Annotated in this window: 45 protein-coding genes and 1 pseudogene (1 of these 46 running past the window's edge); 24 read left to right on the top strand and 22 right to left on the bottom strand. The window is 32.6% G+C overall.

All coding sequences use genetic code 11. The annotated features are described in order from the left end of the window. The 7 genes from carB to AABI72_RS01225 form a co-directional block, all read right to left on the bottom strand. Positions 1 to 1,267, bottom strand: the start of a protein-coding gene (gene carB, locus AABI72_RS01255; RefSeq protein WP_338363654.1) for a carbamoyl-phosphate synthase large subunit. The gene continues 3,371 nt to the left of window position 1, outside the view; 1,267 of the gene's 4,638 nt are visible here — the first part of the coding sequence; it begins with the start codon at positions 1,265 to 1,267; the stop codon falls past the left edge of the window. A 1,499-nt stretch (positions 1,268 to 2,766) separates the two neighbouring features. Next, positions 2,767 to 5,307 carry a UvrD-helicase domain-containing protein gene (locus AABI72_RS01250; RefSeq protein ID WP_338363662.1) on the bottom strand — a complete coding sequence of 847 codons (2,541 nt, stop codon included), beginning with the start codon at positions 5,305 to 5,307 and terminating at the stop codon, positions 2,767 to 2,769. Further along, positions 5,297 to 7,195 carry a tRNA uridine-5-carboxymethylaminomethyl(34) synthesis enzyme MnmG gene (mnmG, locus tag AABI72_RS01245; protein WP_338363653.1) on the bottom strand — a complete coding sequence of 633 codons (1,899 nt, stop codon included), beginning with the start codon at positions 7,193 to 7,195 and terminating at the stop codon, positions 5,297 to 5,299. The genes AABI72_RS01250 and mnmG overlap by 11 nt, the downstream gene beginning before the upstream one ends. Further along, positions 7,182 to 8,282 carry a bifunctional diaminohydroxyphosphoribosylaminopyrimidine deaminase/5-amino-6-(5-phosphoribosylamino)uracil reductase RibD gene (gene ribD, locus AABI72_RS01240; RefSeq protein WP_338363652.1) on the bottom strand — a complete coding sequence of 367 codons (1,101 nt, stop codon included), beginning with the start codon at positions 8,280 to 8,282 and terminating at the stop codon, positions 7,182 to 7,184. The genes mnmG and ribD overlap by 14 nt, the downstream gene beginning before the upstream one ends. Beyond that, complete coding sequence (tkt, locus tag AABI72_RS01235; protein WP_338363651.1) at positions 8,269 to 10,260, bottom strand: transketolase; 1,992 nt, start codon at positions 10,258 to 10,260, stop codon at positions 8,269 to 8,271. The genes ribD and tkt overlap by 14 nt, the downstream gene beginning before the upstream one ends. Positions 10,261 to 10,358: 98 nt before the next feature. Beyond that, complete coding sequence (locus AABI72_RS01230) at positions 10,359 to 11,126, bottom strand: hypothetical protein (protein ID WP_338363650.1); 768 nt, start codon at positions 11,124 to 11,126, stop codon at positions 10,359 to 10,361. Positions 11,127 to 11,682: 556 nt separating this feature from the next. Then, a complete protein-coding gene (locus AABI72_RS01225; protein ID WP_338363649.1) occupies positions 11,683 to 12,789 on the bottom strand; it encodes an SAM-dependent methyltransferase in 1,107 nt (368 codons plus the stop codon). Positions 12,790 to 12,873: 84 nt separating this feature from the next. Here AABI72_RS01225 and AABI72_RS01220 point away from each other — a divergent pair, with 84 nt between their 5' ends. Next, complete coding sequence (locus AABI72_RS01220) at positions 12,874 to 13,575, top strand: rod shape-determining protein MreC (protein ID WP_338363648.1); 702 nt, start codon at positions 12,874 to 12,876, stop codon at positions 13,573 to 13,575. A gap of 120 nt (positions 13,576 to 13,695) precedes the next feature. Continuing rightward, the gene (prfA, locus tag AABI72_RS01215) at positions 13,696 to 14,787 is read left to right on the top strand and encodes a peptide chain release factor 1 (protein ID WP_338363647.1); all 1,092 of its coding nucleotides are present in this window, start codon (positions 13,696 to 13,698) and stop codon (positions 14,785 to 14,787) included. Positions 14,788 to 14,793: 6 nt separating this feature from the next. Here the strand turns inward: prfA and gap are convergent, their stop codons facing one another. After that, positions 14,794 to 15,801 carry a type I glyceraldehyde-3-phosphate dehydrogenase gene (gene gap, locus AABI72_RS01210; protein ID WP_338363646.1) on the bottom strand — a complete coding sequence of 336 codons (1,008 nt, stop codon included), beginning with the start codon at positions 15,799 to 15,801 and terminating at the stop codon, positions 14,794 to 14,796. Between the two features lie 57 nt (positions 15,802 to 15,858). On the opposite strand from gap, the gene mrdA reads away from it, so the two are divergent. From mrdA to AABI72_RS01195, 3 genes are all read left to right on the top strand, one after another. After that, on the top strand, positions 15,859 to 17,604 hold the full coding sequence (gene mrdA, locus AABI72_RS01205; protein WP_338363644.1) for a penicillin-binding protein 2: 1,746 nt from the start codon (positions 15,859 to 15,861) through the stop codon (positions 17,602 to 17,604). A gap of 197 nt (positions 17,605 to 17,801) precedes the next feature. Next, positions 17,802 to 18,149 (top strand): FtsB family cell division protein, encoded by a 348-nt coding sequence (locus tag AABI72_RS01200; protein WP_338363643.1) that lies wholly within the window; start codon positions 17,802 to 17,804, stop codon positions 18,147 to 18,149. Between the two features lie 2 nt (positions 18,150 to 18,151). After that, positions 18,152 to 18,835: a histidine phosphotransferase family protein gene (locus AABI72_RS01195; protein WP_338363641.1), complete on the top strand. Its 684-nt coding sequence runs from the start codon at positions 18,152 to 18,154 to the stop codon at positions 18,833 to 18,835. 205 nt (positions 18,836 to 19,040) lie between these two features. Here AABI72_RS01195 and era read toward each other — a convergent pair whose 3' ends face one another. The 5 genes and pseudogenes from era to AABI72_RS04970 form a co-directional block, all read right to left on the bottom strand. Further along, complete coding sequence (gene era, locus AABI72_RS01190; RefSeq protein ID WP_338363640.1) at positions 19,041 to 19,898, bottom strand: GTPase Era; 858 nt, start codon at positions 19,896 to 19,898, stop codon at positions 19,041 to 19,043. A gap of 186 nt (positions 19,899 to 20,084) precedes the next feature. Continuing rightward, on the bottom strand, positions 20,085 to 22,562 hold the full coding sequence (gene leuS, locus AABI72_RS01185; protein WP_338363636.1) for a leucine--tRNA ligase: 2,478 nt from the start codon (positions 22,560 to 22,562) through the stop codon (positions 20,085 to 20,087). A gap of 97 nt (positions 22,563 to 22,659) precedes the next feature. Then, the gene (locus AABI72_RS01180) at positions 22,660 to 24,297 is read right to left on the bottom strand and encodes a CTP synthase (RefSeq protein ID WP_338363635.1); all 1,638 of its coding nucleotides are present in this window, start codon (positions 24,295 to 24,297) and stop codon (positions 22,660 to 22,662) included. Positions 24,298 to 24,311: 14 nt separating this feature from the next. Beyond that, a complete protein-coding gene (locus tag AABI72_RS01175; protein ID WP_338363633.1) occupies positions 24,312 to 24,467 on the bottom strand; it encodes a hypothetical protein in 156 nt (51 codons plus the stop codon). Between the two features lie 18 nt (positions 24,468 to 24,485). Continuing rightward, a pseudogene (locus AABI72_RS04970) lies at positions 24,486 to 24,650 on the bottom strand (hypothetical protein); the annotation flags it as partial. A gap of 142 nt (positions 24,651 to 24,792) precedes the next feature. On the opposite strand from AABI72_RS04970, the gene AABI72_RS01165 reads away from it, so the two are divergent. Both AABI72_RS01165 and AABI72_RS01160 read left to right on the top strand, forming a co-directional pair. Continuing rightward, the gene (locus AABI72_RS01165; RefSeq protein WP_338363629.1) at positions 24,793 to 26,049 is read left to right on the top strand and encodes a S41 family peptidase; all 1,257 of its coding nucleotides are present in this window, start codon (positions 24,793 to 24,795) and stop codon (positions 26,047 to 26,049) included. A gap of 130 nt (positions 26,050 to 26,179) precedes the next feature. Then, positions 26,180 to 26,737 carry a hypothetical protein gene (locus tag AABI72_RS01160; RefSeq protein ID WP_338363627.1) on the top strand — a complete coding sequence of 186 codons (558 nt, stop codon included), beginning with the start codon at positions 26,180 to 26,182 and terminating at the stop codon, positions 26,735 to 26,737. An 18-nt stretch (positions 26,738 to 26,755) separates the two neighbouring features. On the opposite strand, the gene AABI72_RS01155 is transcribed toward AABI72_RS01160, so the two are convergent. Next, positions 26,756 to 27,613 carry a hypothetical protein gene (locus tag AABI72_RS01155; RefSeq protein WP_338363625.1) on the bottom strand — a complete coding sequence of 286 codons (858 nt, stop codon included), beginning with the start codon at positions 27,611 to 27,613 and terminating at the stop codon, positions 26,756 to 26,758. 327 nt (positions 27,614 to 27,940) lie between these two features. Here AABI72_RS01155 and yidD point away from each other — a divergent pair, with 327 nt between their 5' ends. After that, positions 27,941 to 28,132, top strand: coding sequence for a membrane protein insertion efficiency factor YidD (gene yidD, locus AABI72_RS01150; RefSeq protein WP_338363623.1), 192 nt, complete (start codon positions 27,941 to 27,943; stop codon positions 28,130 to 28,132). Between the two features lie 120 nt (positions 28,133 to 28,252). On the opposite strand, the gene rnpA is transcribed toward yidD, so the two are convergent. The 3 genes from rnpA to ribB are packed head-to-tail and all read right to left on the bottom strand — an operon-like array spanning position 28,253 to position 29,397. Further along, positions 28,253 to 28,612 (bottom strand): ribonuclease P protein component, encoded by a 360-nt coding sequence (rnpA, locus tag AABI72_RS01145; RefSeq protein ID WP_338363621.1) that lies wholly within the window; start codon positions 28,610 to 28,612, stop codon positions 28,253 to 28,255. Between the two features lie 8 nt (positions 28,613 to 28,620). Beyond that, a complete protein-coding gene (gene rpmH / locus AABI72_RS01140) occupies positions 28,621 to 28,755 on the bottom strand; it encodes a 50S ribosomal protein L34 (RefSeq protein WP_338363619.1) in 135 nt (44 codons plus the stop codon). A gap of 3 nt (positions 28,756 to 28,758) precedes the next feature. After that, a complete protein-coding gene (gene ribB / locus AABI72_RS01135; protein WP_338363617.1) occupies positions 28,759 to 29,397 on the bottom strand; it encodes a 3,4-dihydroxy-2-butanone-4-phosphate synthase in 639 nt (212 codons plus the stop codon). A 60-nt stretch (positions 29,398 to 29,457) separates the two neighbouring features. On the opposite strand from ribB, the gene ppsR reads away from it, so the two are divergent. The 3 genes from ppsR to AABI72_RS01120 all read left to right on the top strand — a co-directional run bounded on the left by ppsR (position 29,458) and on the right by AABI72_RS01120 (position 32,290). Next, positions 29,458 to 30,264, top strand: a complete 807-nt coding sequence (ppsR, locus tag AABI72_RS01130) for a pyruvate, phosphate dikinase/phosphoenolpyruvate synthase regulator (RefSeq protein WP_338363615.1) — start codon at positions 29,458 to 29,460, stop codon at positions 30,262 to 30,264. Next, on the top strand, positions 30,264 to 30,923 hold the full coding sequence (locus AABI72_RS01125) for an RlmE family RNA methyltransferase (protein ID WP_338363613.1): 660 nt from the start codon (positions 30,264 to 30,266) through the stop codon (positions 30,921 to 30,923). Before ppsR ends, AABI72_RS01125 begins: the two co-directional genes overlap by 1 nt. Before the next feature lie 410 nt (positions 30,924 to 31,333). Then, positions 31,334 to 32,290 (top strand): hypothetical protein, encoded by a 957-nt coding sequence (locus AABI72_RS01120; protein WP_338363611.1) that lies wholly within the window; start codon positions 31,334 to 31,336, stop codon positions 32,288 to 32,290. A gap of 149 nt (positions 32,291 to 32,439) precedes the next feature. Here AABI72_RS01120 and AABI72_RS01115 read toward each other — a convergent pair whose 3' ends face one another. Both AABI72_RS01115 and AABI72_RS01110 read right to left on the bottom strand, forming a co-directional pair. Continuing rightward, on the bottom strand, positions 32,440 to 34,836 hold the full coding sequence (locus AABI72_RS01115; protein ID WP_338363609.1) for a type II secretion system protein: 2,397 nt from the start codon (positions 34,834 to 34,836) through the stop codon (positions 32,440 to 32,442). A gap of 173 nt (positions 34,837 to 35,009) precedes the next feature. Beyond that, a complete protein-coding gene (locus AABI72_RS01110) occupies positions 35,010 to 35,720 on the bottom strand; it encodes a triose-phosphate isomerase family protein (RefSeq protein ID WP_338363607.1) in 711 nt (236 codons plus the stop codon). 170 nt (positions 35,721 to 35,890) lie between these two features. On the opposite strand from AABI72_RS01110, the gene AABI72_RS01105 reads away from it, so the two are divergent. The 9 genes from AABI72_RS01105 (at position 35,891) to dnaE (ending at position 47,049) form a co-directional block, all read left to right on the top strand. After that, complete coding sequence (locus tag AABI72_RS01105) at positions 35,891 to 36,241, top strand: hypothetical protein (RefSeq protein WP_338363605.1); 351 nt, start codon at positions 35,891 to 35,893, stop codon at positions 36,239 to 36,241. A 24-nt stretch (positions 36,242 to 36,265) separates the two neighbouring features. Then, entirely contained in the window at positions 36,266 to 37,099 is an 834-nt protein-coding gene (locus AABI72_RS01100) for a hypothetical protein (protein ID WP_338363604.1), read from the top strand. 48 nt (positions 37,100 to 37,147) lie between these two features. Then, positions 37,148 to 37,609 (top strand): hypothetical protein, encoded by a 462-nt coding sequence (locus AABI72_RS01095; protein ID WP_338363603.1) that lies wholly within the window; start codon positions 37,148 to 37,150, stop codon positions 37,607 to 37,609. Positions 37,610 to 37,675: 66 nt separating this feature from the next. After that, complete coding sequence (locus AABI72_RS01090) at positions 37,676 to 38,545, top strand: hypothetical protein (protein WP_338363601.1); 870 nt, start codon at positions 37,676 to 37,678, stop codon at positions 38,543 to 38,545. A gap of 107 nt (positions 38,546 to 38,652) precedes the next feature. Then, a complete protein-coding gene (locus tag AABI72_RS01085) occupies positions 38,653 to 39,732 on the top strand; it encodes a hypothetical protein (RefSeq protein WP_338363599.1) in 1,080 nt (359 codons plus the stop codon). Between the two features lie 76 nt (positions 39,733 to 39,808). Continuing rightward, positions 39,809 to 40,819, top strand: a complete 1,011-nt coding sequence (locus AABI72_RS01080) for a hypothetical protein (protein WP_338363594.1) — start codon at positions 39,809 to 39,811, stop codon at positions 40,817 to 40,819. A gap of 122 nt (positions 40,820 to 40,941) precedes the next feature. Beyond that, a complete protein-coding gene (gene atpA / locus AABI72_RS01075; RefSeq protein WP_338363592.1) occupies positions 40,942 to 42,501 on the top strand; it encodes a F0F1 ATP synthase subunit alpha in 1,560 nt (519 codons plus the stop codon). Beyond that, entirely contained in the window at positions 42,498 to 43,385 is an 888-nt protein-coding gene (gene atpG / locus AABI72_RS01070; RefSeq protein WP_338363590.1) for an ATP synthase F1 subunit gamma, read from the top strand. The genes atpA and atpG overlap by 4 nt, the downstream gene beginning before the upstream one ends. A 265-nt stretch (positions 43,386 to 43,650) precedes the next feature. Next, a complete protein-coding gene (gene dnaE, locus AABI72_RS01065; RefSeq protein ID WP_338363588.1) occupies positions 43,651 to 47,049 on the top strand; it encodes a DNA polymerase III subunit alpha in 3,399 nt (1,132 codons plus the stop codon). A 1,649-nt stretch (positions 47,050 to 48,698) separates the two neighbouring features. Here dnaE and AABI72_RS01060 read toward each other — a convergent pair. After that, complete coding sequence (locus AABI72_RS01060; RefSeq protein ID WP_338363586.1) at positions 48,699 to 49,313, bottom strand: ribonuclease HII; 615 nt, start codon at positions 49,311 to 49,313, stop codon at positions 48,699 to 48,701. A 114-nt stretch (positions 49,314 to 49,427) separates the two neighbouring features. Here AABI72_RS01060 and AABI72_RS01055 point away from each other — a divergent pair, with 114 nt between their 5' ends. The 4 genes from AABI72_RS01055 (at position 49,428) to AABI72_RS01040 (ending at position 52,913) form a co-directional block, all read left to right on the top strand. Beyond that, positions 49,428 to 50,405: a D-alanine--D-alanine ligase gene (locus AABI72_RS01055; protein ID WP_338363584.1), complete on the top strand. Its 978-nt coding sequence runs from the start codon at positions 49,428 to 49,430 to the stop codon at positions 50,403 to 50,405. A gap of 138 nt (positions 50,406 to 50,543) precedes the next feature. After that, entirely contained in the window at positions 50,544 to 51,566 is a 1,023-nt protein-coding gene (gene tmk / locus AABI72_RS01050) for a dTMP kinase (RefSeq protein ID WP_338363582.1), read from the top strand. 92 nt (positions 51,567 to 51,658) lie between these two features. Further along, the gene (coaD, locus tag AABI72_RS01045) at positions 51,659 to 52,156 is read left to right on the top strand and encodes a pantetheine-phosphate adenylyltransferase (protein WP_338363580.1); all 498 of its coding nucleotides are present in this window, start codon (positions 51,659 to 51,661) and stop codon (positions 52,154 to 52,156) included. Then, positions 52,116 to 52,913 carry a type II secretion system protein gene (locus tag AABI72_RS01040; protein ID WP_338363578.1) on the top strand — a complete coding sequence of 266 codons (798 nt, stop codon included), beginning with the start codon at positions 52,116 to 52,118 and terminating at the stop codon, positions 52,911 to 52,913. Before coaD ends, AABI72_RS01040 begins: the two co-directional genes overlap by 41 nt. A gap of 290 nt (positions 52,914 to 53,203) precedes the next feature. Here the strand turns inward: AABI72_RS01040 and AABI72_RS01035 are convergent, their stop codons facing one another. After that, a complete protein-coding gene (locus AABI72_RS01035) occupies positions 53,204 to 54,193 on the bottom strand; it encodes an ankyrin repeat domain-containing protein (RefSeq protein ID WP_338363576.1) in 990 nt (329 codons plus the stop codon). A gap of 1,654 nt (positions 54,194 to 55,847) precedes the next feature. Beyond that, positions 55,848 to 57,383 (bottom strand): murein biosynthesis integral membrane protein MurJ, encoded by a 1,536-nt coding sequence (gene murJ, locus AABI72_RS01030; RefSeq protein ID WP_338363574.1) that lies wholly within the window; start codon positions 57,381 to 57,383, stop codon positions 55,848 to 55,850. Positions 57,384 to 57,671: the final 288 nt, after the last annotated feature.

Raw genomic sequence — 57,671 nt, 5'->3', positions numbered from 1 at the left:
AAGCACTAGATCTCCAGATATCCTTATCTAGAAAAAATGGAGCAATCTCACTTAATCCATCTAGCCACTCACTCAGAGACATCATTGCCTTTTGTAGTGCTTCTGCAAAATTACGCCCAAATGCCATTGCTTCACCAATTGCATACATAGCAGTAGACAGTCTGGGTTTAATACCTGGGAACTTTGCAAAATCAAATTTTGGCACCTTAACAGCCACATAATCAAGTGATGGCTCTAAACAAGCACTAAGACCAGAACAGTCATTTCTCAACTCATGCAACCTATAGCCCAATGCCAACTTAGTTGTAATCTTGGCAATAGGATATCCAGTAGCTTTAGATGCCAATGCTGATGATCTAGAAACTCTTGGATTCATCTCTATTACAAGCATTGTTCCATCTACTGGATTTACAGCAAACTGAACATTTGCACCACCTGCACTCATACCCACAGCATCCATAATTGCAAAAGATGCATCACGCATTTTCTGATATTCCTTATCAGTTAATGTCATAGCTGGTGCAACAGTTATGCTATCTCCTGTGTGCACACCCATTGGATCAATATTCTCTATAGCACAAATCAATACATGATTGTTGTCAATATCTTTTATAACCTCCATCTCAAACTCTTTCCAGCCAATCAAAGACTGATCAATTTGTATTGAGGCTCCACCACTAGCACTAAAAGCTTGTTGTACTATCTCTTTAAACTCTGCTGCACTATAAGCTATTCCACCCCCAAAACCACTTAATGTAAAAGATGAGCGAACAATTATTGGAAAATCTATCTTCCCCATCAAAGATAATGCTTCATCCATACTTGAAATCATATTACTTTTTGGAGTTTTTAAACCAATACTATGCACAATCTTGGCAAACTCCTTCCTATCTTCTGCACGCTTAATAGCATCCAGACTTGAGCCCAAAACTTCTACTCCATATTCCTGAAAGACATCCTGTAATTGCAATGCACAATTAAGAGCGGTTTGCCCACCAACGATAGGTAATATAGCATCAGGTTTTTCAATATCAATAATCTTTTTAACAAAGCTTGGTGTAATTGGCTCCATATAAGTCCTATCTGCCAAACTAGGATCAGTCATGATGCTAGCAAGATTAGAATTAACTAAAATAGTTTTAACATTTTCTTCTTTAAGTGCATTACATGCTTGTGTTCCTGAATAATCAAACTCAGCAGCCTGACCTATGACAACAGGACCAGAGCCAATCACTAGCACAGAACTTATATCATTTCTTTTGGGCATAATTAGTCAATCTATAAAAACGAACATTATAACACCATGATTGTACCAAAAAACATAATGCAGGTACTAAATAAATCTTCTATATGCTTATAAAAACGAACATTATATCAATCAACAAATTAATTATTAATAATCACTTATATGAGTTAAAATTGTATATGATAATACACTCAATAAACATTTTTAATTTTCATTATCTAGATTAAGGTTTAATGCTTTTTTCTTTTTTTAATTTATTAAAAAACCACCATAAAAAACTTTCTGTTGGGTTAATTTTTTTCTTTTGGAGTATTTTCTTGGTTAATTTCATCTACAGTTTTATCAAAATCTGATTTATATTATTAATCTTACATAAATTTATATTTTTGAAATTAATTCCTTGCATAATTATCAACTTCTAATTTAAATATTTTACCTTTTCCTAAAAGAATTTCATGAATATAAAATTCTAAAAACTTATTAAACTTATTGCTTCAACCTTGCATTAACATATATGCTTCTTTTGATATAAAATTTTCAGTATAGAGTATAAAAATTCAAGAAGACCACTTTCCTTGGCAACAAAAATTCCAGTAAGAAGCTTGATATTTTTCTTAATTTCCCAATTAAAGCAAAACAAAAAACCATTTGGAAATCAACAAACAAAGAAAGTTCTGAGTTTATTAATTAAGAAAAAATGAAAAAACAAAACACAGCTAATTTATATATTTGGAAACACATAGATTATGGTGCTCTTAAAGAGCAATATTGCATAACACTTAAAACTAACACAAAATTCCTTCCTTTCACAATCCTTCAGAAGCTAAAAAAGTGTACATCAAAACAAAAGCTACTACAGAAAAGCTGTTTTGCAGTAATATCATAAAACTAATGCTTAACAAGCTGAGAATGTTTCACGTGAAACATTCTCACTATAATACAAAATTTCAAAACTAACCAAAAACTTTAAAGTAGCTTAATAATAAAACCATCATCACTCCAAGAAGTTACCAACTCATCAATATTTTAGTAGAACTTTTTTAACAATAAATAGAATAAACTGAAAAACTTAAATAATTCTCCTGACAAATCTAAATAGCAACATTTTTTCTAAAGCCTCTTTGCTTGCTACTATGTATAACAATCTACAAAATAAAAAATCTATAACTTGCTCTTATAACTAAGTATTTTCACTATAACTAAAACTTCTTGCTTCACTATGCTAATCTTTGTCCTCTTAAAAAATACAGAAAATATGATATATAAATAGCAATTGCATTATACATTCCTGTTGAATGGTTTATTCTCCAATACTTCAAAACTTAAACATATGCTAAAATTCATATTTACTGTTAGAAATTTAGCACTATCCATTTCCAACTAACTCAAAAATTTTGATGTAATATTTCATGATAACTGAAAAACAACAATACCACTAAACATGCTATGCTACTTTTGATATAAAAAAAACAACTCTAACAAACTAGAAAACTGCATAATTAGATAACAAATAGCATTGGTTAAGATACAGATAACCATTCAAACCAATTTTTTTTCCTAGATGAAAGGTTACTATTAGTATCCAAAGCATACACTCTAAGCTCATGTTTTGCTCTTGTTAATGCCACATATAACAATCTTAGATCTTCTTCTATATCAAAATCTACAAACTTTTTTCTTATTCTTGTCATCACATCAGATAACCCATGCACAGAAATTGGAACACCATTATCAATCTTTATTGGATCATCACTACCCCATCCAGCCACTCCTTCAGGTATAACAATCACTAATGGAGCTTCTTTACCTTTTGCACCATGCACAGTACTTATTTTAACTCTATTATCTGTATCAGCTCTACTGATCTTAAAATCATTATTATCAATGAACTTCATTAAATGACCCAAAGTTACAATACCAACTTTCTCCCAAGAGAAAACCATCTCAAGAAATTTATCAATCACATAATAAACATCAACACCAAAACACTTTGCAAATTTCTCCATAAGGTCAAAACTAAAAAGTATCTTACAAAAAAAATCATATGGTGATAATAAATGAGCAAATCTTCTAAGCTGCAACACAATATTGTAATCCTTGCTACTGTATCTTAATAAATCAAAATCAACATTATATAATTCCATAATATTAACCTCAGAATAACCAAACAAAGGAGATTTTAGTGCAATACAAAGCGATAAATTGTCTGATGGATTTAAGCACATATAGCACAAGTTTAATAGATCATTAATTGGAACACTATCTTTTAAAGATGTATCATATGCCAGTAAATATGGTATACTAAACCTATTTAATGAAGCTATCAAAAAATTAACATACTTACCACGTTTTCTGACTAAGATTAAAACATCTTTATATTCAGGTGATCTACTTTCACCTAGGTTATTATAAATAACACCATCCTCAATATAATTCTTAATATCATTAGCTACTTTATCCATTAGAACTCTTATACTATCAGTATCAGATGGTTTAGCATGCCAAAAATTTCCTAAACCATAGCTTGTATCATTAGCACCACTAATTCTCTCTAATACTACTGATCCAACTCCATTAGATAAACTTTTTTGCTGTACATTTTTCTCTGAGAATGTAATTGCTTTTCGTAAATTATCATTTTTTAGAATCATATTTACTAAGTTAATAATCTCACTATCACATCTATAGCAATCATAACTCTCTGCTACACATAATGATCTATTAGATTCATTTGCCTTTTGTATAAAAAATTCTTTATTATAAATAAATGCATCAGGCTTGGCACCTTGGAAGCTATATATAGATTGTTTTACATCACCAACAACAAATAGTGTTTTATTCCTACTTGTACCTTCACCGCAAAAAAAATCTTCTGTTATTGCTCTAATAATATTCCATTGCTCTAAACTATTATCTTGCGCTTCATCAATTAGGATATGATCAAAATCCTTGTTAATATCATACTTTATACCATCACAACCAGAGAAATCATTTAATGCATAATTCATCAATGCTATTAAATCATTATAACTAAAGATACCCAATCTCTTCTTTTTGTTTTGCATTCTATGCAACAAATCAAATGATAAATTTATTATATTTCTCCCATAAGCATAATCATCAAATCTTATCAAAATATCATTTAATCTCTTTATTTTGCTTTGCTCATCCATAACCCAGTCATACACTGGATCATTTTTTTTACAAGGATTGCTTCTAACATCTCCATCTTTTCTTAAAAAAATATTTTTATAATCTGATAACAATAAAAGTTTATCACCAGCAAACCAATTTTCTATTTTCTCTAAATTATCATCTATAAACTTGCTATTCTTAGTATTGCGTAGCTTAAAATTATCTGCATTATAATATTTATTTATCAAACTATGTTTAATAAAATCTAATATATCTTCAGTATAAATATCATGCTCTGGAAATTGCTCCACGTGGAATAATTCACGTAGTTTCTTTATTGCCTTGTCATGCAGTACATCTATATCCCAAGTACTACATGATGAAATTATATTTTGTGTAGCTAACAATATATCTCTCTGACTACAGTTAGCAATATTTTTATTAGTATGAGAAATATACTCATTAAATGCTTCTTGTAAAAAAATTTTACTCTTAACTTCATCCATAATCCCAAAAGATGGACTGATGCCTAGATCTATTGCATAATTATGCAATATATTATTACAAAAACTATGTATAGTTTTTATCTCAATATTCTTGTCTTTACGATTAAACCACAATAATTGTGCTTTGTTCATCATATTATTTAAAAAAACACTATCTATCTCTAAAGAAATGTCACTAAAAATAAAATATACACTCTCCTTCAGCTGAGCATTATCACAATAACTCCACTTATGCATACTATGCATTATTCTTTCTTGCATTTCCTCTGCAGCTGCATTGGTAAAAGTAATACAAAGAATTCTTTGATCATTGTTCAATAACAATAACTGCCATATTCTATTAATTAATTTAGTAGTTTTTCCACTACCAGCAGAGGCATTAATCCAATAATTTTCTAAAAAAAAATTATCATACTCCACGTGAAACAACCTTATTCCTTCTCTTAATATGTGATATTAAGCTTAAAATATTAACAGGATTAACACCATATATTGCACTTGCAGCTTCTATTGTTTTTGGTCGTGCAATAGATAATTTCTCAATTGCTTCATTTGACAATCCAAATACATTATTATAATTAATATCGTCAGGTATTAGTAGCCCCAGTTCTTTTTTAAGTGAAAATAATTCTTTATTTTGCTTACAAATATAAGGATCATACCTACCATTAATCATAACTTGCTCTACAACTTCACGAGGATAGGAAAGCACTTCTGGCATACATTGTTGTACTAAATTAATATCAACACCTTGATATGATAATATCTGATACAATGTTTTTGCTGGTGTATCTCTTGATATTAAAATCCCTAAATCATTTATATCCATAGCATTAACCAGTTTCTTTTTTGTTAAAATAGTTAAATGCTCAACAGCATCTTTTTTCTCTATAAACTTGTGCATCCTGTCATTGCTCACAAATCCAAGCTTATGACCTCTAGCTGTAAGACGAAAATCTGCATTATCTGGGCGTAAAACTAACCTATACTCAGCTCGCATAGTAAAAACTCTATATGGTTCACTTAATTTACCAGCAGTCACTATATCATCAACCAATACACCAATATATGATTCATCTCGACGCATTACAAATCTTTTATCATCAAGTGAGAGCACTGCATTTACTCCTGCTACTATTCCCTGTGCTGCAGCTTCTTCATAACCAGTAGTACCATTAATTTGACCTGCAAGAAAAAGTCCAGATATTTTTTTAGTCTCTAATGTATGATATATCTCAGATGGGTAAACAAAATCATAGTCAATAAGATATCCTGGTACTGCAATCTCAGCCTTTTCAAGACCTTCTATGGTATTAATCATTTTTTGTTGTATTTCTGGACTAAAACTTGTGGAAATACCACTTGGATAGATAGTATTATATAATGCATCTTCTGGTTCTAAAAATATCTGATGTGATGATTTTTCTGGAAACTTTGCCACCTTGTCATGTATTGACATGCAATATCTTGGTCCTTCTATGCTCTCAAATCTAGCTGCATGAATACCCAATGCTGAGCATTCCCCCTGATACTTTTGTACAATTTGATGCGTATTACAATTAGTTTTTGTTATATAACAATCAACAGAGTTGAAATTAATAGAGCTATTTAAAAAAGAAAATGGCACTGGTTCTTTATCTCCTGGTTGTAGTGCACATTTATTCCAATTTATTGTATTGCCTTTTAAACGAGGAGGAGTTCCTGTTTTTAATCTTCCAGTACACATCCCTGTAACTTTAATAGCTTCAGCCAAAAATACTGATGCTGATGCCCCTCTATATCCAGCACTATAAGAACTGTGACCTATATACATCATACCATTCAAAAAGGTACCAGTAGCAATTATAACTCTAGGAGCCTTAATTATTTTACCACATTCTGTTACAATACCAGCCATACACTTATTATTATTTATATAATCAAAGCATAGCTCTTTAGCCACCAAAGACATAAGTGTTAAACCAGGATAATTCAAAAGTGTTTCACGCATAACTTGCGAATATTTACAGCTATCTGCCTGTGCCCTAGGACCCCACACTGCAGGACCTCTACTTCTATTGAGCATCCTTGAGTATGTAGTAGCAGAATCTATTACCCTGCCCATTAACCCATCTAATGCATCTATCTCACGAACTACAATACCTTTACCAACACCACCAATTGATGGATTGCATGGCATGGTTGCTATTGAATCAAGTGAATGAGTCACAAGCAAAACATTGGCATTTAACCTAGCAGCAGCAGCAGCAGCTTCACATCCAGCATGCCCAGCACCAATAACAATAACGTCAAACTCACAAGAATTCATTGCTCTTCTTCTTATAAACCTCTACTATATTATCTTCTATAGTGTATGAATAATCCAATGTAAATTGGAAAAATATTTTTCCAGACTGCATAAATAAATCATCAAATACACTTTTCGTTCCACTAATTATTTTGGGTGATCTGTAGATATGTAAAATATCAACACTATCACTAAACAGAAAACTACTAGCTACCCTCAGACCACCTTCAACTAAAAGCCTAGTAATACCCATAGAGCACAACAAATTAAGCACTTTGTTAATAGGTATGAGACCATCTTGTCCTCTTGGTATGAGCAAACTATTAACACCACTAGGGCATTCTGTATACTTGCTAGTTATAAACCAAACTGACACCTTATCAACAGTATCAAGCAACCTTAAGCCATTTCTAATATCTCCACCCAAAATAACTCGTATTGGTGATCTATGCTCATAACCTGATATTCGACATGTTAATTCTGGATTATCAACAGCAAGAGTTCCACCACCAACCATTATAGCATCATGTGTTGAGCGTAATTTATGAGCATCATTAATAGCTGCATTATTGCTAATTCTATTTGAATAACCTAAGGGAGCAGTAATTTTTCCATTAATGCTCATAGCTAATTTAAGTGTAACTAATGGCTTATTATAAATAACTGTAGCAAAAAATCCAGCATGCATCCTGCGTGCCTCATTCTCTAAAACACCATAGTGCACCTCAACACCATGATTCAATAAAGCTTTGATACCACCACCATTAACTAATACATTGTAATCTTTTGTAGCAATAACAACTTTACGAATACCAGAGTCAATAATCTTTTTTACACAAGGTGGTGTTTTGCCATAATGACAACATGGCTCTAGAGTTACAAACATTGTAACTTGAGATAAGTCAAAGCCAAGCTTTATAGCTTTATTAATAGCAACAACTTCAGCATGCATACCAGTTATCATATCTGTTACACCAGATGACAAAACTTCTCCATTGCACTCCAGAACACAACCAACAGCTGGATTAGGCGCAACTTGACCAAGCACATTCATTCCAAGTTTTATTGCCAAACTCATAAAATAATTGTAAGTGTTAGTGCTTACCATGGAATCTTTGCATTATCTTTCCAACAATTTTATCAGTGGTTATCTGGAAGTAATTATATATTTTATCTGCAGGAGCAGAAACTCCAAAACGATCCACACAACAAAAAATAGCATCTTTTTTAACGTAATGCCCCCAGCCAAAAGAACTTGCTGACTCAATAACAACTTGCAAACTAGAACCAGAACCAACAATACGTTCTCTATAAGAAATATCATTATAATTAAATAATTCTAAACAAGGACAAGAGATTACCCAAACAGATAAATCTTTTTGTTTTTTAAGAACATCAGCAACACTAATTGCAATTGAAACATCTGACCCACTGGCAAACAATACAACATCAATTTTATTAGATCCTGCATTACCATACACAACATACATTCCCTTACTAACCATATTATCAGATGTATTCACAGAAAGATGATTTACACTCTGTCGTGAAAGCACAATAACTGAAGGAGAGTGAGGAAAGCTCATTGCCATACGCCAACAATCTACTGTTTCACTGGCATCAGCTGGCCTAAATACAAAAAGATTTGGTATTGCTCGCAATGATGCCAAATGCTCAACTGGTTGATGAGTTGGACCATCTTCTCCAACACCTATAGAGTCATGAGTCATAACATATATAACCTGCAAACCAACCATTGCTGAAAGCCTAATTGATGGACGACAATAATCACTAAAGACCAAAAATGTACCACCATAGGGCACAAACCCACCATAAAAAGCTAATCCATTCATTATAGCAGCCATTGCATGCTCACGGATACCATAATGTATATAATTACCACTAAAATCATCCTTTGTAATTGGCTTAGACCCTGGTGTAATTGTACAGTTTGATATACTAAGATCAGCAGAGCCACCAATAAAGTTAGCAACAACTTCATTTAAATTAGCTAAAATAGCACCAGATGACTTCCTAGTTGCCTCAGCAGGCTGAGAATGTGCATAAATCTTTTTTAGATTATGCAAGACATTATCAATTTTTTGACCTTGTAAATCTGATTTACTGAGAAAATGCTCAAAATCATTCTTCAAGGAATGATTTTTAAAGACCTTATGCCATTCTAAATAATCTTGTTCACATCTTTTACCTGCATTACGCCAAGCAGTTAAAATCTTATCAGGAATCTCAAATGGCTCATATGGCCAAGATAAATTCTTACGCATAGCAACCAACTCATCTATACCAATTGGACTACCATGTGCAGCAGCACTATTGGCTTTATTAGGCGATCCATAAGCAATAATAGTATCACAAATTATAATAGTAGGCTTATCAGACAATTGAGCTTGTTTTATAGCTATAGATATCTCTTCATAGTTATGACCATCAACCTTTAGTACATGCCAATTATAAGATAAAAATCTTTGCTCATAATCATCTGATATGGTTAGCTCTGTGCTACCATCTATCGATATGCCATTATTATCAAAAAATACAATTAAGTTATTTAATCCTAAGTGACCAGCCAAAGAGGCGGATTCATGGCTAATTCCTTCCATAAGACAACCATCGCCAACAATACTGTAAACATAATGATCAATAAAACCAAATCTAGTATGCATTGCACGCTCAGCTATTGCCATACCAACAGCATTTGCAAAACCCTGTCCCAATGGTCCAGTTGTTGCATCAATACCAGAGGTTAATCCAAATTCAGGATGTCCAGGTGCTTTAGAATGTAAATTTCTAAAATTCTTAATATCATCTAATGATGGCTCAAGAAAACCCATCAACCACATCACAGAGTATAACACCATTGATCCATGACCAGCAGACAGCACAAATCTATCACGATTAGGCCATAATGGATCATTAGGGTAAATTTTTATAAATTTAGAAAATAAAATACTAACAACATCTGCTATACCCATTGGCATTCCAGGATGGCCTGAATTGGCCTTTTGTATGGCATCTACAGAAAGAAATCGTATAGCATTAGCCATGAGATTTTGGCTAACATTCATTATGGATATCTGTCTAAACTAACTTAGTGCATAATACTAGCATTAAAAGCAGTTAGTGTCTATGTAATTCATGGTGCATTAATTCATAACAAGTAAAGTTAAAAATCCTTCCTTGTAATATCAAAAAATGAAATTGCAAGCAGCAGTGGTATATATACAAATGATTGTATCTGATAAAATAAAATATCTTTCATGTTCTTCACTCCATACAATAACCATTCACTTTTACCAAAGAGATCCAACCTAGGCATTACAACAGCAATAAATTGTAATATATTATATAAAGATCTATAAAACAAACCTCCACCTAACAACAAGTTACCTTCATCTAAAGCAATAAAAAAACCCATCATTCGAGAAGAGATATAAAAACAACAAGCTACTAATACAGCAACTGTAGAGCTCTTTAGCAACATAGCAGCTAAAAAAGTAAATGCCATCATAATTATAGATTCAAAAAAAACACTTACAGTCCAATAAATAAGTCCTTTTGTATTTACAGTAGTTATCATGCTAATAAAAAGACCTATTGGAGCAATAATAATACTGGCTATAAATATCAATGACAGCCAATATGCTAGGATAAAGTTAAAACGTGATATAGGTCGTGATATAATAAAATCTATCTCTTTATTGTCAAACATTCGCTTAACATGAAATGCAACAAACAACACTAAACCTGCTTGTGCAATGATGCGAGTAGATGCTGCAATGTATGATAATGTCATCTCATGCTTTTCAACAAGTGCAGTACTGCCCAAAAAATATGAAACACCAATAGCAATAAGCAATATAGCAAATACACCTAAATATAGAGAATCACGAATAGAGGTAATAAAAGCATAGCGTACAACTGAACCTCTCACAATAAGCACCTAGTAACAAGCAATTAATAAAAATATTACATCTATAACTATGCAACTGTCAAATATATAAAACATATAAAAAAAATGTATAGCAACTAGCATCTGCAAGCTTAGAACATTAAATTGCCCAGATACTCCCAAATCTATATTATATAAAATAATCTAAACAAACTCACAATAGCATTGCTACAAAAATTACTCATCTTATCACATAAGAAAGAAGTATTATCAAAACTAAACACTTGTGTTAAGCTCTCACAAGTTCATAGCCAATATACTCCACTTACTGCATCAAGAGCTATAAATATAAAATTTTAAACTACTGGTTATCATATAAAGCCAACAACAATTTTAGCACTTAATATTGAGGTAATTTATCCAAGTTTAATATACTCTTTATAACATTGATAGCAAAACAATCTCTTGTCAAAATCTCAAAAAATCCTCATTTTAGATAAACCAACAAAACATCAATAATGCATCTAAGCAACTAACACTTACCATACACAACCCAGCTACTAACATATTGTCTTTGTCTTGGTATAATAAGTAGTGTTTAATTAAGTGGACAACAGCTCAAATCAAGTGGGAAGCTACTTACTAACATCACTTTAAACAATTCACCCATATGCTCACTAGATACTAAAGTCTGAACACCATTATACAAATTTTCTGCCACCTCCTTACTAACATCTGTGCATAAATTAGACAACCTTTCCATAATACCTAGTGATTTTAAAAAATTTCCCTGTGTAAAAACTTGGCAGTAAATATTATGCTCTCTACAAGCTTTTCTTAGCATATTAAAATCAACATAAGCACTAACATCAATCTCACCAGGAGTCTCTAGAATACTAACACTCTTATGCTTACAAACTCCATGCAAGCTACTCACAGTTCTTTTTTTGGTATAGCCATAATCAATAACAATCAGTATACCAGAATACCTAGCAACATGAGTAGCTAAATAAGACATAACCGACCATGACATTGGTGAAATTTCTATAATAGAGTCAATAGGGACATTGCCAACATCAGATAAGTAAGGCAATATAGATGGCTTTGGATCTACCAGTGTAAAACACAGCTTGTCTTGATTGATCATAATAGCCACTTCACGCCAACCATTACCAGTGAGAAGCAATTGATATATAGGCAGTGCATCAAAAAACTCATTAGCTATTATAATAGAAGGCTTCTCTGGCAAGGAATGTAAATCTATTGGAACTATGCTACCACCATCTAATAGTAATGGCATCTTATTTATATCAACTGGCAGAATATCTAGTGCTTTATATGCATTGTGACTATGTGCTTTTATACATTTTATCAATTGCCTTAACAATGCACCACCACCACTACCTAAATCAACTAATGCCACATTTTCTACTGCACCTATTAACTCCCAAGAATATACGCAAAAGACAGCTAAAATCTCAGCAAACATTTGACTAATATGAGGTGCAGTGATAAAATCTGCATCATGCCCTAGGGCTTTTTTATTAACGTAATAACCATACTCTTCATGCGTCAGAACCATGGACATAAAATCTGCAACTGAAACTGGCTCAGTGCTTTTTATTATTTGTATAAAAAACTTGCTTACACCATCAACATGAGGACTCACAGCAATATCATTGTGAACAATAGTTTTATTCTTCATATATACCTAATTAAAAAATATAAAATAATTAAAAAATACATACATTTTATAGTAATATTTCTATTTTCAGTAATCTTAATAGCAATGGAAACTACTCACAAACAATCACTGCTGGTTGCTAAAAAAAACATAATAAAATATGCAATTAAGATAGCATCACCATACTATACTATCCATGATAAGCTTATTGAACAAGCCAACCTAATAAAAGAAAAGAAATTATTAACACAAGAAGTTGAAGAGTTTCATAAAAAAAACATTAATCTACTGCAAGAAATACACAAACTAAATGCACTAGTGCAAGAAAATACAGCATTACGAAACCTATTAAATGCACAGTCAGACATACCAGCAAAAAAAATTACTGTACGTATAGTAAATAGAACACATGATTCAGCTGGACCAATAGTGATTGCACAATACTCAGATCAAGCATGTACAGGGTGTTTAGCAATAACAGAGTCTGGATTATTAGGCAGGGTTGAAAAAATCATAGATAATAAGATATTCATAACACCAATGGTAAACAAAAATTTCCGCATACCAGTGGCAATAGGATCCAACATGGAACGTGCTCTTGTAGTTGGAAATGAAAAACCAACACTAACTTCCTTTGAAGACAATATTAATATTAAAGAAAATGATGAAGTATTAGCACTAGATAATAATGGACATATTATCAAAGGAATAAAAATTGGTTTAGTGAAGATTGTTAACAATAAATATTTCCTGCAATCAGACAATAGCATAAAAAAGCATAAATTCACCACAATAATTATACCATAAAGCTAAAAATATTTAATATTGCTCAAAAACTATATTTACTATAAATATATATTTTGTTTATTTTTGCATAAATTAAAGTTAAAATAAATTCAGCTTAACTAAGCATACCTAATTAAAAATATGGGAAAAGAAAAATTATCATTTAATCAAAAACTGACCAGCATCCTAAAAAAACATGAGGAGCTGAGTGCCATTATGAGCAATTCAGAAAAATTGGATAAAGACAAATATATTGAATACTCTAAAGAATATGGTCAAATTGAACCATTGGTTAACATCATAAAACAATATCTAGATTTACAACATGACCTTGAACTGCTTGAGGAAGAAAAAACAAAAAATAATGATACTGCACTTTCCAGTATGATTGAAGAAGAAATTGCAAACTTTAAAAAACAACTAGCAGAGCAACAAAATCATATAAAATTAACACTGCTGCCAAAAGAAGAAGATGATCAAAAAAATGTCATACTTGAGATAAGACTAGGAACTGGTGGCGATGAAGCTGCATTATTTGTAGCAGACTTGTTCCGAATGTATGGACGTTTTGCAGAACAAAATAAGTGGAAATTTGAAATAATGTCTATTGTTGATACTGGTATTGGTGGTTATAAGGAGGCTATTGCAAGCATAACTGGTAAAAATGTCTTTGAAAAAATGAAATTTGAATCTGGAGTCCACAGAGTACAACGTATACCAAAAACTGAAGCTAGTGACCGAATACACACATCAGCTGCAACTGTAGCGATATTGCCTGAAGCAGAAGATATAGACATAAAAATTGACCCTAAAGACATTAGGATAGATGTATATCGTGCAAGTGGTAATGGTGGTCAATCAGTTAACACAACAGAAAGTGCTGTACGTATAACACATATAGAAACTGGCATAGTTGTTACACAACAAGATGAAAAATCCCAGCATAAAAATCGTGAAAAAGCTATGAAAGTATTAAAAGCCAGATTGTATGACAGAAAAAAAAGGGATAAAGCTCAAATTAGAGCAAATGATCGCAAAAATCAAGTTGGTAGTGGCGATAGATCAGAGCGTATACGTACCTATAATTTCCCACAAGGTAGAATTACAGACCATAGAATAAATCTTACAGTTTACAAGATTGATGAAATTCTAAAAGAAGGCAAGCTAAACCATCTTATAGAACCATTAATGATATCAAGACGTGCAGAACAAATGGCCAATTTTGATGAATAGCTAAGACTAAGAAGACATCCAAAACTCTGCAATATCAAGCATTCTTGTAGCAAAAGCATACTCATTATCATACCATGCTACAACACGATACATATTACTACCTATAGATTTAGTAGAGGTTAAATCAACAATTGCACTAAATGTACTGCCAATAAAGTCAGTTGAGACCAAAGGATCTGATGTTGTAGACAAAACACCATTTAGCCTTTCTGCTGCTTGCACAAATACTTCATTCAACCTATTAACACTGCACTGTTTTTCAACAACAAAAACAAAATCTATCATTGAAACCGTTGGTGTAGGAACCCTTATAGCTGCACCATCAATTTTGCCTGAAAGCTCTGGTAATACTAATCCTATATTCTTTGCAGCACCAGTGGAGGTTGGTATCATAGACAATGCAGATGCCCTAGAGCGCCTTAAATCTTTATGGTTTGCATCTAAAACACTTTGGTCATTAGTATATGAATGTATTGTTGTCATATGTCCAGATATAATACCAAAAACATCATTTATAGTTTTCACCACTGGTGCTAAACAATTAGTTGTGCAAGATGCTGCGGAAATTACTTGGTGCTTTGATTTAATATCCATATGATTTACACCATAAACAATCACTGGTTCAACATTTTCTGCTGGTGCTGAAATAATTACCTTTTGTACCCCGCTCAATAAATGCCTCGATGCTTTATCATAAGAATTAAACTTACCAGTACATTCCATTACAATATCCACACCATAATCACCCCATGGCACAGATGCAGGATCAGTATAATTGGTAACTACTGTAGTATTGTTACCATAGGTTAGTGTATTTTGTTCTTTGTTAATAAGCACTGGAATGCCTAGAAGGCCATAATTTGAATCATATTTAGCATAATAAGCACAACTATCCAAATCAGTGGAAGAGTTTATAGCAACCACTTGTAACTTATTATTCTTCAAATTACAAGCTGAACGCAATAAACACCTACCTATTCTTCCAAATCCATTTATAGCTATTTTTATTCGCATATACTAATTATAATGAGTACATTAATGTAATAATATTTCAAAATATCTACAATTGCAATGGACTTAGCCCACAAAAAAAGACTTAGTAGACGAGTGTTTATGTTGCTCTGGGGGAAAATCATTCTATGTACAATACTAATCATTAGGCTGTATAAATTACAAATAAAACAACATCATAAATACCAAAAAATAGCAGAAAAAAATAGCACTACCACTTTAATGGAGCCAGCACCTCGTGGTAAAATACTAGATCGTAATAATGAACCATTGGCTATTAACAAAAATATTTATGGCATAATAGCCAATGGCTCAAAACAAGCCACTGAGTCAATTGCAAAACTAACCACATTCCTAAAACTTGATCTTAAAAAAACCCAACAAATAATATCAAATACCCCACAAAATAGCAGCACCTTATCTATAATTATGTCAAATATAAGCTGGGAGCAATTTTGCAAAGTTGAGATTAATTTACACAAACTGCCAGGAATCTCAACAATAATAAATCAAATAAGATTCTATCCATATCAACACCAAGCATCTCATATAATAGGATACACAGTTAATAGGCATAATGATATCAAAATCACCAAACAAAATATACAATCCAATACACCAGTTGGGAAAATTGGTATAGAGAAATACTGTGACAACATTTTATCTGGTGCGCCAGGATTCATAGAAAAACGCATTAATGCAAAAGGACTAAGCATTGATGATATTGGCTGGCTTGCACCAAAAAGAGGAGGTAGTGTTAAAATCTCAATTGACATAAGAGCACAACAATATGCATTAGATATCTTAGGTGATTATACAGGTTGTATGATGGCAATTGATCTTAGTGATGGTGCAATGCTAGTTTCCTGCAATAGTCCATCTTTTAATCCTAATCACTTTACCCAACAACTAACTCCAGAAAATTGGAAAAAAATACAAAAAAATAAATCATCTCCTTTGTTTAATCGTTTTACTGCAAATCTCATTCCACCAGGTTCTTTATTTAAAATAGTAACAGCTATAGCTGCTATCCACAACAAAACAATTAACCCAATGGAAACCATACACTGCTCAGGATCTATGCAGGTGGGCAATTGCACACTTCATTGCTGGAAAAAAAATGGGCATGGTGATGTTAATTTATCAAATGCTATTGCTTCATCATGTAATACATATTTTTATGAAATAGGCAAAAGAATTAATATTGATCTTTTGCTTGATGTGGCAAAATTATTTGGCTTTGGTACCCTTACTAACATTGAGTCAGACAATGAAAGATCTGGCTTTCTGCCTGAAAAAAAATGGAGGCAAGAACACCTAAAAGACAAATGGTTTATTGGCGATACAATCAATAGTGTTATTGGCCAAGGATATATACTGGCAACACCATTGCAACTAATAACAATGATTGCTAGAGTTGCAACAAATCAAATGATAACACCAACCTTTCTGAATTTTGGCGAGAAAAAAACATTCCCATCACTTCCCTTAACAGCCAATGAGTTAAAACATATCTATCAGGGAATGTATGATTCTGTATATGCAAAGTATGGCACATCATTTCTTAAACAAAATACTTACCATAACTTTACCATAGCTGGCAAAACTGGATCATCACAAACTGTCTCTAAGCGAAATGACACCAAAAACAAAACACATGCCATATTTGCTGGATATGCACCATTTCACACACCCAAAGTAGCAGTATTAGCGTTAATAGAAAAAGCTGGTGCAGGATCAAAGGTTGCAGCACCACGAGCAAAACTAATGCTACAATACCTTCACAAGCTTGGCTATTTAAAATAGATCAAAGGAATACTTAATCAACAATGTAAAAAGATTAATACATAAATATAGCACCTAGCAGCAATTTATTTCTTGCAATAAAATCCATACATCTCAATTATCCAAAAAAATGTCAATGTAAAAGGTAGATAAATAGTTAACACCATTGCAAAAAACCATAATGAACATTGACTTGTTTTTTATTTTATTATAAGCAAATGAATACTGATACAATAATAAAAATCTTTGACCTAATGTACCTAGCAGGAGCAAGTAAAAAAAAATTTATAGTTTATGCAATAAATGCAATTACAATACTATTTATAGCATACTTTATCTTTCATGCAACAATTGGACCTAGTGGGCTGAAAAAATTGTTTGAAATAAGAAAAATAGTATTAAACAATAAAAATAAACTAGCAATATTAAACACAGAAAACCAAACAATCTCCAGAAAGATTAGAGCGCTAACTGAGAAAAGTCTTGATATTGATTTTCTTGATGAGGAAGCTCGCTGGTCATTGGGGCACATTGGGTCAGATGAGACATTTTTCAACAGGGAGTAATCATGAATACCACTACTACAAAAAATCAAAACACTGAATTGATTAAAGCACTTTTTACAAATATTTGCCATGATATGGCAGGTGTTATTGGAGCAATCAATAATGCATCTGAATTAATAGAAATAGAAGACAATAATCAGTGCAATCAGTCAAATAAAGAAGTTAAACAGCAGGCATTAAATCTTACAAAAAAAAGTGCGCAAAATGCTGCATATAGAATTAAAATGTTTCGCAAGGCTTATGCACTAGATGACTGTTTTGCTGACACTAATCTACACGACTATTGCAATGATCTTGTTATGTTTCTTGCAGGTAAAAATATAAACTTAATACTACCTGTGGACTCTAAACAGCGATATTACAAAGCATATGTATCAAGAATAATACTAAACATGCTATTGGTATTAAGTAGTGCTATACCAGGAAAAGAAAGTATTAAACTACAAATTAAAAAACATAATGAATCTATATTTGTAAATGCTATTTGTGCAACACACAACACCATTAAAATTGATGATCTAATTGTTGATGCCTTAATGGGCAAGCATAGTAACATTAACATAAAAACTGCTCAAGCTATATTCTTACATAACTTAGCAAATGAGCATGATTGTGAACTACGTATTTCTGCGGGCGATAAGGCATTAGAGTTTAATGCTTTATTTGGTCAGGGACACTATTCATAAAAATAGGCATGGATAATAAATCCATGCCTAACAAAAAATTCAATGAATAATGCAAAGCATTTAGTGGTGTGAACAAATCACATAGTCAGTAATATTAGGGAAATATTTGTAATTTTAACATCAAAAGCTAAAGTCAAACTATACTTAGTTACCCTATAAATTTCTACATAATTAATACAATAAATTAAACAATATTATTAACAAACTAACTTAATAAATTTTTATTTACAAAATCAACTTCCCATTTAGGAAACACCTTAACAAACAAATACAAACTAACATTTTTGTCAAGCAAATAACTAAGCTCACGCCTAGCCTTAACACCAACAATCTTCAACATGTTACCATTAGCACCAATAACAATCTTACGATGTCGTTCAGATTTAACATATATAACCTGATGTATAATAACATTACTATCACTTTCTTCCCATTTTTCTCCCTCAACATTCAATGCATATGGTAACTCACGCTCAAGAGCCATAAGCAAATGCTTGCGAGTAACTTCAGTTGCAAAAAAACTAGATGATACATCTGTCATGCTATCTGGCTCATAAAGCCATGGCGATGGAGTAGCAATACTTTCCAAATATAACAGCAAGCCATTCATCCCATCACCTTTAGTGGCAGAAACCATAAAAACCTTTTCAAAACTATGCAATTTACTCAACTCTGCGATAATGGGTAATAATTTAGGTTTATGCACTAAATCAACCTTGTTTAACACTAATATCATTCTGGAATCAGCAAATGAGGATAAACGCTGAAAAGTACTCCTTAAATTAGAGTCTAAACCCTTTTTTACATCCACAACCAGCAACACTATATCGCCATCTAACAATGCATCCCATGCTTGATTAACCATAAACTTTTCAATAATTTTCTTTGTCTTAAATATCCCAGGTGCATCAATAAAAATTAACTGTGTGTCACCTTTGGTATAAATAGCACGTATCTTCTGACGTGTGGTTTGCACCTTTGGTGTTACAACAGAAATACGCTCTCCAACAAACCAATTAAGCATAGTTGATTTCCCTGCATTAGTTGGTCCTAATAATGTCACTGTGCAAACTTTTGTATCCTGCAAAATTATAACCTATACATAAATTTAACCATTATTTTCCCCAAGAAAAAATTAATTACAACAACAAAATAACATCAGAGCAAAAACTATGCAAATCCTCTATCTACAATAACTTAACAACAAACAGCCATTAACCAAACTGTATCAATACAGATAGACAAACCATTAGCAAACTACAATGTTCAGCACCTTATCAGGAATAAAAACAACTTTAGTAACATTTTTACCCTGAAGAAATCTCAACACCTTCTTTTCTTTCATGGCCATTGAGTAAACTAAACTCTGTTCACTGCCAACTGCAACATCTATCATGCTACGCACCCTTCCATTCACCTGTATCACCACAGTTGCCATAGAATCAGATACAAACTCAGGATCATAAACTGGCCATTCCATTAAACACATAAGACTATTACCACCCAAACATTCCCATAATGCCTGAGTTGTATGTGGAATAAAAGGATCTATCAAGCGCAAAAAAAGTGCAGCAAAAAACTCTATACTATCTACATCCATCTTAACACACACATTAAAAAAAGCACGAATTTCAGCAATTGCACTATTAAAACGCATACCCTCTAGATGATCTGTGGTGTTTCTAATAGTCTTATGTGCAATCTTTACATATTCTGCAACACTGCACATGCTAATAATCTTAACAATGTCATGCATACTTTCATTGGTAATTGGTTTGCTATTAAGTGAAAAAACAAAATCCCAAACCTTATTAATAAAGCGCCATGCCCCAGCAATGCCTTTATCTGACCATTCTAAATCTTTCTCTGGTGGGGTGTCTGAAACAATAAACAAACGAACTGTATCTGCACCATATTTATCCAATATAGCCACAGGATCAACAACATTTTTTTTAGATTTACTCATTTTTTCCACAGAACCAATAACTACATTATCATAACTCTGCGCTTCTTCAGGGAAAAGCCATTCACCATTAGCATTCTTAAATGTTTTATGACATACCATGCCTTGCGTAAGCAGGGAGTTAAATGGCTCAAGTGGAATGCCCTTATAGCCAATATCTATCATCATGCGACAAAATAATCTAGCATACAGTAAATGCAAAATTGCATGCTCTATACCACCAATATAATGATCTACTGGCATCCATTTCATCAACTCATCTTGAGATAAATACCCATCCTCAGAGCAAAATGCCAAAAAATACCAAGATGACTCAAAAAAAGTGTCAAATGTATCTGTTTCTCTGGTAGCCATCTTATCACATACTGGACAAAGAACATGTTTCCAAGTTGGATGATTGACTAAATGATTACCAGTTTTAGATAAATCAATATCAGTTGGCAACTCAACAGGCAAATCACTCTCTGGCACAGGTACAATGCCACAATTGTCACAATAAATAATTGGGATTGGACAGCCCCAATATCGTTGACGTGATATGCCCCAATCCCTTAATCTATAACTTATCTTTCTATGACCTAGATTATTTTTCTCTAGGTATTTAATCATTGACTCTCTAGCTTCCAATACTGACTTTCCTGCAAACAAAACACCTTCCACCATTGTCCCTTGTGTATAATCAAAGTCATTACTGGATTCTACAACCTTCTTTATAGGTAAATTATACTTAACAGCAAACTCATGATCTCTTTCATCATGTGCAGGGCAGCCAAAAACGGCACCCACACCATAACTATCAAGAACAAAATTAGCTGCATAAACTGGTATTTTCTCACCATTTACAGGATTAATCACATCAAAATCTAAATCAAAACCATATTTTTCCATATCTTCTCGTGCTACAGCATCACCAAGATGCACACTAATAAAATGATGCAATGCTTTGTCAACCTTACTTTTCTTGCTTATAATGGGATGTGAAAGAGATAAAGCACAAAATGATGCACCTGATAATGTCTCTGGCTTAGTAGTGAAAATTTGCAAATCACCACCACCATCTGCTAACATAAAATCAACCAAAACACCAGCTGATTTGCCAATCCACATTCGTTGCATAGATTTAACTTTCTCTGGCCATTTTGGCAGCTCATCCAAACCTTGCAATAAACTCTCTGCATAACTAGATGCCCTAATGAACCATTGATTAAGTTTACGCTTTTCAACCAATGCACCAGATCTCCAGCCTTTTCCACCAATAACCTGTTCATTAGCCAACACAGTATGATCAATAGGATCCCAATTAACCCATTCTTCTTTGCGATACACCATGCCATTTGCAAACATTTGCAAAAAGAATGCCTGCTCTTGGGAAAAGTAACTTGCATCACATGTGCACAGCTCTCGAGTCCAGTCATATGATAGGCCAATTCGTTTTAACTGTGAGCGCATAGCAGCAATATTTCCAGCAGTCCATACAGCAGGGTTAGTATTATTCAACACTGCAGCATTCTCAGCAGGCAGACCAAATGCATCCCATCCTATTGGATGTAAAACATTGTGACCAGTTGCCTTTTTATGTCTTGCTATGATATCACCAATAACATAATTGCGCACATGACCCATGTGTATACTGCCTGATGGGTAAGGCATCATTGACAAAACATAACTTTTTTTCTTCTGGCTAGCTGCATCAGCATTAAAAACACCATAAGCATTCCATTTCTGCCAAGCATTTTCCATTGCTTTCCGGTGATCATATGACACAACTACCCCTAAATCAAAATTGACAAACTACTAAATGCTACAATATATAAAGTAAAAATCAATGCATAAATAATACAAAAAATCAAACTGTAGTTATTTATAATGTTCTAATATTCTTAGAGTGCTGCAATGCCATCTCTACTAAAGAAACAAATAATGGGTGTGGGTCAAGTATCTTTGACTTTAATTCTGGATGAAACTGTGTTGCTATAAACCATGGATGTGATTTTATCTCTAATGCTTCAAGCACTGAGCCGTGAGCAGAAGTACCGCTAAATATCATGCCATGTTGCTCAAATGTACTCATATATTGAACATTAATCTCAAATCTATGCCTATGTCTCTCATCAATCAGCTCTTGCTTATATATCTCAAACATTTTACTATTACGATTAATGTCACAAGAGTAAGAACCTAAACGCATAGTTCCACCTTTATCATCACTAGAGCTTCTTTTTTCCATTTTAGCATCAGCTCCAATCCATTCCTCCATTAAACCAACAACCATACAACCACTGCTTGAAAATTCACTGGAAATTGCATCATTCCAACCAATAACATTACGTGCAAACTCTATTACTGCAAGCTGCATGCCAAGACATATACCTAAAGTTGGTATATTATTTTCACGTGAGTATTTTATTGCACTTATTATACCCTCTACACCTTCATAGCCAAAACCACCGGGAATCACCACAGCATCAACTTCATCTAATGCACTAACCACTCCATCTGCAGCTAATTTTTTAGCATCAACCATAACAATTTCTACTTTAGTCAAATGAATTACACCACCATGATTCAATGCCTCTATAACAGATCTATATGCATCACCAAATTTAGTATATTTTCCTACCAGTGCTACTTTTATCGTATGAACTGGGTTATTGATACTATCAACAAATCTATGCCAGTCTAGCAGATTAGGACTACACCCCAAAAGACCAAAATGCTCCATAACCACTTTATCAAAACCAGCCTCATGGTAAACTAAAGGCACTTCATAAACATTAGAAACATTTGGTGCTGAAATAACCATCTCTGGTGGCAAGCTACACATAAGAGAAATTTTATTTAACTCTTTGCTTGATAACACAGTCTCAGAACGACAAAGTAACATATTGGGCTGTATTCCTATAGAACGCAACTCTTTAACAGAATGTTGGGTTGGCTTAGTTTTTAATTCAGATGTAGTACTTAAGTGTGGTACTAAAGTGGTATGTATATGCATTGTTTTACCAACACCTAATTCATAATTCAATTGCCTAATGGCCTCTAAGAAAGATAATGCTTCAATATCACCAACTGTTCCACCAATTTCACATATAATAAAATCAAAATCATTGGAATCATTTTGGATAAACTCTTTAATAATATTAGTTACATGTGGCACAACCTGAATTGTTTTACCCAAGAAATCGCCCCTGCGCTCCCGCATTAAAAGCTCAGCAAATACCTTGCCCATAGTAATGCTATCTTTATTATTAGCATTGCATCCAGTAAAACGCTCATAATGCCCTATATCCAAATCGGCTTCAGTGCCATCATTGGTAACAAACACCTCACCATGCTCTCCTGGGCTCATTGTACCAGAATCAACATTAAAATATGGATCAAACTTACGAACCCGAATCTTAAAGCCACACCTGCCTAACAACATTGCCAAACCAGCTGCAGCAATACCTTTACCCAAAGAAGATACAACCCCTCCAGTAACAAAAATAAAATTAGACATAATGCACCAAATATCTATTGCATAGGAACAGCTGGAAGTTCATTGAACAAACCCTCTTCTGAAGAAGCACTGCTGCCTTCCTGTTCTGTTAATGTAGGAATCTGTATATTAATAACTTTATTTTTATGATTCAGCAATGCCACAGCTAGGCTATTGCAAAAAAACAGCATGGCAAAGCACATAATAAGCTTAGAAGAAAAAGACATTGATTTCCTAGTGTTCATAGATCCAACATTACTTATATTCGCCCCTATGCCACTTGTAACACTTGCTGAGGATGGTTGCGAAAGCAAAATTAAAACAATTAAAATGATTGAAATTAGTAAATGTGTTGTGACAAAAAAAGCCAACATAACATCTCCAAGAATACATTGTAAGACTTGATAGAAAAAGCCTAAACCTTAAGTAAGTAAATATACATTACAACAAACTAATTGTCAAAGATATAGAAAAATGATATTAGATTACTTTGAAGATATAATTTACCCATGCATCATGCGAAAAATAATCTCAGTACTAATTATATGCATATGTATTGCAGTTAATACCTTGGCAGAAAATGACCAAAATACTTTAAAACAACTAAAAAAATTTGGTGATATTTTTGAAAAAATTCGTAATGAATATGTTGATCCAGTGACTAGTGATAAACTAATTGAACATGCTTTAAATGGAATGCTTACTGGTCTAGACCCCCATTCTGGGTATCTTAACTCTACAAGTTTTAAAGAAATAAAAATGCAAACCAAAGGTGAATTTGGTGGACTTGGCATGGAAGTCACAATTGATAATGGCTTTGTTAAGGTTATGTCTCCAATAGATGATACACCTGCTTTTAAAATGGGCATTAAACCAGGTGATTATATAACTGCAGTAGATGATAAATCTATAATTGGCTTAAGTTTACAAGAAGCTGTTACAATGATGCGTGGTGAAGCAGATACAAAAATCAAATTAACTATCATTCGAGCAGAAGCTAAAGATCCCTTAGAAATTATATTAACAAGAGATATTATTAAAATAAATCCTATTAAAGCACAACTGTATAATGATGTTCTTTATATTAGAGTAGCATCATTCACAGAACAAACATCTGAGTCAATAAAAAAAGAGCTTAAAAAGCACAATCTAAGTAGCAGAAAAGCCAAAGTTAAAGGAATATTGCTTGATCTACGCAACAATCCAGGTGGTTTATTGAATCAAGCAATAGGTGTCACAGACTCATTTATCTCATCTGGTGAGATTGTGTCCACAAGAGGTAGACATAAAGAAGACATTACGCGATACAATGCATCTGGTAAAGACATTACATCTAACACACCTATGGTTGTACTAATAAATGGTGGTACTGCATCTGCATCTGAAATTGTTGCTGGTGCTTTACAAGACCACAAGCGTGCAGTACTAGTTGGCACCAAATCTTTTGGCAAAGGATCAGTGCAAAGCATTATTCCATTCCAAAATGATTCTGCTGCTATTAGAATCACAACCTCACGATACTATACGCCATCTGGGAAATCCATACAAGCAGAGGGCATAACACCAGATATAGTATTAGAAAATGCCAAAGTAGAATTCTTAAATCACAAAACATACAAAGAATCCGATCTACCTGGCCATCTGCACAATAAACAGTCACAAACAAATAATAATACACACAAAAAAGCACGAGAAATTATGTACAGCACTGATGTGCAAATGGCTATGGCATATGACATAATTAAAGCAATTATTGCCTATAAAGCAATGTAACATCTTAACTGAGCATTATAAGCTACTGGTCAATTTAATAGCATTAGCATTATAATGCTATGCTGATTTAATTTTTCATTAAGCCTATCATGCTACAATTAATCTTACTAAAATAAAGCTATAATGCATCATGAAAAACAAAACATTGATATTATTTAACACCATGATGCTTGGTGGCATACTAGTTATTTTTACCAATGCATTCTCAGAGACAGCATCTTGTAAGTGTTCATTATCAAGCAAGACAATCAAAGACAGTATGCAAAAATCATTGCAAAACAGCGATATAGTGGTACATGGAGTAGTTACAGATATTGTCAACATTGATTCAGTGCACTATATTGCTAAAATCAGCAATAGCAATACTTGGCATGCAAGCCACAAACAAAACGTTGAGCTTAAAAAAAGTAACAATATCTTAGAAAAAATATTAAACAACACACTTCACAACAATCACAACAATATCAGTAGTACAGCAAAAAACACAATGAATGACTCATACTACTATATACTGTCGAGTCGTAATCCAGAAGACTGTGGAGCAGAATTTAAAACTGGATGGAATTATCTTGTTTATGCTAACAAATATAATAACTTACTCATTACTTCTGCATGCCATAGAACAGCAATAGCTGGTGAATTAGAAGTGGATATCACAGCATTAAACAACAGTAAAGCCAAAGATTAACAATTAACAACAAATAAATCAAACATCCAATTCTACTTGCAAACAAACATACCAAGCATCCTGATAACAAAAAACTGTTACCATTTTACAATTACCATCAATTTTATATTTTTTATAAAAATCCACCCAACCAATCTTAGGCAATCTGATACCATTGCCTTTTAAAATAACATTTTTTCTAACTCTAGAATAACCAAAAGTGATACGAAAAGAATTGTTAGGCTCTATTCCAGATAATATTGATGCTTTGTGTTTTTCTTTTGCAGGTAGTACATGCAATGCCAGATCTCTTAATTTCTGCTGTAAAGCAGTGCAAGATACTTCATTCAAGAATGCATATTTATCTGATTGCTTTAATAACGTTAACCAGTTGCACATTTCATTACCATTCATAAACTCATTCCAATTTGATGCAATAGAGTTGTTTACATATCTTTTAAGAATTTCACACGATTTAATATGTCTTTTTAAGAATTTCTCTAACTCTACACAACAACCATTCTCAAGTGTTGACTGGCTGTACAAAACATTCCTAAAATTTTGGTAAAAACCAGTAAAAAATTTTTCATATAAATTCTTTGGAGCTGACTTATTATGTAACAAATTATCTAATAGCGCTGAAAAATTATCTAACAAATCTAATAAATACAACATCTCCCTGCAATGTTTAACATTGCCAACAGATGCTTCCTGCTCTGCCTTATGATTATTAATACACATGAAGTACTGCCAAACAAAATATGAATGAGTAACAGTCTTCTTTAACTGCACACATGTTGTATCATCTGTTTTTAATTGTATTCTATATATCTTGTTTCTTTTTCTATTATTACTGCCTAATTTTATTACCACATCCATCATTTCCAATTCTACCATCTTTATATTTAATATTTCTAATTTCTAAATTATATGTACTGACTATCTTAGTTATATAATTTAATTACGTGTTAGTATCAATTTGCTAAACAAATAATCAACATGAAAAATAAATATATGAACTAGATAAAAAATATTGTTTACAATACACAACTATAAATATCAAAATATAAAAAATATACAACTATAGATATCAATAAACTAATTAATTTGATGCATAACCAATTACAAAATCACATAATAAAAACTAAAATTATTTTTATATTAATAAATAAAATGTATACAATTTACAATAATATTAAAAAAATAATCATAGCTATAATAATAATGCCTATTTATTTTTATAAAATTACAATCTCTCCTTTTATGCAGCACAGATGTCGCTTCTATCCTACTTGCTCACAATATTGTATAGATGTAATAAAAAAAAATGGATTAATACTGGGAATAACCAAAGGAGTAAAAAGAATCATAAAATGTCACCCATGGAACTTAGGGGGGCATGACCCAGTAGACTGAGTTAATAAAAAACTGGATAATAAACAAAAAAGGGCAAGAAGAATCATAAAATCTCACCCATGTAACTTAGGAGGGCATGATCCAATAGAAATAACATTAACTATCCAATATATTAACAAATTAATAATATTTGTGTGCTCTTTGTATACAAAAAACCAATTCACGCCTAAGTTCATCCAAGCTTTTCTCAACAGCCCTACGTTTACACACAACTATATAACATAAGTCTTGGCGTAAAATTGGTAGCATGTTTTTAATTGCTATGCGCAACAAACGCTTTATTCGATTACGCACAACAGCCCCACCAACTCTTTTGCTGATAGTTATGCCATATATTATAGAATTAACAGGAAATCTTTTTTTTACAGCACACAGCCTAGTATGTTGCAAAATTATGGAATGTGAAAAAACTACATTACCAAATTGGGCAACAATACTAAACTCTTTATGCCATTTTAGTGTTTGTAATTGAACACTCATTGCCAAAATTATGCAGATAAAATTCTTCTACCAGCCAATCTTCTGCGTCTAATAACGTTTCTCCCACCATGTGTGCGCATTCTAGCTCTAAATCCATGTCTACGCTTCCTAACAAGATTACTGGGTTGGTAAGTACGTTTCATTTTTTAGCCTATCATTTTCAAACGTTTCTTGTATTTTACAATTTCATCAATTGAAACAATCTTAATATTATAACTTTTTGCAAATGAAATCAAGCCATCTGTTCTCATCATCTCACCATTATCTGCCATAACTTCACAAATAACAGCCATTTTAGGTAAACCAGCCATTTCCATCAGCTCAATACTAGCCTCAGTATGACCAGGGCGTTCCAAGACACCGCCCAATTTTGCCACTAAAGGAAACATATGACCTGGCGACATCAAATCAGATGGTGTGCTGTTTTTATCTAACATGGTTTTTATAGTTTGCACCCGATCACGGCATGAAACACCAGTTGTAACACCATGTTTTTCTACTGCATCAACTGAAAGGGCAAAATTAGCAGTATGTTCTATGCTATTTTTCTTAGGTGATAAAACAAGGCCAAGGCGTAATATGTCAGCCTCTACAACTGTTACACATACTATACCTCGTGCATATTTAGTTAAAAAATTCATACTATCTGGAGTAATAAAAGATGCAGCAATCAATAAATCACCCTCATTTTCTCGATCTGCACTATCAATTACAATACACATCTCACCCATAGCTAAACCAGTCACTACATCTTCTACAGAAGATAAAAAAAAGGAAGATGACACACAAAGACCTAGCAAAAATTTGCTTGAATTCTATAATAAGAATAAAAATAAGTCAATAACATGCAGCATCACAATGTCTATCTAGTGTCAGACTTCACCTGTGAAACTACTGCAACAATTGCAAGAGCAATTTTTGCTAATTTTAACACAATCAAAATACAATCTTACATGTGGCCATTAGTAAGCAGTGAAAAAAGTGTTAATAATTTGATGTCTAATATAAAGAAAAAACCAGGTATAGTAATATGCACAATCTTCAATGATAGAGTACAAAACTACCTAATAAAACAGTGTAACAAAATCAATGTCCACTGTATTCCTGCAATCTCAGGGATTATAAAAGATCTAGAAAAATATTTACACACAAAAATTTCTACCAACAAAAATCAAATGAGTGGGAAAAAATCACTTAGCAGAATAGATGCAGTAGAATATACACTAGCACATGATGATGGGCAAAATCCCTCTAGTTTAGCTGAAGCTGATATTATTATTGTTGGTGTGTCTAGGACATCAAAATCACCAACCAGTATATATTTAGCTTACCGATATTTTAAAGTTGCCAACATACCATTTATTGGAAATACACCATCGGCGAAAATAATTGAATCATTAAAACAAAATTTTATTGTAGGGCTTACTATTGAGATGAATAAATTAATTGAACTAAGAGAAAACAGAATGTGTGCTATGGGCATGACAACAAAAAATCAACCATACACCAATCATGAAGATGTTGGAGATGAAATCAATGCGGCAAATAAACTATTCCAACACAATAATTGGCCCATTATTGATGTAACTCAATCATCTGTGGAAGAGACAGCAGCAAGAATTATACAACTATACAATATAAGGAAGAATTAATGACAAAAATCACCCATAACCTAAAACACACTATAAAAACTGCAAAAAAACGAAGCAACTCTTCTGCCCGATGGCTTAATAGACAGTTACATGATGTATTTACCATCAAAGCACAAAATGAAGGATACAGATCTAGATCAGCATACAAGATAGAGGGCATAGATAATAAATTTAACATTATAAACAAAAGCACTTTGATTCTTGATATTGGAGCAGCACCAGGTGGTTGGTCACAAGTTGCACGAAAAAAATCAAAACCATCTACGAAAATATGGGCTTTAGATATTTTAGAAATGGAACCATTAAATGGCGTGAACTTTATGCAATATGATATTACAACTAGCCATAACAAAATTAAGGAAAAAATTGGTAGACCAGATTTAATAATGTCCGACATAGCACCATCTTTTTGTGGTATTGCAGAAACAGATCATCTGCGTAGCATTGATCTATGTGAGTCAGTGCTGGAATTAGCGGAAGAAGTATTGTGTATAAATGGCAGTCTTGTATTAAAAATATTTCATGGTAGAGATGAGCCTAATTTTTTTACAAGAGTGAGTAAGATGTTTAACTCAATTAAACGCTTCAAGCCACCAGCCAGTCGCAAAGAATCTGGAGAATTCTACTATATTGCACTTAGCTTCAAGGGAAAACATTAAGTTAAATATCTATTAGTAAGCTTATACTTGTTCAATTAAATGAAGCACTAAGGAAGATAGTAATTAGTGTAACTAAAAATGGTTAGTAATTAAAACATCAAAGCAAAACATCAAATTATCCTATATTTAAACTTAACAATACACTTTTCTCTTAATAATTAGAATTTAATATTATTAAAATACATTGCAGAATTGTGATAGAATATTTTCATATCAATGAAACTAATCTGCTATTTTGTCTTATTCAAACCTGATAAAAAATCAAAAACAATACTAAATTAATTAATATATTGCTATCTAAATTAAAAACATAACTAATTAATATGAAAAATTATTGAATTATAGTTTCATAAAGACTTAAGGAAAAAAATATATACTTAATTTTATAACCAATCAGCAATTCTAAAATAATGACAGCAACCACTATAAAAACAGAACATGGTATATCAATAGTGGAGTCCATGGTAGTAATATCTATAATTGCTTTATTAAGTGTTGCAATATTAGTTAGTAGAAATCTAATAGCAGTTGCAGAGGCACAAAAAATAATTAATGAACTCACTACATTTGAAGAAGGAGTATTTGCTTTCTACATGCAATATCAATACCTGCCAGGTGACTTTCCAGATACAAAACTATGGGGAGATGAACACATAAAAAGCATCTGCAATAAAGTTACTCTAGACTTTAAATTAATAAAAGATGGCATGGATGCAGCATATATTGCTGGTGATGGAGATGGTATTGTGGCTACTGCATGGAAGGGCGAGAAAGATCCATATCCAACAGAAAGTGACATGGCCAGCTGTCACCTAGCATTATCTGGTTACCTACCATTGAATAAGTTGGGTTGTGGTGTGCCAAATTATAGTGAGGGTAACCCATCTCTTTTATCAGGAAATCTTGACAAAGATCTGCCATTCATACCTGGGTATTGGATTAATAATAAAAATCTTCTTCATATTCATAGCCAAATATCAAACAGAATAACAAAAGCAACAGATCTACATATGGCTCCAAAGGGCAATTCTATAATGTTGACTGGTAAATATAAAGATAGCTATTTGACAACAGGAATACCTATTGCAACTTATATTAGCTCATATGTATTATCTTTTTTAGATAAAAAAATAGATGATGGTAAGCCTGGTACTGGTAGAATTACATTTGGTAATGTTTATAGTAATAGTGGTAGAGGAACTGGAAGTAGCCTTCCTACTCTAATCTGCACTGCACTGAATCCTTTAGGTGTTGCAGAAAATCTATGCACCCCAGATTCTGAATTCACCAACATTAGTTATAGCAACAAGGATTCAGGCTATATGATCTATCAACCAAAATGGCTGCATGATTTAACTGAAAATTAAACTCAGTAAAAAGAAAAATGAAATATAGAACTAAAAAAACCATAACAGAACATAGTCAAAGCATTATGCATCACAAGTAATATAGCATTATGCTGTACACAAACACTGCAAACTAACACATCTAACATTACTATGTAATAACAATGCTGCTAGGATCTTCTATGTTGCTTAGCAATCTGCTGCAATAAGATAGGTTTATTTAAACCAACAGCAAGTATACTAACCATCTTGTGATTGTCTGCTATCTTGTTGTATTTTAATTTATTATGCTGTAAATAGTTATTATTATCCTTATACTGTTTTATATTCACATTATATGCTTGAGCTTTTCTTGTGCAGCATATGCTTGTTTTATTTTTTACATATTGTGTCATGATATGTGTACAATATTTCTGATTAATATGTTGATTCATATTATGTTTTAAGTGCTGTGTGTAATGAATATTGTGTTGCAGCAAATGCTTATTATAGATAAATTGTTGTTGCACATTATGAATACTTATTAGATTTTTTACTCCAATATTTGTATATATACTCATATTGTGCTTAATATTTTTATCAATACTTTTATCATATGGCCTAGTTTTACTCATACTAACACCCCATTTCTTTCCATCAACATCCTTATTTAATTGACCTACATTCTTTCCTGCAACTCCAGTATCTATATGATTATTATCTTTTGTTTTTTTATGTGCACTGCTAACACGGGAATATTTCTTACTGGAATCTTTCTTGTGATCAATGTTTTTATCTTTATTATTTTTATCTGCTGCCTTGTTGTTAGTACTAGTTGTAGTACTAGTTGTTAGACTATTATTATCTTTTGTTTTTTTATGTGCACTGCTAACACGGGAATATTTCTTACTGGAATCTTTCTTGTGATCAATGTTTTTATCTTTATTATTTTTATCTGCTGTCTGTTTATTGTCAAAATCTTTAGCAGTAAATTTATTAGATAGATTAATAGATATCTTTTGATTACCATAGCTTGGCGTATAAGTATTATTATCATGTGCTATGTTCTGTTTTCTAGGATTTAAATGAGCAGCACTATGCACATGCCTGTTCCTCTTATTGTATGATACAAATGGATAGTCACTGCTTATATTATAATTCTTTGTTATATAATTTGAATTTGTTACTTTATAATCTGAATATAGTGAATTTGTATCTTCTTCCATATTTTGCATATCTTCATTCATATCATGTGTATCTGATGAGTATGCTTTAATTTGTTGACCATTCTGTACTACTACTACCTCTTCCCAATTCTCTTCTGCTGTTACATCCATCTCCTCAGACTGATTATAATCATAATTATTAAACTGCCTAACCTTATCATTAAAATAAGATGCATTATTATATGCCAATAGTAATTCTAAATTACTGTTATTTTTGCTGTAGCATATACTATTCTGCATAGCACAATAATCTATTGGTGCTGTTAAGCTGGTTGTATAGGAGGATTGTGTGCCACCAACATCTATCTCATGCTGTTTTGATGGCTGCTTAACAACCATGTGTAACATTCGTTTTGATAGCTTCTGACCAACTGTGTGCTTATCATTAGATTGTTTTTTTACTTTTTCTTGCTCATTATCTGTATTTATAATAATATTCTCATGAGTATTAACATATGTTTGGTATGAGATATTAAGAAAATCTTCTGTTTCCCATGTCATAATATCATCATAATAATCCTCATTTAACTCCATAGAAAAAACTTCATCCACAAATTGCCCATTACCATTGCAGTTTGCTGTCTCTAAAGTTTTCTCATTACATGCATTAACAATAGTGCCATGTAAATTATATGCACCAATACCTCTTTCTCCATGACTTAATATTAAATATGCTGCCTCATGTTTACCAAGCATATTATTACCCATGCTATCTACTATTGTTATTGTTTTCTTAGATTTGGATAAATCAAATGCACAAGTACAACCAGTCGAATTTTCTATATCATCTGCACAACACTTGCTTTGCTTTCTTTTACAATATTTGTTGTCATTATTCCAGTTACAGCATGTGCTAGTAGTGTCTATTTCCTGACAACAACGTTTTTTTTCATTCTTGCACTCTTTCCCACCTTCTTCATTCCAGCAACATGGATTACTATTAAACCATATGTCACTATGCATATTGTCTTTAAGGTCTCTTAATTTTAAAATCTGTGAAAAACAAGGTTTATAACAAGATGCATTAATTGAGGTAGCAATTGTAATTTTATTATTCCAACCATCATAAGACATTGCCTCTGATATGCCCAATGTTATAAATGGTATAGTACCAATAGTAAAATTATCTTCTGTGGAGCACTTACCCTCTAATCCATATTCATCATCATTAATTTTAGCTGTGGGATTAGCAGGACATGGCAAGCGACCATGTGTTATAAAATAATTATGCAAAATCTCTCTTAAAGAATTGATAATAATCCTAGTATTTTCAATCTTACTCACTCTTGCTTGATGTTGTGCCAATGATATAAATGTTAATGATAACATGGCAGATATAATAATTATGACTATAGTCTGCATTAACAAAAACCCATGTTTTTTAAAGTACATGTATGTATTAATCAATCTTTAGTTGATGTGATCATATTAATGATTGATTTATTCTTTATTAAGAACACCACAGATATATAAATTTAACACAATTCTAATGCTACTAGCATTAATGATTTCTAAGTATATTTTAGATTAAAAGACTAATTACTACCTAGGTTTTTGCAAGCAGATTTTATTGCTTTATAAAAAACATAGGGTTTTGTGCTCATTCCACCAACCAACAATCCATCTGATACATCTAACAACTTACCAATATTGTCCATATTAACTGATCCACCATATATTGTTGGTAGTGATGTTGCTTGTCTGATTGTATTTAGCACCACTTTAACATGATTTATATCTGGCGTAATATTTGTACCAATTGCCCATTTTGGTTCATATGCAACTATTACATCATTAGCATTATGTAAGCCCAACTCTTGACATTGATTGACAATATTATTTAGTGCTTTTGCATCAGTACTATGATCTTCCTTGTATATACAAACAATTGGTTGAATTTGATGTTTAATTGCAATATCTATTTTATTTTTTATTATCTGATTATTCTCCCCAAACAACACACGTCGTTCTGTGTGCCCAACAATCACAAAGTCACAACCAACTTCTTTAAGCAATGAACATGACACTTCACCAGTAAAAGCACCATATGTTTGTTGTGAGCAATTTTGTGCACCAACTGCTATTGTGTTGTTAAAAATTTTTCTTGCTTGCTGTAGCAATGGGTATGGTGGACATACAATTAGTTTTATACTGTCATTTACATAATCCACAAAAACACTGATATACTCATTAATCATTGATACACCACCATTCATTTTCCAGTTAGCCACTATCAGCTTGGTCATTGCCCTTAGACCTAAAAATAAAATTTATCAAAATACTTTGTCATACTTTACTTAGTAAAGCAAATTTTATTAAAATTCATTAATTATTATTAAATATTTAACTAATTTATTAATAAATTTTTAATAAAAAAATGTCATATTAATTAAATAAACAACAAACAAAACTATATATGAGCAATAAAGAAATAGATAAAAAAAAGAATAGTTTAAATTTAACAGAAGAACTAGAAAGCCAGGAATCAAAATTGTCTAAGCTTACAAAAAAACTACTTAATTGGTTTAAGGGTGTGAAAAACAGTGTTGTTGATGTTGCCATCTCAGCAAATGAAAACATGCAAAACACCAATAAACACAATGTGCAAAACAACAAAAAATCTAAACCAAATAAGATAAAAAATGATCAACATGACAAGTCAAGCAACAAGTCAAAAAATGCATTACAGCCTAACAGCAAACTAAAGACAAAGGGACTAGTGTCTAAAAAAGCTATTGGCAATACAAACAAAGAAATTAAACATTAATCAAACAAACAATAGTAATAACTTATGAATTTAAAACACACTTCTACTCCTATCTTTTCGCCAAATGACGATGCAGGCAACCATACACCTGTAAGCACAAAACACCAAGCTAACCCTGTAAATTATATAAAAAAAAACCATGATTTAACAGCAGAGTCTGAAAACAAAGAACATAAAGACAACAACAAAAAAGAAAATCTTTTTGATGCAGTAAAAAACAAAACTAGAAATGCTAAAAAAAGATTAGGTAATATTAAATTACTTGGCAAATCAGAAAAAAAACAAAGTAACTATAATGCTTTTTCTAATCCCATTTATGGTATGGTGTTAGATGATAGTAATATCATACATTCCAAGCATCAAATCAGAGAGATATTAGATGAAGATGATCATTATGCTAGGATAGGTGATGTTAGTGATTCACCAAACTCCAGTGCTCCAGATGAAGATGATCATTATGCTAGGATAGGTGATGTTAGTGATTCACCAAACTCCAGTGCTCCAGATGAAGATGAGTCAGCATATAAAACTATGTATATGGCCATGAAATCAGTAAATAATAATATGGAGGCACTCAGGGAGTCAGTGTATGAAGATATGAGTGAAGCACTTAAGGAACCAGTCTATGAGAATATAGGTGATGTAAATCGTAGTGGGCTTGAGGAACCAGTCTATGAGAATATAGGTGATGTAAATCGTAGTGGGCTTGAGGAGGTGGTATATGACACAATAAAGCCTAACAAACATGGAGTGCATATAGCGCCTGATAACAAACCCAAAGAACAACCAGAACATAGCTACACACAGCAAATAATCCAAGAAAGAAGTAAAAAAAATCAAGGGCAGATAGAACTATAAACTAATTAATCAAATAAGCCTCACACAAACAAAACAAAAAGGTATTTTATGATAGAAAATGATAAAAATAGCACAAAAGAGATCATTGGGCAAAAAAGCAATCAAAACAACATGGATAATAACAAAAATGAATCTAATAAAGCTGATTTAAAGAATGAGACATTTTCTGTAAAAAAAGATAGCGAAATTGAAACAGATAATTTTAATCTCAATTACTCAATACCTGAACAACGAAGTGCACTATCTAAATTTTTATCTGGACTGAAGAATGCTATAAATATACTTTTTTCAAGCCTGTTTATGAAAAAAACAAAAAAATATGATGTAGCACATCAAGAACATTTTGCCAACATAGATACAGCAAAACAAATTAAGGAACACATGGGGGGAGAAAACGAAAATTTTAGCACCAAAACCCGTGATTCCATCAAATATAAAACCACTCATGCAGCAAAACAAAAATCCAAGCAAAACAAACAACTAGATGCATCAACTCCTCACATGGAATGAATAACAACAAAAAACCAAAAGAAGTCTCTAATTGTTAATATATAAATCTAATTTTAGGAGTTAATTATGCAAGGAAAAAAAATTAATACTCAGAAACAGCAAAACAAACCAATCTTAATAAAGCCCGAAAATACAAACTACCAACAATCAGCTACTACCACAAACAATAATAAATATTGGCAAGAGTTAAGTGAAGTAGGAACTATCAAGGAGTATACTACTGAAGAGGAGCAAGCAGATATACATGCTGCAAAGGCTACAAAAGAAACAACGCAATTAAACAAAAAGGTTGATTCTAATCTTGGTCTTTTTGCACCAGAACTGCCCAGCAGACCCAGAGGACTAGGGGGCATGCCTAAAAGAAAATCCAAAATCCCAGCACACAGCATACAGCTTGTTGGGGAAATTCATCATGATCCCAAAAGAAATCCATTTGATTCTAAAATTAAAAAACAATTGCTTGCAAAACATGGTCGAAACATCTCACGCCCATTTTCAGACACCGAGACAAACAGTCATGAAAACACTATAAGCACAAATAATGGCAAAGAAGATGACAGAGATTTGTATGATCTTGCTGGTGCTTCTGGTGGACAAATTAATATTAATGATCATATAAAAAAGCTGTCCAACTCAAGCACTGAGACAAACAGCCATGAAAACACCACAGGCACAAATGATAAAAAAGAAGATGACAGAGATTTGTATGATCTTGCTGGTGCTTCTGGTGGGCATGTGAATAGAGATGACACAAAGAAAAAATCATCTCAAGAGCAGAGCATAACAAAAAAATATACAAGCATAAACAATGATGATCTTAATGGTCTAGAAAATGTTAAAGAACTTGGCAGCAAGACTGATGGAGAACATGTTGTTGCTAGTCAAACAGAAAAAAAATCTACTGGCAAAGGCACTGTGCTCTCAACAAGATTATAAACCAACAGCTATGTTGTATTTGTTGCTGGAATAAAAATTTTATCTATAGCACCCTAGCAATTGAATTCACTTAGTTAATATATGCAATTTTTATTTAAGGAGTTTTTATGATAATAAATAATAAATTTTCTACTATTTTATACAATCCTACTAACATAGAAGGCAGTAGCCCTAAAAAATTTAGAGAGAATGAGTATGAAAATATAGATATCACAGGGAATCAAATTAATACTCCAGAGAACAGCCAAGAAAGAGAAAGTATATTTGGAACTATTGGTGATATGAGACAAAAAGTAGATGACATTGAGAGAGCCAATGTGGAAGTGGGAACTGATGCAGATAATATTTATGCTACTGTTAATAAAAGCAAAGCAGTAAACAAACCTGTATTCAATCACTCAGATCAAGAAGAACATACAATTAATCCAGAAGCTCAAAATCCACCACCAATACCAGAGAGAAGATATAAGGATGTGGGTATGTTTAGACGCTTTCTTACGGCAGTAACTAATGTTATTAGCAAACCATTTGTGTTTTTATATAATATGTTTAGCAATTCAGACAACAAAGATATGCAAAGCATGGTTTCTGGAAGAGCAGAAATGACTGATAATGACCTATATCAAACCTCTCAGGAAACAACAAAAAACACCAGAAGGAGTGTGCAAGATAAAGCAGAAATGACTGATAATGACCTATATCAAACCTCTCAGGAAACAACAAAAAACACCAGAAGGAGTGTGCAAGATAAAGCAGAAATGGCTGATAATGCAATATATGAAAGTTATGATGGGCTGCACGGTAACACCAGAAGAGCTAGTGATAATGTATCAAATTATGCATCAATAGACTTTAGTGGAGCAAGAGTAAATGGTGATTTGCCACAAAAACACAGCTCTGATTACTCATCTGTAATAATTGGCAATCAGGGAAAACCTCAGGTTGTCAGTGTTTCTAATGGCAGGACTGATGTTACTAATGCCAACAAAGCACAGGCTGATATGTATAAAGCAGCACAAGACAGAGTATTACAAGAAAAAAAAGAGTTAACAAAGGGTGAAGATGCTGTATATGAAAATGCACCAATCACACAACAAACACAAAATAACACTAAGAGCACTTTTGCTCAAAAAGTTCAAGAAGAACGGAAGCAAAACCTATCAGAACAATCCATTAGTAGGAAATAATCTAACCCAAACAAAAAGCTGCATAATTTTTACAAAGCAGATCTTTATATTGTTTAACTAACTTTTGGTAGGTATTGTGAATATTAAATTTTACAGCACATGCTGCAGAGCACCAAGCACTGACAGCAATGCAACAAATCACCCAAAACTGGGCGACAAAAAAAAAGGAAACGTTTTATCTTTGGTAAATCACTTTGAAAATCTTAAAAATCCTTCTGTAGATAAACCACTGTACAAAGACAGCGCTTCTCAAAACAAAAAAATCAAAACCCAAAAGACTAAATGGCAAGACAGCAACAAAAGTATTGGCAAAAAAGACGCCAAGCAGCACAATCCTCCTAGTCAACAAAAAATCGCAGCAGATAAAAACATTGTCAAAAAAGAAGACAGGGAAAATTTAAGAGAAATATTAAAAAATAAGCTTGCAGCACGTAGACAATCAATAGCCCCTATAGAAACTGCAAACAACACACCTGAGCTACAAGCAGTACCAACAACACCATTATCATCAAGTGGTACACATAATGATCATAACAGAGAAGTGAAAACACTGGGCAATATAAATTATGGACATATGCTAGACATGCTAAAGAAAAAACTTAACAAACTTAATGCTGAAACACCAGGTTATGAACATGAAGCAGAAGAAAGAAGTAAAAACATCACAGCCACCCCAAAACATAATGTGGTGGCAAGTGCACCATCATCTGTATCATTAGGCAATACACATACTGCTCATGATAGAGAAGCAAGAAATGAACACAATAATGTAATGAGTGAATTAAAGCAAAAATTTGGAAAAGCTGAAACACCAGGTTATGAACATGAAGCAGAAGAAAGAAGTAAAAACATCACAGCCACCCCAAAACATAATGTGGTGGCAAGTGCACCATCTATGCCATCAGAGCATTCTTCTAACCTGCCCAGCACAAACAAAGAGATAACGATAAAAAATAAACTTGTCCAAGAATTGAAAAATAAATTTTCTAGTGGTAGTTTAAGTGGTTTTGAGAAAATAGAAGAAAACAATATTAGCAACTACAATTCTGTAGCAATGCATAATAACAATAGTGGATTACATAGGTAAAATCATTTATATGGTTAATATGGTAAAAAATGTTGCTACAATGAATGATTTTTTTAATTATTATTGCTTAACAATAATTAGTATGTTAGAAATTGTAAATTGATCAGTTTATAGAGTTGTGTATGGTGCTAAATATTGCCGAAATATCTAGGGCAATTCAGAAAAATATGGCTGAATATGAGGAAAAAATTAACTTTGAAGAAACTGGCCATGTACTTTCTATAAGAGATGGTGTGGTTTTAGCATATGGCTTAAACAATGTAAAAGCTGGTGAATTAGTGGAGTTTGAAAACAATGTTAAGGGCATGGTATTAAACATGGATGCAAACTCTACAAGTATAGTTCTATTTAGTGATGACTATGCTGTTAAAGAAGGTGATGTAATTAAGCGTACTGAAAAATTTGTGACCGTTCCAGTTGGTATGGAGCTACTTGGCAGGGTTGTTAATCCACTGGGAGAACCCATTGATGGTTTGGGATCAATATTAACAAAAGAAGAACTGCCAATTGAACGACCTGCTCCAGGAATAATTGAACGTCGCTCAGTTTATGAGCCACTGCACACGGGAACAAAAGTAGTAGATGCTCTAATTCCCATAGGCAGAGGTCAACGTGAATTATTGGTGGGCGATAGAAAAACAGGTAAAACCACCATCACAATTGATGCTATCATCAACCAAGCAGAGTGCAATAAAACTGGCAAAATAAATGATAAAATATTTTGTATTTATGTAGCTATTGCACAAAAAGCCTCAACAATAGCAAAAATAGTAGAAATTTTACGCAAAACTGGTGCTTTAGAATATACTATAGTGGTTGCCATACCGCCATCTAGTCCAGCACCATTGCAATATATTGCACCATATGCTGGATGCACTATGGCTGAATATTTTCGTGATAATGGAATGCATGCACTGGTTGTATATGATGATCTGTCAAAACATGCTGTAGCATACAGACAAATGTCACTTTTACTACGCCGCCCACCTGGTAGAGAAGCCTATCCAGGTGATATATTTTTCGTACACTCTAGACTATTAGAGAGAGCAGCCAAAATGTCTGATGAAAAAGGTGGTGGTTCATTAACCGCCCTGCCTATAGTTGAAACGCAAGCAGGAGACATCTCAGCATACATTCCAACAAATCTTATATCAATTACAGATGGTCAAATATTTCTAGAATCTGAGCTTTTTAACAAGGGAATTAGACCAGCTGTTAATATTGGCATGTCAGTTAGTCGCGTTGGCTCTGCTGCACAAAAAAAGGCAATGAAAAAAGTTGCTGGAACAATCAAGCTAGACTTGGCACAAGCAAGAGAAATGGAATCTTTTGCACAATTTGCATCTGATTTAGATGTACAAACACGCACACTATTAAGACGTGGTGCATGCTTGGTTGAGTTATTAAAGCAAAACAAAAACACCCCCATGAGCCCAGCAAAACAGGTGGTGGCAATATTTGTAGGAGTCCAAGGATATCTTGATAATATCTTAATCAACCTTATTAAAAATTTTGAAACAGACATTATTGAAACAATGATTTCTAGCTACCCAGAAATCTTGCAGAAAATTGATTTTTCTGGTGATCTAAATAAAGAAGCAATTGATACTTTACATAAAGTTGCCAAATCAATAGCACAAAGATATCAAAGCAAAAGTGCTATGAAGGAAAAAGAGGCATGAAAGGTGACATTAAAGCACTGCAACAAAGAATTAAAACCGTAGGGGCAACGAAAAAAATTGCCAGTGTTATGAGGCTAATTGCATCTTCTAAATACCAAACCTACCATAAATTACTAATTAGTGCCAATGAGTACAACAGGCATTTAACAAGAGTTGCTCATGATTATTTCCAGAACATTGATTTACCACCTGATATTTACAAACCAGCACTATTTAACAACAAACCAAGCAACAAGGTGCTGCTTGTTTGTATATCCTCTAATAAAGGACTCTGTGGTAATTTCAATCAATTAATTAATAACAACATTGACAGCTTCATTGAGATTAATAAAAACAAAGAAATAAGCGCATTTACAATAGGTGCAAAAGCAGAAAAACACATTCAAACCAAACACAAATCTGATGTTATGCTCATACCACATAAATGTTCTTTGACCAAAAATCCAAAATATGAGCATTTTGTTACCATGGCATCACTAATAGCCAATTTTTTCCTTTGTGAAAAATTTGAGTCTGTGCACATGATATTCTCTCATTTTGTTAGCAGTGTTGAAAGAAAGGTTGTTAGTGAAATTTTACTACCAATTCCACAACCGCCCACACAAAAAGAGTACTCAGTCACTGCATATGAGCCAAGCTCCCATGGTATTATTGAAAACTTATCATGGCAAATGCTTAAAAGTAAACTTTACCAAAACATGATAAGCAACTATGTTAGTGAACATTGTGCACGTATGCTAGCCATGGACAATGCTTCCAAGAATGCTAGCGATATATCTGACAGACTTATGCTGGAGTGCAACAGTATGCGTCAAGATGGCATTACAACAGAGCTACTGGAGATAATTGCTGGCTCAGAAACTATTAAAAAAAATAATATATAGTTTGTAAATGATATATCTGACAGACTTTGCTGGAGTGCAACAGTATGCGTCAAGATGGCATTACAACAGAGCTAGTGGAGATAATTGCTGGCTAGAAATAGCCAATTATAGTTATTGCCTAAATTCTTAAACTTATTTTCAATTTTATGCTAAATATTATTCTTACTTTAACCACAATCTTAGTGCATAAATATTACATAAATTATGTACTTTTAAGAAAAAATTGCTAATATCTTACTAATATCTTATTAGTGTATATTTTATAGTGCATTTTATCCACTTAAGAACATACAGTGATTATTCACTGTTAAGCAGCACTATATCCATAGACCAAATGATAAATCTCTGTGTTGATAACAAGATGCCAGCTGTTGCAGTTACTGATAATAAAAACCTTTATAGTGCACTAGAGTTTGCTGAAAAAGCAGTAAAAAAAGGTATACAGCCTATAATTGGTTGCTGTATAAGCATGCTATTTGATAACAAAGAATTTGATATTTTGCTTTTAGCCAAAAATGAACAGGGTTATTTTAATCTTATTAAACTTGTTTCAGAGTCTTTTATCAAATCTGCCAAAGAACCATTTGTTGTTTTAGATGAGATAATTAGCCTAAATGCTGGTTTAATTATGCTCGGTGGCAATCCAATTAGTGGGTTAATGACTGCCTGTGCAAAAAACAAGGTTAACAATAGTGTGCTACCCATGTTAATGCAAGCCTTTGATACACGTCTATATGTAGAAATACAACGACATGGTCTACCAGAAGAAGAAGAAAATAATGAATTATTAATTGATCTCGCCTATCAGCACAACTTACCACTGGTAGCAACCAATGCAGTATTTTTTGCCAACAAAGAATGCTATGAAGCTCACGATGCACTGATGTGCATTAGCAGTGGTCGATATGTTTCAGATGAAAATCGCCCACACCTTAACCAAGAATATTACTTTAAATCCATGGATGAGATGCTGGAGCTATTTTCTGATATACCAGAGGCCACAGAGAATGCTGTTGCAATAGCTAAACGTTGCTGTTTTGCACCCCATGCTGTCAAACCAATATTACCCACCTCCATAGATGGTGGCCAGCCTGACAATACCCTAAAAAAATATGCAACAAAAGGCTTAGAGTATCGTTTTAACCATGATTTGTTCTCCAGCAAGATGTCTCAAGATAAAAAAAATGAACTAAAGAAAAAATACTCAGAGAGATTAGAGTATGAGTTAAATATTATATTTAATATGCAGTACTCAGCATATTTTTTGATAGTACAAGACTTTGTCAATTGGAGCAAATCTAATGGTATATCTGTAGGACCAGGCAGGGGATCTGGTGCAGGATCACTTGTTACATGGTGTTTACAAATTACCAACATAGATCCAATTAAGTATGGTTTGATTTTTGAACGCTTTCTTAATCCTGAAAGAGTTTCAATGCCAGATTTAGATATTGATTTTTGCCAAGAAAAACGAGACAGGGTGATAGATTATATATGTAAGAAATATGGCAAAGAATGTGTAGCACAAATAATAACTTTTGGTACTCTGCAAGCCAGAGGTGTATTGCGCGATGTAGGCAGGGTGTTACAAATGTCATACAACCATGTTGATAGACTGTGTAGAATGGTTCCAAACAATCCATCCAATCCCGTGACACTATCTGAAGCACTGGATATGGATGCTAACTTGCGCACAGAAAGAGATAGTGATGAGGTTGTTGATCGCCTGATAAGTAATGCATTAAAACTAGAGGGCTTACATAGACACATATCAACCCATGCAGCTGGGGTGGTAATATCACACCAACCACTTAGCAAGCTTATTCCATTCTGTGTTGACCATGACACTGGGCGCCTATTAACACAATTCTCTATGAAATATGTAGAAAGAGCTGGCTTGATTAAGTTTGATTTTTTGGGCTTAAAAACACTGACCATGATATCAAAAGTCATTGAAGCTGTTCGTCTAAACAGCCCTGATTTTGATATTAATAAAATAGACTTAGATGATCCAACCACATATGAGCTTTTGTCAACTGGCAACAATATAGGATTGTTCCAATTGGAAAGTGCTTATGTTATAGATATTTTACGCAACATGCAACCCAACTCATTTGAAGACATTATTGCTTTAATATCCCTAAATCGCCCCGGCCCAATGGAAAATATGCCCAGATACATAGATCGCAAAAATGGTATAGAAGAGGTAGATTACCTACATCCCATGTTAAAAGATATTCTAACTGAAACTTTTGGCATTATAGTTTATCAAGAGCAAGTTATGCACATTGCACAAAAAATGGCTGGTTACTCTCTAGGTGCTGCAGACCTGCTACGAAGAGCAATGGGGAAAAAAATAAAAGAAGAAATGGATCAACAAAAAGAAATTTTCATTCAGGGCAGCATTAACAATGGTGTTAGCAGCGACAAAGCTGCCTATATTTTTGAACTAGTTGCAAAATTTGCAGGATATGGTTTCAACAAGTCACATGCCACTGCATATGCAATGATATCTGTACAAACAGCATATCTCAAAGCACATTATCCTAAAGAATTTTTTGTTTCACTAATGTCACTTGATGCTGATGATACAAATAAACTATTTATATTGTGTCGCGATGCAAAGCTTAACAATATTAACGTTCTACCTCCTGATATAAACAAATCTGAAGTATTGTTTGCTATTGAGGACAGCATAAGTATTCGCTATTCTCTAAGTGCATGTAAAAACCTTGGCTTGTCTGCTGCTAAAGAAATTTGCACCAAAAGACAAGAGGATGGTCTTTTTACTGATGTTTTTAATTTTGTAAAACGCTTAGCTGGAAAAATTAACAAAAAGTCACTAGAAGCTTTAATAAAAAGTGGTTCACTTGATTCTTTGCATTTAAACAGGAGGCAACTACTAGATTCAATAGACATACTTATAGGATATGCCTCATCTTGTCAGAAAGAACAAAGCCAAAATCAATCAAGTATGTTTGATGGTGTTTTTGATGTAAACATAAGCAAACCAACGTTAAGGGGTACAGATAACTTTTCAGAAGAATTGCGGTTGCAGTATGAATTTGAGGCATTTGGATTTTATTTAACAAAGCACCCAATAGAGGACTATCAACAAAAATTAACCAATGCAGGTGTTACTCCTATTAGTAACATTGCACATAAAAAGCTTGTTCAAGCCAGCATAGCTGGTGTTGTGTCAACTCTTAAAATCAAACCATCTAAACATGGAAAACAAGCAACAATATCTTTTGCTGATCACACTGGAATGGTTTCATGTGTGCTATATGATGAGCAACTCATATCTCCAGATACCTTATATGTTGGTGCCTTGCTCTATTTACAGGTAAAAATTAATCATGATGATGGTGGTATGCGGACTATTGCTTTTGTTGTTAAACCACTTAAGCTATTTCTTGCAAAATGTAGTGGAAAAATTATTATCACAATAAACAATCAGGCAAGTGCAGGAATTGCAAAAACAATACGAAGTCTTTTGGGAGAAAAAGCAGTTTTTACTAATGGACATGTAGTGTATTTTCATATACTAATGAGCAATGGCACAGCAACACAGCTAGAAGTTGCCAGTGTTTTTAACCCAAGCCCTAAAAATCTCAGCAAAATAAACAAAATTACTGGTGTAGTTAGTGTTATATGTGATTAGATACTTATTTGATCACACATATCACTATCATTGATTTATGAAAACAATTTTATGGTAATAAAATCAATGTTGTGTTTATTTTTTTTAAAAACTGCCACTTTGTTGAGGATACATCCATCCTCTGAGTTTTGAAAAAAAACTTAGGGTGAGTCTGTAAAAACAGAGGGGGTTTTGTAGAATCAAAGTATTTACTACTGTCAACAATTTACTTACGTTAATTAGCAAACATTTATCTAATTCTTTTGAAGATAGCTAAAAGCTTGGCCAATGATTGTATATTACTAATATTTATAAACTATTTGTAAACATTCAAATTAACATTAACTACAATAATTAGCAATCATCATTGTATCAAAAAAATGCATGATTGGTGTGGTGATGCTGAATGTTTTGTGTTATAGGAGAAATTCTTACTTTATTAGTTTACTTTAAATTTTTACAAAATTTAAAAGATATTGTCTAAGGTGGCAGGGTGGTAATGCTTTGTTATAAGGCAATTTATTTTTTTATTGTTATCATGACTCATTGTTTTATAGAGCCATTTTTAGTTTTTGTAAAAACTCAAATGATATGTTTCTCTTGAGTGGCAGCATTCTACGATTGCACATAACATTCCTTATTATTTTAAAATTAAAATAAAGCACTGATAATCTTTATGTTTGTTATCAACAGCTTAGCATTATTTTATCTATAGTTAAATCAAAATTTAGCAAAATGTTTTGTATTAATTATTAATGAGCACTGTTGTTAATTCTAACCATATGCTCAACAATAAACTTATTTTTAACAATACTAATAACTATTATTTATATAATTAAATCTATTATTTATTTGTAGTAATGGCTGTGACTTTGTGGAAAAATATTTTTATCAACAGATTATATGTATTGCTGATCACAGAATAATGCTTAATTGCTAGTGAGATGGGTCACTATATCACAAATACACATCTTGTGGATAATTTTATTATATTGTGAATTTTTTTTAATAACTTTGTATATATAACAATAATGGTGCATTAAATAACCTGGTTTATTCATTTTTTCCCCAAAAAATCCACATACTTTTAACAAAATCTGACTCATTTGTCTATTTTTTAAAAACCAACAGATTTAGAAACACTCTTAAATAAGCCACAATATAAACATTTGTTTTTTGACCCTATAAAGATAATCGGGAAATTTTTATTGAACATGAACTATGGTCTGTATTGTATGGTTTTTGCATTGTTGTTCAGATTAATCCAAGATACTGAAAAATTTGCATCATATACAAATACCCTCTGGCTAAAATTAACAGATGAAAATTAAAAATTTGATTTTCTATGGTTTTTTAAAATACAGTATTTGCTAATTTATTTTTCACTACAGGTATTTGCTTAATCTTTAAAGATTATTGTTGGTCATGCTGCATGGTCTATAAATTATTTTTTGGCAAAAATATTTTCTCAAAATTTTTCTTTTTGTATCAAGAGTTAGACAATAGCTTTAGTGTTGCTCTTGTTAAAATGATCAGTGATGTCAAAATTGATTTGTTGATAGCGTTTTGCTTGGTATCTATAAAATTTTTATTTCATAATTAGTCAAACAATGTAAGGAGTGCTTATGGGTAACAAGAAGAAGTAAAATGAGAAGTTTATGCATTCTGTATCATGACTGCATGTTGTTTTTAATTATGCATTTTTTCAACATTGATTTGATGGGTTCAAAATTTTTTCTGTGGTGTGTTGTAATGCCAAATTTTATGATGGCTTTAGTGTGCTCACTGGTTCCATAGCCTTTATTGTAAAACCATCCATAGTTTGGGAACCTGTTATGTAGTTTTTGCATTAATTTGTCTCTAGTTACCTTGGCAACTATTGATGCAGCAGCTATTGCTAGGATTTTTGAGTCTCCTTGGGGAATTGGATAGTAGAAATTAGTATCCTTTGGTTTGTGTATTCCATCAACCAGTATTTTATCTGATTTTATTTTTAGTTTTTGACAAGCTATGTGCATTGCTTTTTTAGAGGCATTTAAAATGTTTATTTTTTCAATCTCTGCAACTGTAACAGCATGTATGCTTATATCTAGTGCTGTTGTGTTTATTTGTTGATAAAGCAGTTCTCTTTGTTTTGCTGTTAGTTTTTTGGAGTCTTTAATTCCACTTGGTATATTGTCTGGGTTTAGGGAAACTGCTGCAGCTAAGACTGGACCAGCTAGACACCCTCTGCCAACTTCATCGGTTCCAGTAAGATTGTTTTTTGTTAAATCTATTTCTGCCATTTTAATTTATTAAGTAGATTAATTGCCTATATTAGCCATAAACACACTTTGTGAGAAAATGTTTTTTTAAGATCATTCAATATCTTGTCTTGTTAGGGCGTGGATTATTTATTTATGCTATATGTTTTTTATGCTAGCATAATATTATGTTTTTTTACTGGTTTGGTGTTAATGCTTTGCGTTGTGTTGCTAAAGGGTGGTGACTCACCAGAGAGGTTTGTTTCTTTGACTTCTGCAGAAATGGTTGAGAAATCCTTGTTGAACTTGGGTTATAAAACTTTTTCTTTGGATATACGGGATAATTTTTTTTTAGAGTTAGCTAAAATTACCCCCAAGCCAGATATATTGTTTTTAGCTACCCATGGTGGCATGGGTGAGAATGGTTGTTTACAGGGTTTGTGTGAATTTCTCAACATACCATACACACACTCTGGTGTTATGTCTTCAGCTATTTGTATGCATAAACCAACTACTAAGGCTATTTGTAGTATGGCTGGCATACCAACACCATTTGGCTGTGTTGTTAATTCTTTGGGAGTTGGTTGTTGTGATGATATACCCCCACCACATGTGGTTAAACCTGTTTTTGGTGGCTCTAGTTTGGATGTAATGCTTGTTGATCATATAAGAAATATCAATAATTTTCCTAAAGGTGATTTTTTGGTAGAAGAGTATATACATGGCAGGGAGCTAACAGCTGGTGTTCTGGGTGATCAATATCTTGGCCCACTTGAGATTGTGCTGCCAGATAGTAAATTTTTTGATTATGATGCAAAATATAAAAACAGCAGCACACAGTATGTAAAACCTAACCTTCCCCAAGATGTTTTGGACAGGTTGCATTTGTATACAATAAAAGCACACAATGCCTGTGGTTGTGAGGTGTTGTCGCGTGTTGATTTTCGCTATAACACACAGAAAAACAAACTTTTTCTACTAGAAATAAACACCAATCCAGGTTTATCAAAAAGATCATTGATTCCCATAATGGCTGCTAATGCTGGTATTTGTTTTGATGATTTGATTGCCAAGATCATAACTTTATCTTTAGCTAAAAAGCCTATTAATAGTAATGTTGTTGCTAGTGGTTAGATTGGTTATAATATAAAGAAAATATTTACTATTTTGTCGTTATTTAAAGCATGGCTTGCTTGCTTGTGAGTATGCTGACAAAGACATGTTTTTAATGGCATGCAATCCATTTTTTGTTCACATATATGGTGTGCTTATATGGCTTTTATAACTTTTGATGGTATGGATGGTGTTGGAAAAACAACCCAGATAAGAAGATTGTATAAAAACTTAAAGCATCATGGTTTTGATGTTTGTATCACCAGAGAGCCTGGTGGTTGTGATTTTTCTGAGAAAATCCGTGGTTTTCTCAAGAAAGTAACAGTAAAAAATGAGATAGAAATTTTATTGCAAATAGCATCTAGAATAGAACATGTTAATTGTGTTATTACTCCAGCTTTGGAGCGTGGTGTAGTGGTTCTTTGTGATCGTTTTGTAGATTCTACTGTTGCCTATCAGTGTTTTTCTGGTGTTGTGGTAGATATGTTGCTGAGATCAAAAAATGATTATGGGGATGATCCCACTATTCGTGATTTTTTATCTGATTTAATGCATGATGAGAGTATTAAGGATGAAACCAGAGACTTATTAAATAAAGCTATGGCTATTGAGCTGGGTGAAGCTAGCCTTCTTGGTTTTAATGATGGAGTGTTTTTTTATGCTCAGCCTAATTCTGATTGTGTTAGGCTGGGTTATAAAATAGCTAGCTTTGTGAACAGCCGCTTCCCTAATGTATTTGAGCATAGTGGTTTTGATGGTGGTGTTGATGTTTGTATTATGCAGGCTGTGATGCTTAATTTTGTTTTAGATGCACACAAACATTTTGTTGGTCTTAATCCTCATGCAACAATTTTACTGGATGTCTTGGATAGCGTTGCATTTGCTGGTGGTGAGATTAAACACCATGGTTTAGACAAATATGAGTCTAGGTCATGGTTGTTTAGGCTTTGGACAATTGCTGGCTATCGTTGGATTCAGCATATTGAAGATAGGAATGTTGGTGGTTTGCTTGGTGGAGCATCTAGGGAGTTTAGTAGCTTGGTGCGTGACAGTGTGGATAGTGTTGAATCACGTGTGTTGGATGTAGTTGGTGCTTTGCTTGGCTTTGATGTTGGTATAAAATTTAAAAATATTGTGAGTGTAGTAGTTTTTTTGTTTGTGGTTGTTTTTCAGATTCAATAGATATTGTTTTGAACATTTTTGTTTGTTTAAATGTTTGTTTGAATAATATGTGTTTTTGTGATAGTTTGAATTTTTAGTTGTTGGGTTTTGTTTTGTCTGCTTCGGTTGTTGTGTTTCCTGGTAGCTTTGATCCAATGACCATGGGTCATGTTCTTGTAGTAAAGAGGGCGCTGAGAATTTTTAGTAAGGTTGTTGTTGCAGTTGCTATCAACACCAATAAAGAGACAATGTTTTCTATAGAAGAGCGATTGTTAATAGTGCACAATGCACTAAAAAATATGGACAACATGATAAGCATTGAGTCATTTGGTGGTTTGTTGAGTGATTATATGAGGAGAAATAAACGTTGTGTTGTGATTAGGGGCGTTAGAGATGCAAATGATTTTGGTTATGAGCTGCAAATGAGTGTTATTAACTCTGAGTTGAATGATGATTTGGAAACTGTTTTTATACCCACATCACTAAACCATCAATACATATCATCAACTTTTGTAAAACGAATTGCTGCTATGGGCGGTGATATTAGTAAGTTTGTTCCCTATGGTGTTGATGTTAAAATTAAAAAGGCTTTTAGTGCAAAAAAAAATTAAAGCATCTTATTCTATTATAGAGATTAGCATTGCACTTGCAGTTATGGGTATCGTTATGACTGTTACTCTTGTTAATGTTGGATTATATCTTAGTATGGTAAAAATTAAGGAAACAAGATCAGATGTGGATTTAGCGGCAAAATTTTTAATGGAATATGCTGCTGTTAATGGTCGCTTACCTTGTCCAGCTGATCCAAGTGATGATAATTACACTGAGACTCAGTGTGATTGTTCTTCTAAGCTTACAGGAGATGTTGCTTGTTATGGATTGCCAGAGTTTGTGGTTGGTGCATTGCCTGTTAGTTCTATGTCTGGTAATAGAATTAAAGGTGTTGATGCATGGGGTTATAAATTAATTTATGTAGTATCATCAAAGCTAACTAAGTTTACGAAAACCAGCATTAAAAGTGGTGAATCTGGATTGTTTATCAATGTTAGTGGTATTGTTGATGTGGCTCCTGATGTAAGTAACTCAACTGAAGCAGCATTTGCTATTGTTAGTGCTGGTGTTAGTCATTTGGGTGCTTGGGGCAAAGATGGAATGGTGCCTTGCAACAATAGCAATCCAGAAGAAATTATCAACAAAAATAATTGTTCATATAATAGAAAAGATTTTTCTTTAATGTATTTTGCTGATATTAGGGTAAAAGATGGCAAGGTGAAAGCTAGAGATAGTAAAGGAGATGGAGTTTTTTTGTATAATAATATTATTTCTTGGAGGTCTATTATGGATTATAATATATTAGCTGTGAAGTAATTACTGTGCTGGTTGTTTGACATGTGTTTTGTTGCTGAAAATTGCTATTGTTTTTGCTGTGTTTTTGTCTAATTTGATAAAAATATTCTTTGTAGATAATATAATTTAAGTAAAGTTTTTTTGAAATCAACAATCATTTTTTGGTTTTTTTGACATAAATATAATCTCATATTGTGCAAATTTATAGCCTTGCTATCTCTTTTTAGAGTTTTAAATTTAAGAATTCATCTTGAAAATTTTCAGAAGATAAAAACCACACATTTGATAATGTGTGGTTGTAACATGTTGTGCTAAATGTGTATAGTAAATGGATTAAACATTAATGAGGGCAGAGAAAAATCAAAATCTAATGTACAACAATCATGATACGTAAATGGAATAGTTGTTACATTTGTTAATGTGTTTGTTGGTTGTGGTTCTTTTGGTTTATTTCCTTGTTGATTTGCTATATCTGAATTAGCTCCAGCTAACTCTAGTGCTTCAAATATCTGATGATTTTTTAACTCAGATGCTATGTGCAATGCAGTATTGCCATTATCATCTTGTTTGTCTAGGCAAGTTTCATTATAGCCAAGCAGTAGATCTACTAATGGTGCTGAATTGCATCTAGTTGCAAGATGCAGTGGGGTTTGTCCTTTGTTGTTTTGTTCATTTACTAATTGTATGAATGTTTCTGAATCAGATTTTTTTATGTTGTTGAGCACATATCTTAATATATTTTTTGAACAACTCATAGCAGCTAAGTGCAATATGTTGCAGCCATTGTTATCTTTTAGTTTTGATAAATCATTATCATCTTCACTATCAGATTTTCTGCTGCTCAGCTGTTGCCATAGATAATGAACAAGGTGTTGATTTTCTCCAGTTGTTATAGCAATTTGCAGTGGTGTGTTTCCCATTTTGTTTTTAGCCATTAAATCAACATCTCTAGAACACAAATATTTCATTAGCTCTATATTTCCAGAGACTGCTGCAAAATGTGCAAGATTGTTATTTTGATCATTAGTGCATTGTGCTAAATCTTTTGTTCTGCTTAATACTTTCCATACCTCAGTATAGTTACCACTAATGGCATGTTTGAATAACCATTCTCGTTGTTTTGTTGTGCCCATCTGTTGTTCTTCTGCACAACAATTTACAGAGTAATCTGTATTTCTATAAGCATTGGGAGTATATAGCAACAATCCATTCTCACATAAGAATTTTAACTGTACTGGATTGGTGACATAGTTTTGATCTGTTGCCATGGTAAATGTTTGTGTTATAAATGTTGATCTCATGGTTGTTTAATATTATATAATTATATTAACATATTAATACAATTATATAATATTTGCAATATTTTTATAAACTAAATATTTAACTATTTTATAATTATTTTTTTATCTTGTATCTCCAATTTAAGCATTTTATAGAATCCAACAAAAATCTTAGTGAGATATTATATTTTGCTTGAAATAGCATTGGCTATATTATATATAATTAGCAATATTAAAGCACAAATATATTTATGGTGTTTGCTATTTTTATCAATGCATTTGTCATGTTTTTATTACAATTTGTGTAGTATCAAATTTGATATCTAGTGTCCTGTTGACTTTGGGGTTTTGATAATTTTGGCAAATTCATTGCTGATCCACTTTGCTAATGGGTTTCAATGCTTTGTTTGTGACTCCTTATTGTTTTTGCTAGTTATTTGCTGTTAATTTTGGTCTTGATGCTATGCTAGCTTTGTGCCTGTTTGGCTATTATGGCTGGATATTTTTGTGTTTTACTTTGCATTCTTTTGCTTTTATGCTTGCAAAATTTTTGATATCAATAAGATAATTCTCAATGATTTATTTACCTTTTCTTATATGTTTATATGCAAATTTTTTAGCAATGTAGGTATTTTTTATCAAATAGCATAAAATATTCCATAAAAATCTTTGATTTAGCTGGATATGAATAGTACTAAAATTCATTGACTAGAAAATTGAAATATATACAATTTTTAAAAATGTGAAAGAAGTCATACTAAAATATGGCACATCATTGCTTCTTGCAAAAGCTTATTCTCTGGGTTTTTAAAATACAAGATTAGTCTATGAAGCAAATTTTTACTATAATGCAAAGCATTTATTGATGAGATTATGTTGCTTATAAATTTGTCAGTTTCCCTATAATTAGGGATGATTGCCTATAGAGATTTTAATAGTTTATACTGTGTTGATTTATTTAGATTTTTACTCATTTTGTGTGTTAGGTGTTAAGCTAAGCTTGTCAGGCTCTTTTTCTATATTGAAATTTTTTATTGTAGCATTTATATCTGGACTGCCTTTTTCTAATCTTATCTGATTAGGAAGTTGACTAACCTTTTGTTTGTTTCATCACATCAGGTTATTATACCCCAATATATTTCAACATCTTTTATTGCGGCATCTGTGGGTTTGGTTACTTCTGTTTGTTTTGAGATCATCATTATCTATCATTATCATCTTTGTTTATGTGCTGTGATTGCATGCTTCATTTTTATTGTTAACTAAGTAGCTTGGATAGTGAAAATTTTAATCACAAAAAAATATTTGTATTTTGTTGATTTACAGGTATTTTTTCATTAGGTTGACTTACAATTTCAAGTGCAAAACCACAAAACAGATCTCTTCAATGCTGTAGGGAAATGAATAGTTTAAGTCCACTTCTTTTTTGCAGCTGTTTTTTTAGTTTCCTTTTTTGTTGCTATATTTTTTGCTCTCTCTGAGCATAGATCTATGATTTTTGTTATAATTAGATTATTATATTCTATAATGTAATATATTTTTGAAAATAATAGTTCAATTATCATATCAGAGCTATTAAATATTTTATTTCTGATGACAGGTTGCACCCATCTGTTAAGTGTTCCATTAATTTTTGTATATTTTAATAGATAGGCATTAAAAATGTTGTTGATTTTTATGCTATGGATTGCAGAAATTCTTTTACATTAATTGTTTTTGTGATCCAAAGTGATAAGTAGTAGATAATTGCAGATAAACAGCAAATTGATACTAGAGATAAAAGTCTCAACAGACTTGGTGTTTCCATGGTAAATGATTTATGACTAATAATTGACATTACCAAGAGACTTACTCCCATTATTGTGCCACACAATAATGTGTTATTGATTATTTTTTGTATTTTTTGATCTATAATAAGATATTTTTTCTTTTTTACTTGGAGTATTAGCATAATAAAATTTAACCAAGCAGCACTTGATATAGATATTGCCACACCATAATGCTTCATTTTTATGCCCAGTGTCATGTTACCACAAAGATTTAACAATAAACACCAGAAAGATATTTTTACAGGTGTTTTTGTATCGCCATAAGCAAAAAATATAGGCACTATTATATTGGTTAAAATTACCGCAGGAAGTCCAGCAGCAAATATTCGAAGTATTGTGGCTGTTTGCTCTGTATCAATTATAGTAAATTTTCCTCTACCAAAGACAGTAATAACTATTTCTTTAGATATTATAAAAAATGCTATCATGGCTGGTATGCAAAGGATAATACTGGCACTTAGTGCAGCATTTACCATAGGGTTTATTTTTTCTGTTTCAGCGCATGCAATTTTTTGTGATATATTGGGTAATAATATGTAGCTCATTGCTATGCCAATTAATGCTGTAGGCATTTGTTGTAATCTGTCTGCATAGTATATATAAGACACAGAGCCAGCTCCCATGCTTGCAAAAAATGTACTAATCATAACATTAATTCTAGTGACACATGCACCAATAATGGTTGGTGCTATACGGTGTAGCAAAGCTATATTATCAGCATGGGCTGTTGGTAGCTTTAGTTTTATTTTTAGTCCTTGTTTGTGTGCAGCAATTAACATAAACAACAACTGTATGAGTCCAGCTATTAAAAAGCTAAATGATAGTGCCTCTGGCACATCAAGTTTGCCATTCAGTAAAGTGGGGGAGATAATAAAAAGAATATTTGGTATTATTGGCATCAATGCCATAGCAGCAAATTTTTTTCTGGTTTGCAGTCCTGCACCTACTGTTGCCACAAGTGTTATGAATATAACATAAGGAAACATTATACGCCCAAGTTTTATAGTAAGCAGTGATTTGCAATGGTTAGAGATAAACCCAGGTGCAAGTATTTTTATTATTTGTGGCATAAATGGATATGCTAAAAGGCTAATTGCCAGTAGGATTAAAAGTATTGCTGAGAATGTTTCATTTATAAATCTACTTGCTTCTTCTGGGTTGTTGTTATATTTTTCTGTGTATAGAGGAACAAATGCTGCACTCATTGCACCTTCTGCAAAGAGCATTCTGAATAAGTTTGGTAAACGAAATGCAACAAAAAAAGCATCTGCCATATAGCTGGTGCCCAAGAGAGCTGATATGGTTGCATCACGAATAAAACCCAATATTCTAGATATTAGAGTAAATGAGCTAAAAGTTAAAAAGCTCTTAATCATAGACATGTAGAGCCTTCAATAAGTGAAGTAATTATATTTCATTAGATATCATGATAGATATTTATTATAATTATAAGAGATGTTAATTGCAATATGCAGTTAGTAATAATTTGTTGTTTTAGTTAATTATTAGTAGTTCTGGCTGTGCACTTATTAGCTAAAGCACTCTAGTTAGTACTTGTGAATCATGATTATCTCTTTGGTCAATCATATGTTTGTATCTTCTCACAACTTTAATTTAATACTCAGTTAAATCATGCAGCCATTTTGGTTGATAGATCAAATGACCTGGCT

This window comes from Candidatus Xenohaliotis californiensis (assembly GCF_963930935.1).
GTDB lineage: Bacteria > Pseudomonadota > Alphaproteobacteria > Rickettsiales > CAWVOK01 > Xenohaliotis > Xenohaliotis californiensis.
The sequence above is the reverse complement of the archived record's forward strand: the minus strand, read 5'-3'. Positions and strand labels throughout refer to the sequence as shown.

Coding starts and splice junctions, on each gene's coding strand:
- AABI72_RS01060 (WP_338363586.1), bottom strand. CDS start 49,313: ATGGCAGAAATAGATTTAACAAAAAACAATCTTACTGGAACCGATGAA.
- AABI72_RS01115 (WP_338363609.1), bottom strand. CDS start 34,836: ATGCAGACTATAGTCATAATTATTATATCTGCCATGTTATCATTAACA.
- AABI72_RS01095 (WP_338363603.1), top strand. CDS start 37,148: ATGATAGAAAATGATAAAAATAGCACAAAAGAGATCATTGGGCAAAAA.
- AABI72_RS01195 (WP_338363641.1), top strand. CDS start 18,152: ATGAATACCACTACTACAAAAAATCAAAACACTGAATTGATTAAAGCA.
- ppsR (WP_338363615.1), top strand. CDS start 29,458: ATGCAGCATCACAATGTCTATCTAGTGTCAGACTTCACCTGTGAAACT.
- yidD (WP_338363623.1), top strand. CDS start 27,941: ATGCCTATTTATTTTTATAAAATTACAATCTCTCCTTTTATGCAGCAC.
- AABI72_RS01175 (WP_338363633.1), bottom strand. CDS start 24,467: ATGCTGTTTTTTTGCAATAGCCTAGCTGTGGCATTGCTGAATCATAAA.
- AABI72_RS01160 (WP_338363627.1), top strand. CDS start 26,180: ATGAAAAACAAAACATTGATATTATTTAACACCATGATGCTTGGTGGC.
- atpG (WP_338363590.1), top strand. CDS start 42,498: ATGAAAGGTGACATTAAAGCACTGCAACAAAGAATTAAAACCGTAGGG.
- tmk (WP_338363582.1), top strand. CDS start 50,544: ATGGCTTTTATAACTTTTGATGGTATGGATGGTGTTGGAAAAACAACC.
- rpmH (WP_338363619.1), bottom strand. CDS start 28,755: ATGAAACGTACTTACCAACCCAGTAATCTTGTTAGGAAGCGTAGACAT.
- AABI72_RS01200 (WP_338363643.1), top strand. CDS start 17,802: ATGAATACTGATACAATAATAAAAATCTTTGACCTAATGTACCTAGCA.
- prfA (WP_338363647.1), top strand. CDS start 13,696: ATGGGAAAAGAAAAATTATCATTTAATCAAAAACTGACCAGCATCCTA.
- AABI72_RS01180 (WP_338363635.1), bottom strand. CDS start 24,297: ATGTCTAATTTTATTTTTGTTACTGGAGGGGTTGTATCTTCTTTGGGT.
- AABI72_RS01125 (WP_338363613.1), top strand. CDS start 30,264: ATGACAAAAATCACCCATAACCTAAAACACACTATAAAAACTGCAAAA.
- AABI72_RS01040 (WP_338363578.1), top strand. CDS start 52,116: ATGTTAAAATTAAAAAGGCTTTTAGTGCAAAAAAAAATTAAAGCATCT.
- AABI72_RS01090 (WP_338363601.1), top strand. CDS start 37,676: ATGCAAGGAAAAAAAATTAATACTCAGAAACAGCAAAACAAACCAATC.
- AABI72_RS01110 (WP_338363607.1), bottom strand. CDS start 35,720: ATGACCAAGCTGATAGTGGCTAACTGGAAAATGAATGGTGGTGTATCA.
- gap (WP_338363646.1), bottom strand. CDS start 15,801: ATGCGAATAAAAATAGCTATAAATGGATTTGGAAGAATAGGTAGGTGT.
- ribD (WP_338363652.1), bottom strand. CDS start 8,282: ATGGTAAGCACTAACACTTACAATTATTTTATGAGTTTGGCAATAAAA.
- AABI72_RS01155 (WP_338363625.1), bottom strand. CDS start 27,613: ATGGTAGAATTGGAAATGATGGATGTGGTAATAAAATTAGGCAGTAAT.
- AABI72_RS01035 (WP_338363576.1), bottom strand. CDS start 54,193: ATGAGATCAACATTTATAACACAAACATTTACCATGGCAACAGATCAA.
- mnmG (WP_338363653.1), bottom strand. CDS start 7,195: ATGAATTCTTGTGAGTTTGACGTTATTGTTATTGGTGCTGGGCATGCT.
- AABI72_RS01120 (WP_338363611.1), top strand. CDS start 31,334: ATGACAGCAACCACTATAAAAACAGAACATGGTATATCAATAGTGGAG.
- AABI72_RS01100 (WP_338363604.1), top strand. CDS start 36,266: ATGAATTTAAAACACACTTCTACTCCTATCTTTTCGCCAAATGACGAT.
- AABI72_RS01085 (WP_338363599.1), top strand. CDS start 38,653: ATGATAATAAATAATAAATTTTCTACTATTTTATACAATCCTACTAAC.
- tkt (WP_338363651.1), bottom strand. CDS start 10,260: ATGAATGTTAGCCAAAATCTCATGGCTAATGCTATACGATTTCTTTCT.
- rnpA (WP_338363621.1), bottom strand. CDS start 28,612: ATGAGTGTTCAATTACAAACACTAAAATGGCATAAAGAGTTTAGTATT.
- atpA (WP_338363592.1), top strand. CDS start 40,942: ATGGTGCTAAATATTGCCGAAATATCTAGGGCAATTCAGAAAAATATG.
- AABI72_RS01105 (WP_338363605.1), top strand. CDS start 35,891: ATGAGCAATAAAGAAATAGATAAAAAAAAGAATAGTTTAAATTTAACA.
- AABI72_RS01225 (WP_338363649.1), bottom strand. CDS start 12,789: ATGAAGAATAAAACTATTGTTCACAATGATATTGCTGTGAGTCCTCAT.
- AABI72_RS01055 (WP_338363584.1), top strand. CDS start 49,428: ATGCTATATGTTTTTTATGCTAGCATAATATTATGTTTTTTTACTGGT.
- mrdA (WP_338363644.1), top strand. CDS start 15,859: ATGGACTTAGCCCACAAAAAAAGACTTAGTAGACGAGTGTTTATGTTG.
- AABI72_RS01165 (WP_338363629.1), top strand. CDS start 24,793: ATGCGAAAAATAATCTCAGTACTAATTATATGCATATGTATTGCAGTT.
- AABI72_RS01220 (WP_338363648.1), top strand. CDS start 12,874: ATGGAAACTACTCACAAACAATCACTGCTGGTTGCTAAAAAAAACATA.
- murJ (WP_338363574.1), bottom strand. CDS start 57,383: ATGTCTATGATTAAGAGCTTTTTAACTTTTAGCTCATTTACTCTAATA.